General features: G+C 70.8%; 55 protein-coding genes and 1 pseudogene (2 of these 56 cut by a window edge). 29 read left to right on the top strand and 27 right to left on the bottom strand.

Features of this window, described 5'->3' with window-relative positions; genetic code table 11:
* The 11 genes from L3Q65_RS12960 to L3Q65_RS13010 form a co-directional block, all read left to right on the top strand.
* On the top strand, positions 1-666 hold the end of the coding sequence (locus L3Q65_RS12960) for a helix-turn-helix domain-containing protein (protein ID WP_237599762.1). The gene continues 789 nt to the left of window position 1, outside the view; the window shows 666 of its 1,455 coding nt (coding positions 790-1,455); its start codon lies off the left edge, out of view; it ends in the stop codon at positions 664-666.
* Positions 667-771: 105 nt separating this feature from the next.
* Entirely contained in the window at positions 772-2,187 is a 1,416-nt protein-coding gene (locus L3Q65_RS12965; RefSeq protein ID WP_237599763.1) for an MmgE/PrpD family protein, read from the top strand.
* The gene (locus tag L3Q65_RS12970; RefSeq protein WP_182889343.1) at positions 2,184-3,542 is read left to right on the top strand and encodes an aldehyde dehydrogenase; all 1,359 of its coding nucleotides are present in this window, start codon (positions 2,184-2,186) and stop codon (positions 3,540-3,542) included. Before L3Q65_RS12965 ends, L3Q65_RS12970 begins: the two co-directional genes overlap by 4 nt.
* Positions 3,543-3,718: 176 nt before the next feature.
* Positions 3,719-3,985, top strand: a complete 267-nt coding sequence (locus tag L3Q65_RS12975) for a hypothetical protein (RefSeq protein ID WP_237599764.1) — start codon at positions 3,719-3,721, stop codon at positions 3,983-3,985.
* A 206-nt stretch (positions 3,986-4,191) separates the two neighbouring features.
* A complete protein-coding gene (locus L3Q65_RS12980; RefSeq protein ID WP_182889341.1) occupies positions 4,192-4,401 on the top strand; it encodes a hypothetical protein in 210 nt (69 codons plus the stop codon).
* A gap of 15 nt (positions 4,402-4,416) precedes the next feature.
* Complete coding sequence (locus L3Q65_RS12985; RefSeq protein WP_237599765.1) at positions 4,417-6,447, top strand: hydantoinase/oxoprolinase family protein; 2,031 nt, start codon at positions 4,417-4,419, stop codon at positions 6,445-6,447.
* 5 nt (positions 6,448-6,452) lie between these two features.
* Positions 6,453-8,414, top strand: coding sequence for a hydantoinase B/oxoprolinase family protein (locus L3Q65_RS12990; RefSeq protein ID WP_182889339.1), 1,962 nt, complete (start codon positions 6,453-6,455; stop codon positions 8,412-8,414).
* Positions 8,414-9,148 (top strand): hypothetical protein, encoded by a 735-nt coding sequence (locus tag L3Q65_RS12995; protein WP_182889338.1) that lies wholly within the window; start codon positions 8,414-8,416, stop codon positions 9,146-9,148. Before L3Q65_RS12990 ends, L3Q65_RS12995 begins: the two co-directional genes overlap by 1 nt.
* Positions 9,148-10,605, top strand: a complete 1,458-nt coding sequence (locus tag L3Q65_RS13000; protein WP_237600887.1) for an aldehyde dehydrogenase family protein — start codon at positions 9,148-9,150, stop codon at positions 10,603-10,605. Before L3Q65_RS12995 ends, L3Q65_RS13000 begins: the two co-directional genes overlap by 1 nt.
* A 16-nt stretch (positions 10,606-10,621) precedes the next feature.
* Entirely contained in the window at positions 10,622-12,220 is a 1,599-nt protein-coding gene (locus L3Q65_RS13005; protein ID WP_237599766.1) for a class I adenylate-forming enzyme family protein, read from the top strand.
* A complete protein-coding gene (locus L3Q65_RS13010) occupies positions 12,217-13,023 on the top strand; it encodes an SDR family NAD(P)-dependent oxidoreductase (RefSeq protein ID WP_182889335.1) in 807 nt (268 codons plus the stop codon). Before L3Q65_RS13005 ends, L3Q65_RS13010 begins: the two co-directional genes overlap by 4 nt.
* A gap of 222 nt (positions 13,024-13,245) precedes the next feature.
* Here the strand turns inward: L3Q65_RS13010 and L3Q65_RS13015 are convergent, their stop codons facing one another.
* From L3Q65_RS13015 to L3Q65_RS13030, 4 genes are all read right to left on the bottom strand, one after another.
* Positions 13,246-13,734, bottom strand: coding sequence for a DinB family protein (locus L3Q65_RS13015; protein WP_237599767.1), 489 nt, complete (start codon positions 13,732-13,734; stop codon positions 13,246-13,248).
* Positions 13,735-13,917: 183 nt separating this feature from the next.
* Positions 13,918-14,988: a hypothetical protein gene (locus tag L3Q65_RS13020; RefSeq protein ID WP_237599768.1), complete on the bottom strand. Its 1,071-nt coding sequence runs from the start codon at positions 14,986-14,988 to the stop codon at positions 13,918-13,920.
* Between the two features lie 231 nt (positions 14,989-15,219).
* On the bottom strand, positions 15,220-15,555 hold the full coding sequence (locus L3Q65_RS13025) for an SH3 domain-containing protein (protein ID WP_182889333.1): 336 nt from the start codon (positions 15,553-15,555) through the stop codon (positions 15,220-15,222).
* A gap of 152 nt (positions 15,556-15,707) precedes the next feature.
* Entirely contained in the window at positions 15,708-16,346 is a 639-nt protein-coding gene (locus L3Q65_RS13030) for a helix-turn-helix domain-containing protein (protein WP_237599769.1), read from the bottom strand.
* A gap of 163 nt (positions 16,347-16,509) precedes the next feature.
* On the opposite strand from L3Q65_RS13030, the gene L3Q65_RS13035 reads away from it, so the two are divergent.
* Positions 16,510-17,010 carry a hypothetical protein gene (locus L3Q65_RS13035; protein ID WP_237599770.1) on the top strand — a complete coding sequence of 167 codons (501 nt, stop codon included), beginning with the start codon at positions 16,510-16,512 and terminating at the stop codon, positions 17,008-17,010.
* A gap of 4 nt (positions 17,011-17,014) precedes the next feature.
* On the opposite strand, the gene L3Q65_RS13040 is transcribed toward L3Q65_RS13035, so the two are convergent.
* Both L3Q65_RS13040 and L3Q65_RS13045 read right to left on the bottom strand, forming a co-directional pair.
* Positions 17,015-17,995 (bottom strand): GNAT family N-acetyltransferase, encoded by a 981-nt coding sequence (locus tag L3Q65_RS13040; protein ID WP_182889330.1) that lies wholly within the window; start codon positions 17,993-17,995, stop codon positions 17,015-17,017.
* A 38-nt stretch (positions 17,996-18,033) separates the two neighbouring features.
* Positions 18,034-19,314 (bottom strand): cytochrome P450, encoded by a 1,281-nt coding sequence (locus L3Q65_RS13045; RefSeq protein WP_237599771.1) that lies wholly within the window; start codon positions 19,312-19,314, stop codon positions 18,034-18,036.
* 245 nt (positions 19,315-19,559) lie between these two features.
* Between L3Q65_RS13045 and L3Q65_RS13050 the strand changes: the two genes are divergently transcribed.
* Positions 19,560-20,303 (top strand): BTAD domain-containing putative transcriptional regulator, encoded by a 744-nt coding sequence (locus L3Q65_RS13050; protein ID WP_237599772.1) that lies wholly within the window; start codon positions 19,560-19,562, stop codon positions 20,301-20,303.
* Here L3Q65_RS13050 and L3Q65_RS47475 read toward each other — a convergent pair.
* Positions 20,300-21,190: a LysR family transcriptional regulator gene (locus L3Q65_RS47475; RefSeq protein ID WP_304504559.1), complete on the bottom strand. Its 891-nt coding sequence runs from the start codon at positions 21,188-21,190 to the stop codon at positions 20,300-20,302. The genes L3Q65_RS13050 and L3Q65_RS47475 overlap by 4 nt on opposite strands.
* A 132-nt stretch (positions 21,191-21,322) precedes the next feature.
* Here L3Q65_RS47475 and L3Q65_RS13065 point away from each other — a divergent pair, with 132 nt between their 5' ends.
* A complete protein-coding gene (locus L3Q65_RS13065) occupies positions 21,323-22,024 on the top strand; it encodes a flavodoxin family protein (RefSeq protein WP_237599773.1) in 702 nt (233 codons plus the stop codon).
* Between the two features lie 29 nt (positions 22,025-22,053).
* On the opposite strand, the gene L3Q65_RS13070 is transcribed toward L3Q65_RS13065, so the two are convergent.
* Complete coding sequence (locus L3Q65_RS13070) at positions 22,054-23,175, bottom strand: NAD(P)/FAD-dependent oxidoreductase (protein WP_237599774.1); 1,122 nt, start codon at positions 23,173-23,175, stop codon at positions 22,054-22,056.
* A gap of 78 nt (positions 23,176-23,253) precedes the next feature.
* Between L3Q65_RS13070 and L3Q65_RS13075 the strand changes: the two genes are divergently transcribed.
* Together L3Q65_RS13075 and L3Q65_RS13080 are read left to right on the top strand one after the other, a co-directional pair.
* Entirely contained in the window at positions 23,254-23,949 is a 696-nt protein-coding gene (locus tag L3Q65_RS13075) for a TetR/AcrR family transcriptional regulator (protein ID WP_182889325.1), read from the top strand.
* Positions 23,946-25,109: a tyrosine-type recombinase/integrase gene (locus L3Q65_RS13080; RefSeq protein WP_182889324.1), complete on the top strand. Its 1,164-nt coding sequence runs from the start codon at positions 23,946-23,948 to the stop codon at positions 25,107-25,109. The genes L3Q65_RS13075 and L3Q65_RS13080 overlap by 4 nt, the downstream gene beginning before the upstream one ends.
* Here L3Q65_RS13080 and L3Q65_RS13085 read toward each other — a convergent pair whose 3' ends face one another.
* The 3 genes from L3Q65_RS13085 to L3Q65_RS13095 form a co-directional block, all read right to left on the bottom strand.
* Positions 25,110-25,904, bottom strand: a complete 795-nt coding sequence (locus tag L3Q65_RS13085) for an MBL fold metallo-hydrolase (protein ID WP_182889323.1) — start codon at positions 25,902-25,904, stop codon at positions 25,110-25,112.
* A gap of 81 nt (positions 25,905-25,985) precedes the next feature.
* Complete coding sequence (locus L3Q65_RS13090; protein WP_237599775.1) at positions 25,986-26,729, bottom strand: hypothetical protein; 744 nt, start codon at positions 26,727-26,729, stop codon at positions 25,986-25,988.
* 27 nt (positions 26,730-26,756) lie between these two features.
* On the bottom strand, positions 26,757-27,443 hold the full coding sequence (locus tag L3Q65_RS13095) for a TetR/AcrR family transcriptional regulator (protein WP_237599776.1): 687 nt from the start codon (positions 27,441-27,443) through the stop codon (positions 26,757-26,759).
* Between the two features lie 82 nt (positions 27,444-27,525).
* Here L3Q65_RS13095 and L3Q65_RS13100 point away from each other — a divergent pair, with 82 nt between their 5' ends.
* Complete coding sequence (locus L3Q65_RS13100) at positions 27,526-28,662, top strand: NAD(P)/FAD-dependent oxidoreductase (protein WP_237599777.1); 1,137 nt, start codon at positions 27,526-27,528, stop codon at positions 28,660-28,662.
* 21 nt (positions 28,663-28,683) lie between these two features.
* On the opposite strand, the gene L3Q65_RS13105 is transcribed toward L3Q65_RS13100, so the two are convergent.
* Both L3Q65_RS13105 and L3Q65_RS13110 read right to left on the bottom strand, forming a co-directional pair.
* The gene (locus L3Q65_RS13105; protein ID WP_237599778.1) at positions 28,684-29,619 is read right to left on the bottom strand and encodes an AraC family transcriptional regulator; all 936 of its coding nucleotides are present in this window, start codon (positions 29,617-29,619) and stop codon (positions 28,684-28,686) included.
* A gap of 191 nt (positions 29,620-29,810) precedes the next feature.
* Positions 29,811-30,650: an alpha/beta fold hydrolase gene (locus L3Q65_RS13110; protein WP_237599779.1), complete on the bottom strand. Its 840-nt coding sequence runs from the start codon at positions 30,648-30,650 to the stop codon at positions 29,811-29,813.
* Positions 30,651-30,763: 113 nt separating this feature from the next.
* Here L3Q65_RS13110 and L3Q65_RS13115 point away from each other — a divergent pair, with 113 nt between their 5' ends.
* Positions 30,764-31,240 carry a DUF1772 domain-containing protein gene (locus L3Q65_RS13115; RefSeq protein ID WP_182889317.1) on the top strand — a complete coding sequence of 159 codons (477 nt, stop codon included), beginning with the start codon at positions 30,764-30,766 and terminating at the stop codon, positions 31,238-31,240.
* A 16-nt stretch (positions 31,241-31,256) separates the two neighbouring features.
* Here the strand turns inward: L3Q65_RS13115 and L3Q65_RS13120 are convergent, their stop codons facing one another.
* From L3Q65_RS13120 to L3Q65_RS13140, 5 genes and pseudogenes are all read right to left on the bottom strand, one after another.
* On the bottom strand, positions 31,257-31,745 hold the full coding sequence (locus L3Q65_RS13120; protein ID WP_182889316.1) for a GyrI-like domain-containing protein: 489 nt from the start codon (positions 31,743-31,745) through the stop codon (positions 31,257-31,259).
* A 31-nt stretch (positions 31,746-31,776) separates the two neighbouring features.
* Positions 31,777-32,100, bottom strand: coding sequence for a YciI family protein (locus L3Q65_RS13125; protein WP_182889315.1), 324 nt, complete (start codon positions 32,098-32,100; stop codon positions 31,777-31,779).
* Positions 32,100-32,903, bottom strand: a complete 804-nt coding sequence (locus L3Q65_RS13130) for an alpha/beta fold hydrolase (RefSeq protein WP_182889517.1) — start codon at positions 32,901-32,903, stop codon at positions 32,100-32,102. The genes L3Q65_RS13125 and L3Q65_RS13130 overlap by 1 nt, the downstream gene beginning before the upstream one ends.
* Before the next feature lie 69 nt (positions 32,904-32,972).
* A pseudogene (locus L3Q65_RS13135) lies at positions 32,973-34,223 on the bottom strand (RNA polymerase sigma factor); the annotation flags it as partial.
* Positions 34,224-34,309: 86 nt separating this feature from the next.
* Positions 34,310-35,059, bottom strand: coding sequence for a TetR/AcrR family transcriptional regulator (locus tag L3Q65_RS13140; RefSeq protein ID WP_182889314.1), 750 nt, complete (start codon positions 35,057-35,059; stop codon positions 34,310-34,312).
* A 106-nt stretch (positions 35,060-35,165) separates the two neighbouring features.
* On the opposite strand from L3Q65_RS13140, the gene L3Q65_RS13145 reads away from it, so the two are divergent.
* Complete coding sequence (locus tag L3Q65_RS13145; RefSeq protein ID WP_237599780.1) at positions 35,166-37,634, top strand: DEAD/DEAH box helicase; 2,469 nt, start codon at positions 35,166-35,168, stop codon at positions 37,632-37,634.
* Entirely contained in the window at positions 37,631-38,278 is a 648-nt protein-coding gene (locus tag L3Q65_RS13150; protein WP_182889312.1) for an SWIM zinc finger family protein, read from the top strand. The genes L3Q65_RS13145 and L3Q65_RS13150 overlap by 4 nt, the downstream gene beginning before the upstream one ends.
* Before the next feature lie 300 nt (positions 38,279-38,578).
* Here the strand turns inward: L3Q65_RS13150 and L3Q65_RS13155 are convergent, their stop codons facing one another.
* From L3Q65_RS13155 to L3Q65_RS13170, 4 genes are all read right to left on the bottom strand, one after another.
* The gene (locus tag L3Q65_RS13155; RefSeq protein WP_237599781.1) at positions 38,579-39,061 is read right to left on the bottom strand and encodes a hypothetical protein; all 483 of its coding nucleotides are present in this window, start codon (positions 39,059-39,061) and stop codon (positions 38,579-38,581) included.
* Between the two features lie 46 nt (positions 39,062-39,107).
* Positions 39,108-39,842: an SDR family NAD(P)-dependent oxidoreductase gene (locus L3Q65_RS13160; protein ID WP_182889310.1), complete on the bottom strand. Its 735-nt coding sequence runs from the start codon at positions 39,840-39,842 to the stop codon at positions 39,108-39,110.
* Between the two features lie 121 nt (positions 39,843-39,963).
* Complete coding sequence (locus tag L3Q65_RS13165) at positions 39,964-40,560, bottom strand: TetR/AcrR family transcriptional regulator (protein ID WP_237599782.1); 597 nt, start codon at positions 40,558-40,560, stop codon at positions 39,964-39,966.
* A 45-nt stretch (positions 40,561-40,605) separates the two neighbouring features.
* Positions 40,606-41,193, bottom strand: coding sequence for a TetR-like C-terminal domain-containing protein (locus L3Q65_RS13170; RefSeq protein WP_237599783.1), 588 nt, complete (start codon positions 41,191-41,193; stop codon positions 40,606-40,608).
* Positions 41,194-41,296: 103 nt separating this feature from the next.
* Between L3Q65_RS13170 and L3Q65_RS13175 the strand changes: the two genes are divergently transcribed.
* The 4 genes from L3Q65_RS13175 to L3Q65_RS13190 all read left to right on the top strand — a co-directional run bounded on the left by L3Q65_RS13175 (position 41,297) and on the right by L3Q65_RS13190 (position 45,492).
* Positions 41,297-42,811, top strand: a complete 1,515-nt coding sequence (locus L3Q65_RS13175; RefSeq protein ID WP_237599784.1) for a CocE/NonD family hydrolase — start codon at positions 41,297-41,299, stop codon at positions 42,809-42,811.
* Positions 42,812-42,820: 9 nt separating this feature from the next.
* Positions 42,821-43,603 carry a cyclase family protein gene (locus L3Q65_RS13180; RefSeq protein WP_237599785.1) on the top strand — a complete coding sequence of 261 codons (783 nt, stop codon included), beginning with the start codon at positions 42,821-42,823 and terminating at the stop codon, positions 43,601-43,603.
* A complete protein-coding gene (locus L3Q65_RS13185) occupies positions 43,600-44,535 on the top strand; it encodes a fumarylacetoacetate hydrolase family protein (protein WP_237599786.1) in 936 nt (311 codons plus the stop codon). The genes L3Q65_RS13180 and L3Q65_RS13185 overlap by 4 nt, the downstream gene beginning before the upstream one ends.
* Before the next feature lie 180 nt (positions 44,536-44,715).
* Complete coding sequence (locus L3Q65_RS13190; RefSeq protein ID WP_220506602.1) at positions 44,716-45,492, top strand: PE-PPE domain-containing protein; 777 nt, start codon at positions 44,716-44,718, stop codon at positions 45,490-45,492.
* Positions 45,493-45,558: 66 nt separating this feature from the next.
* On the opposite strand, the gene rox is transcribed toward L3Q65_RS13190, so the two are convergent.
* The 4 genes from rox to L3Q65_RS13210 all read right to left on the bottom strand — a co-directional run bounded on the left by rox (position 45,559) and on the right by L3Q65_RS13210 (position 50,064).
* The gene (gene rox, locus L3Q65_RS13195; protein ID WP_237599787.1) at positions 45,559-46,986 is read right to left on the bottom strand and encodes a rifampin monooxygenase; all 1,428 of its coding nucleotides are present in this window, start codon (positions 46,984-46,986) and stop codon (positions 45,559-45,561) included.
* A gap of 175 nt (positions 46,987-47,161) precedes the next feature.
* Complete coding sequence (locus L3Q65_RS13200; protein WP_237599788.1) at positions 47,162-47,806, bottom strand: class I SAM-dependent methyltransferase; 645 nt, start codon at positions 47,804-47,806, stop codon at positions 47,162-47,164.
* Positions 47,807-47,858: 52 nt separating this feature from the next.
* Positions 47,859-49,475, bottom strand: a complete 1,617-nt coding sequence (locus tag L3Q65_RS13205) for an acyl-CoA dehydrogenase family protein (protein WP_237599789.1) — start codon at positions 49,473-49,475, stop codon at positions 47,859-47,861.
* Entirely contained in the window at positions 49,459-50,064 is a 606-nt protein-coding gene (locus tag L3Q65_RS13210; RefSeq protein ID WP_182889300.1) for a TetR/AcrR family transcriptional regulator, read from the bottom strand. The genes L3Q65_RS13205 and L3Q65_RS13210 overlap by 17 nt, the downstream gene beginning before the upstream one ends.
* Positions 50,065-50,191: 127 nt before the next feature.
* On the opposite strand from L3Q65_RS13210, the gene L3Q65_RS13215 reads away from it, so the two are divergent.
* A complete protein-coding gene (locus L3Q65_RS13215) occupies positions 50,192-51,190 on the top strand; it encodes a DMT family transporter (RefSeq protein ID WP_237599790.1) in 999 nt (332 codons plus the stop codon).
* A gap of 84 nt (positions 51,191-51,274) precedes the next feature.
* The gene (locus tag L3Q65_RS13220) at positions 51,275-52,141 is read left to right on the top strand and encodes an LLM class flavin-dependent oxidoreductase (protein WP_237599791.1); all 867 of its coding nucleotides are present in this window, start codon (positions 51,275-51,277) and stop codon (positions 52,139-52,141) included.
* Here the strand turns inward: L3Q65_RS13220 and L3Q65_RS13225 are convergent.
* Positions 52,138-52,731, bottom strand: a complete 594-nt coding sequence (locus L3Q65_RS13225; protein WP_237599792.1) for a hypothetical protein — start codon at positions 52,729-52,731, stop codon at positions 52,138-52,140. The genes L3Q65_RS13220 and L3Q65_RS13225 overlap by 4 nt on opposite strands.
* Before the next feature lie 60 nt (positions 52,732-52,791).
* On the opposite strand from L3Q65_RS13225, the gene L3Q65_RS13230 reads away from it, so the two are divergent.
* The 3 genes from L3Q65_RS13230 to L3Q65_RS13240 form a co-directional block, all read left to right on the top strand.
* Positions 52,792-53,502: an SDR family NAD(P)-dependent oxidoreductase gene (locus tag L3Q65_RS13230; RefSeq protein WP_237599793.1), complete on the top strand. Its 711-nt coding sequence runs from the start codon at positions 52,792-52,794 to the stop codon at positions 53,500-53,502.
* Between the two features lie 19 nt (positions 53,503-53,521).
* Positions 53,522-53,818, top strand: a complete 297-nt coding sequence (locus L3Q65_RS13235) for a hypothetical protein (RefSeq protein WP_220506600.1) — start codon at positions 53,522-53,524, stop codon at positions 53,816-53,818.
* A gap of 663 nt (positions 53,819-54,481) precedes the next feature.
* On the top strand, positions 54,482-55,290 hold the 5' portion of the coding sequence (locus L3Q65_RS13240) for a tyrosine-type recombinase/integrase (protein ID WP_237599794.1). It continues 217 nt past the right edge of the window; 809 of the gene's 1,026 nt are visible here — the first part of the coding sequence; the start codon lies at positions 54,482-54,484; its stop codon lies beyond the right edge, outside the window.

The raw sequence follows: 55,290 nt of genomic DNA on the forward strand, positions 1-55,290 counted from the left end.
GGCACGGGCAAGACGACCGTCGCGCGGGCGGCCGCCGGAGACCAGGCGGCGGTGCTGGACGGGGCGGAAACGGTCCGGGTCGGCGACGCCGAATGGGCCGAGCAGGCCAGCCGGCTGCTGGACGGCGCCGGTCCGGCCCTGATCGTCGAAAACGTCCAGCTGCTGTCGGAGCCGCTGGCCGCGTTGGTCGCGGCGCGGATGCGGACGTCGCGGCGGAACCTGGTGCTGACCTCGACCCCGGGGGAACGCGATCCGTCGATCGAGGCGTGCTGCGGCGAGCGGCGGGACCTGGTCCCGTTGCGCGTCCGCCGCCACGAGGTTCCGCGGCTGGCACAGCGAATGCTGACCGAGGAGTGCGCTGCCCGGTTCACGCCGGAGTCCTTGCGGTTGCTGGCGGCTCAGCCGTGGCCGGGGAATCTGGCCGAACTGCGCCGGGTGGTCCGTGCGGTGGCGGAGCGGCGTTCGACCGGCGACGTCGTCCCGGCCGACCTTCCGTCCTCGCACCGGAACGGATCGGTGCTCGCCTCGCCGTTCGACCGGGCCGAGCGCGAGGTGATCGTCGCGGCCATCGCCGCGGCGGGCGGCAACAAGCTCGAAGCCGCCCGGGCGCTCGGGATCAGCCGCTCGACGCTGTACAACCGGATGAACGCGTTGCGCATCCGCTGATCCCGGCGGTTTCCCGCCTGCTTGACGCGAGTTCTCGGCTAGATATTATATATTTAATGTGGTCTGCGGTGCGGCGGGCCGACCTGACATCAACGAGGAGCAGGCATGGCGACGATCATCGACCAGCTCGCGGCATTCGCCGCGGGCGCGGACGCCCGGGAATTCCCCGACGAGGTGATCCGGGAATCCCAGCGCATCCTGCTCGACTCGCTGGGCTGCGCGGTGGCTTCCCTCGGCGACGAAGGAGCGCAGCGCGGCGTCGACTACGCGCGCTACCTCGGCGGCTCAGCCGGCCAGGCGTCGATCCTCGGCACCGGCACCAAGACTTCGGTCCCCGCCGCCGCGTTCGCCAACGCCGAACTGATCAACGCGCTCGACCAGGACGCCGTTCTCCCGCCCGGCCACGTCACGCCCTACGTGCTGCCCGGTGCGCTGGCCACCGCGGAATCGCTGCGCGTGTCCGGCACGAAGCTGCTCGAAGCGATCGCGGTGGCGCACGAAATGTCGTATCGGATCGGGAAGGCGACCGACTACCTGCGCGACATCAAGGACGGTGTCGTCACCATCCCCGACATCATCGGTTACAGCAGCACGCTTTTCGGCGCCGCGGCCGCGGTCGGCGTCGTGAAGGGCCTCGACGGCGAAACCCTGGCCGACGCGCTCGGCATCATGGGCTCCACCGTGCCGACCAACACCCAGCGCGCGTGGATGATGCATGCCCCGTCGACAACGATCAAATACCAGCTCGCCGGAGGAATGGCGCTGTCCGCGGTCACCGCCGCCAACCTCGCCGAACGCGGCCACACCGGCGACCGGCAGCTGCTCGACGACCGCGAGTACGGCTTCCCGCGCTTCATCGGCACCTCCCGCTGGGAACCCGCGCCGATCACCGCGGGCCTCGGCGCGGAGTGGACGTTCACGCCGTTCCAGTCCTTCAAGCCGTATCCGCATTGCCGGGTCATGCACGCGCTGTTCGACGCGCTGACCGAGATCGTCGAAACAAACGACCTCCGCCCGGACGAGATCGACGCGATCACCGCGTACGGCGAGAGCTTCGTCATGCAGCCGGTATGGGTGAACGAAACCATCCGCAACCCGCGCGACGCCCAGTTCAGCATGACGCACGGCCTGGCCCTCGCCGCGCACCGGATCCCGCCGGGCAAGGACTGGCAGACCCCGGAAGCGGTGCTGGACCCGTCGGTGCTCGACCTGACGAAGAAGGCCGAGTTCAAGGCGCACCCGGACTACACGGAGGCGCTCAAGAACAACCCGGCCGCTCGCCGTTCGCTGGTCGAGGTCGAGGCTCGCGGCACCACCTACCGCGGCGAGCGGGCCTACCCGAAGGGCAGCCCGTCGCCCGACCCGGCCACGTATCTGACTGACGACGAACTCGTCGCGAAGTTCCGGCACAATGTCGAGGGCGTCGTGGCCGACCCGGATGCGATCGTCCAGGCAGTCTTCGATCTGCAGAATGTCGAGGACGTCTCGGCGCTGCTGAACCAGGTCGGAGGTGCGGCGTGATCGACGTCGTCAACCCGGCCACCGAGGAAGTGATCGGGTCCATTGTGGACAGCGACGCGGCGGCCGTCGATGCCGCGGTGTCCGCCGCCAATGCGGCCCTCGGCCCGTGGTCGGCTCTGTCGCCAGCCACGCGCGCCGGGTACTTGCGCGCTCTGGCCGACGAATTCGAGAAGCGGTCCGACGAGATCTCGGAACTGGTCACCCGGCAGAACGGCACTCCGATCAGCATCACCCGCGCGATGCAGAGCCAGGTGCCGGTCTGCTACCGGTACTTCGCTTCGCTGGCGGAGAAACTCTCGGTCGAGCAACACGTCGAGACGGCCAGCGGCGACGCGATCGTGCTGCGGGAACCGGTCGGCGTGGTCGGCGCCATCACCCCGTGGAACGGCCCGCAGCCGCTCATCGCGTGGAAGCTGGGCCCGGCTCTGGCGGCGGGCTGCACCGCGGTGATCAAACCGGCGCCGGAGACCTCGCTGGACGCGTTCGTCTTCGCGGAAATCGTTGCCGCGGCCGGAATCCCCGAGGGCGTCGTGAACATCGTGACCGGCGGACGCGAGACCGGCGCGGCGCTGGTCGCGCACCCTGGCGTGCACAAGGTGGCGTTCACCGGTTCGACCGTGGCGGGCAAGGCGATCGCCGCCGAGTGCGCGAAGCAGTTGAAGCACGTCACGCTGGAGCTGGGCGGCAAATCGGCGGGCATCCTGCTCGACGACGTCGACCTCGACGCGTTCCGGCCGCTGGTGCTTTCGGCCTGCTCGCCGAACACCGGGCAGACCTGCCGGGCACTGACCCGGGTGCTGGCTCCGGCATCGCGCTACGACGAGGTCGTTGACCTGCTCGCGGACACGATGGCCGGGATCCCGCAAGGGGATCCGCTCGACCCGGCGGTGTTCTTCGGCCCGCTGGTGAACGCGACGCAGCGGGAGCGGGTGGAGTCCTACATCGAACTCGGCAAGGCAGAGGGCGCCGAGATGGTGCTCGGCGGCGGCCGCCCGTTCGACCGCGGGTACTACGTGGCGCCGACGATCTTCCGCGGGGTCACGAACGACATGCGCATCGCCCGCGAGGAGATCTTCGGCCCGGTGCTCACCGTGATGCCGTACCGCACGGTGGACGAAGCGGTGGCCATCGCGAACGACTCGGAGTACGGCCTCGGCGGGGGAGTGTTCTCCCCGGACCGCGAGCGCGCGACCGAGGTGGCTCGCCGGATCGTGACCGGAAGCGTCGGGGTGAACACGTCCACGCTGCCGATCGAGACACCGTTCGGCGGGGTGAAGAACAGCGGGATCGGCCGGGAACTCGGGCCGCAGAGCGTGGACGCGTACCTGGAATACAAGACGATCTTCCGCGCGTAGCACCGCCGGTTCGCGGGGCTTGTCGTCCGTGAGGGGAACCCTGGGGGAATCTGATTCCCTCAAGGTTCCCCTCACGGACATTTGTCGGTCTCGCTCGCGCTGCGGGGCCGCTGAGCCTTGACTTCCCGCACCACCGAAGGATAATATAAAATATTATCTACCTCAGGAGGTGCGCGATGGCGCCTCGAACGGATTCCGAACTGAGCTGCCGGGCGCTGGCCCTCCTCCGGGTCGTGGCGGCCGGGCGGGCCGAGATCACCTGCAGCAGCGAGCCGGACATGTTCATCGACGGCGTGCCTTGCTGCGACCAGTACGCCGCGCACGCGCTCGCCCGCCGGGGCTTGATCGTCCAAACCGGACCCGCGGAACTCGGCAAGCGGGTGCGCGCGCGCCTCACCCCGGCCGGCGCCGCGGTGTTGGGCGTTGTCGGCGAGGCGGCCTGAAACAAAGAGCAACGGGCGGTGCGACGGCCGAAGAGGCTGCCGCACCGCCCGTGACCATTTCGGGCCCCGGCACGTTCGCTGTCCTTCGTTTTGCGGACTCGACCGTGCGGTGAGCGGCTGTTGCCCCGGTCTCGTCCGGCTTACCGTTCGAGGAGCGGCGGCGCACCAGCGCCGGCCGGATCAGCCAACGACGGAGTTGTGCCGAGATGAGCCAGGAACCGACCCCGCCCTCCCTCGAGCGGGAACCTGTCGAGGGAAACTGCCCGCGCTGCGGCGCCGCCGAATTGTCCCGCTATCCGGTGAATTCCGAGGGCGGCTGGTTCGACGTCGTGAAGTGCCAGGCGTGCCTGTTCTCAGCCAGCCGGGACCGCGGCCCGCGCCTCGGGCCGGTCCAGCTGCTCTCCGACCTCCTGTAGCGAAAAGGATCAACGATGATCGCAGTCGACGTGGGCGGCACCTTCACCGACGTGGTCGCCCTGCAAGACGGGGAGATCCGCACCGCGAAGGTCTCCACCGACTACACCGACGTGACCCGTCCGGTGCTCGAGGGCGCCGCACTGCTCGGCGTCGCGGGCGCCCCGGTGTTCAACCACGCCAGCACGCACGGGCTGAACGCGGTGATCACCCGCGACGTGCCGAAGATCGGGTTTCTCGCCACCGAGGGGCATCGCGACATCCTGGACATGGGCCGGGTGTGGCGGCCCGCGGAGGCCATTTTGGACCCGGGCTGGCGGCGAAGCTTCGGCGACGCCGCACGGCCGCTGGTGCCGCGGTACCTGCGCCGGGGAATCCGGGAACGGCTCACCGCTTCGGGCGATGTCCTGTTCGAATTGGACGAAGCGCAGGCGCGGGCCGAACTCGAGGTGCTGCGCAAGTGCGGCGTGGCCGGGGTGGCCATCTGCCTGATCAACGCTTACGTGAACCCGGCGCACGAACTCCGCCTGCGCGAACTGGTCCGCGAGGTGCTCGGCGACGTGCCGTGCTCGCTGTCGAGCGAAGTGTCGCCGCTGGCAAAGGAGTACGCGCGGGCCTCGACGACGATGGTCGACGCGCTGATGAAGCTGATTTATGCCGACTACACCGCGCGGCTGGAGAAGGGCCTGGCCGAACTCGGGTTCACCGGGCAGCTGAACTTCGCCGACTGCGCGGCGACCCTGGTGCCGTCGCACCGGGCGATGGAACAGCCGTTCCGCATCGTGTTCTCCGGACCGGCGGCGGGCACCGTCGCCAGCGCGCATTTCGGCTCGCTGATCGGGGAATCGCAGCTGCTGTGCGCGGACGTCGGCGGCACGTCGTGCGACATCAGCGTCGTCACCGGCGGCGAGCCGTTCGTGGACACGACCTTCGAACTGGAGCACGACCTCGTCGTGAACGCGTTGGCGAACGACGTCAGCGCGATCGGGGCCGGGGGCGGGAGCCTGGTGACGATCGGCGCCACCGGCGAGATCCAGGTGGGTCCCGGCAGTGCCGGTTCGACGCCCGGCCCGGCCTGCTACGGCCGCGGCGGCACGCAGCCGACCACAACGGACACTTGCCTGCTGATCGGCATCATCGACCCGGGCACCTTCGCCGGCGGCGAGCTGGCCCTGGACCCGGCTCTGGCCCGCCAGGCGTTCGAGAACCTCGAATCGGACTTCAGCCTCGCCCAGCGCGTCCGGTACGCGTACGAGATGGCGGTGCACAACATCGCCGAGGGTGTGTTCAACGTGGCGATCAAGAACGGCGTCGACCCGCGCGACTACAGCCTGATCGCGTACGGCGCCGCCGGGCCGATGCTGCTGCCCGCGGCCATGGATGCGGTGCACTGCAAGCAGGTCGTCGTGCCGCCGAACCCGGGTTTGTTCTCCGCGCTGGGCCTGCTCTCGGCGGATCAGGTGTTCACCGTGAACCGCAGCGCCTACACCGTGCTCACGCCGGACGTCGCGGAGCGGATCGACACGCTGTTCACCGAGATGGAGGCGCAGCTTCGCGAGCGGCTGAGCGCAGACGCCTCGGTGACTTTCGAGCGCAGCTACGACGGGCACCTGGTCGGCCAGAGCTGGGACACGCCGTTCGTGCCCGTCCCGGACGGGACCCTCGACGAGTCGGCGGTCGCGGCGATGATCGCGTCGTTCCACGACACCTACCAGGAACGTTCGGGCAACCGCTTCGAGATGGTCCCGGTCGAAGGCGTCACGTTCCGGGTCCGCGCGGTGCTGGACACGCCGAAGGTCGAGTACCCGCAGCTGCCCGCGCGTGCCGAGGACGAGCCGCTCGCTCCGGTTCGCACCACGATCCTGCGGTACCTGGGCGAAGGGGCCGAAAGCCAGGAAGCGCCGGTGTACGACCGCACCGCGCTCCGGGCGGGCGACGAGTTCGACGGCCCGGCGATCGTCCACGAAGGACTGTCCACGACTCACGTCGGCGCCGGCCAGCACCTGGTCGTCGGCCGCTACGGCGAGCTCGTCATCCGGAAGAAGTGAGCGCCATGACTACCCTTGACACTCCGTCCGAGCGCATCCGGAACCGCACCGACGAGCAGTTCCAGGCGGCCTACCACGCCGACCGGTTCACCGGTTCGGTGATCGTGAACCGGCTGAAGTACGCGGTGGGGCACATGAGCACGGCGTTCCTGCGGGAAGCGTTCTCGCCGATCATCCGCGACTGGTACGACTTCGCGTGCACGATCAGCGGCCCGCCGGCCCAGGACTACCGGATGGCCGTGGTCAGCAACAGCCTGACGCCGTTCCTCGGCACGATGCCCGACGCGACCCGCAACGCGGTCGAGGAGTTCGGTCCGGAGAACCTTTCCCCGGGCGACGTGCTGATCTGCAACGACCCGTACCGCGGCGGCCGGCACGTGAACGACGTGCTCTTCACCCGGCCGGTGTTCGTGGACGGCGAGATCGTCTCGTTCGTGACGATGTGCGCGCACCAGCTGGACATGGGCGGCACCGTGCCCGGCGGGTTCTCCGCGACCAAGACCAACGTCTACGAGAACGGCCTCGTGCTGCCGCCGATGCTGCTGTGGGCCAAGGACAAGCCGGTGCGGTCGACGTTCAGCCTGATCTTCGACAACACCCGCTGGGGCGGCCTGCTGCTGCCGGACTTCCACAGCATGCACCAGCAGTTGCAGCTCGGCGAGCGGCTGGTGCGGGAGAACATCGAGCGCTACGGCCTCGACGCCTTCCTCGGCTCGCTCGCCTACGCGTGCGACACGTCCGCCGAGCAGATGCGCGAAGCGATCGCCCGCATCCCGGACGGGGACTACTCCGGCAGCGCGCTGATCGACGCCGACGGGCTCGACGACACCGTCGACTACCGGGTGCACGTGACGCTGCGCAAACGCGGGCACGACATCGAGGCCGACCTCTCCGGCACCTCGGCGCAGGCGCGGACCTGCATCAACTGCGGTGTCCTCGACGCGAAAACCGCGCTGGGCGTGGCGCTGACGATGCTGCTCGACCCGGCGATCCCGTTCACCTCCGGCACCTGGCGCAACGTCGACCTGGTCGCGCCGCCGGGAACGCTGCTGAGCGCGTTGCCGCCGGAGGGCGCGCCGATGATGTTCTGGGAGCCGTCCGGCGCGCTGATCTCCGCGATCTTCGCCGCGCTGAACCCGGTCCTCGGCGAACGCGCGATCGGCGGCGACTACGGCTCCACCAACACGCACAACGCCAGCGGAGTACGGGACGACGGCACCCCGTGGACGAGCGCGACCCAGTGCGGCGGCGAGCACGGGCCGTGGGGCGCGACCAAAGAGGGCGACGGCGACAGCTACACCGTGCTGTACAACCTCAACAACCTCGATCCCGCGACCGAGACGATCGAGCACGATTCGCCGGTCGTGATGCTGCGCAAGGAACACGCGGTCGACACCGGCGGGCCGGGCAAGCACCGCGGCGGCGCGGCGAACCTCAAGGACACGCTGTGGCTGACCGCCGCCGCCCAGCACTTGTCGCCGTTCCGGACCAAGGAGCCCAGCGGGGTCGGAGCCGACGGCGGGCGGCCGGGCCCGACCGGGGCGATGTGGATTTTCCCGCCGGAGGAAGGGACTTCCGGGCCGGGCGGGCTGCTGGGCGTTTCGAGCGACGTCTACGCCCGAAGCACCCCGGTGGCCGGCGTGCTGGACCCGGAGACCAAGGCGCTGGACCCGGAAACGGGCGTATACCACTACTTCGCGAGTCAGAAGGCGTGGCTGACCGAGGCAGGTTCGGTCCTGCGCTGCCTGACGAACGGCGGCGGGGGATGGGGCTCGCCGTTCGAGCGCGAACCGGCCAAGGTGCTCGCCGATGTGCGCGACGAGTACGTGAGCGTCGAAGGGGCGGCGCGGGATTACGGAGTGGTCGTCGTCGGCGACCCGCACTTCGATCCCGAAGGCCTGCGGGTCGACGAAGAAGCAACAACCCGGCTGCGTTCCGGCCGGTCGGACGAACAAGGAGTGAGCTGATGGTTTCCGCCGCAGTCCCGGCTTTCGGGGACCGCAACCTGTTTTTCGCGTGGAGCACTTACACCACCGACTACGGGACCTACGCGAAATGGTACGACGAGGAGCACATCCCGCAGGTGATGGACGCGCCCGGGATGGTCGGCGCGCAGCGCTTCCTCATCGCGGACACCAAGCCGCTGCCCGGCGTGCGCTCGCTGGATTTCGGGCATCTCGCACTGTACGAAATGGACGGAAGCGCGCAGGGCTTCCGGGAAGAGGTCAAGCGGAAGCTGATCTCCGGGGAAATGGTGCTGCCCGACTACATGGTGCAGCCGTTCCAGGCGCTGTTCCTCAAGCCGGTCAGCGAGCCGTTCCACTCGGACCTCTTCGCCGACGCGGAAAACCTGGACGACCGGCATCTGTTCTTCGCGTGGAGCCGGCACACCGGCGATGACGCGACGTTCGGGAAATGGTACGACGAGGAGCACATCCCGCAGATCATGTCGGCTCCGGGAATGCTTCGGGCGCAACGGTTCGAGGTCTCCGACGTCAAGCCGCTGCCCGGGGTGAAGCCGGTCGACGAGGGGCATCTGGCGATCTACGAGACGGCGGGCGGCCTGGAAGGTTTCCGCGCTGAGGTGAAGCGGCAGCTGATCTCCGGGGAGATGGTGTTGCCGGACTTCATGATCCCGCCGTTCGCGACGATGTTCCTCAAGCCCGCCAGCCCGTTCTTTCTCTCGGATCGCGGGGCGTGATGCGCGAGATCGAGATCGCCGGAGTCACGGTGCCGCACCTCGGCTCGGTCTACGTGGCCGGGGAATGGCTCCCGGCGACCGGACCCGCTTACGAGGTCGTCTCCCCGTCGACCGAGCAGACCGTCGCCGAGGTGACGCTGCCGTCGGCGAAGGAAGCGGACGCGGCCCTGGCGGCGGCGACGGACACCGGCTGGGGACGGCTGCCGGTCGAGCAGCGGGTCGAGATCTGCGCACGGTTCTGCTCGGCACTGGAGGCGCGGTTCCCCGAGCTGGGCACGGTCTGGGCCGCGGAAGCGGGCATGCCGGTGCGCTACAGCGCGACGCTGCACAAGTACGGCGCGGCCGGAGCGTGGAACTCCGTCCTGGAGTGCGCGGCGGACGCGCTGCGCGACGACCACCGCAGTTCGCTGCTCGGCGACGTCGTGGTGCGGCGCGAACCGGCTGGCGTCGTGGTCGCGATCCTGGCCTACAACGGCCCGGTGGTCACGATGGCCACGAAGGTCGTCCCGGCGTTGCTCGCGGGCTGCCCGGTAGTGGTGAAGGCGGCGCCCGAGTCACAGCTGATCATGCGGCTGGTCGCCGAATCCGCCGTGACGGCAGGCTTCCCGGCCGGTGCGCTGAGCATCCTGTGCAGCGACGTCGAGGTGGCTCGGCAGCTGACCGCGGACCCGCGCGCCGACCTCGTTTCGCTGACCGGCGGCCGGGTCGCCGCGCAGCAGATCATCGAGTCGACGCGGGACCGGTTCGCCCGCACGCACCTCGAACTCGGCGGCAAGTCCCCGGCGCTGATCCTCGACGACGCCCCGCTCGACCGGGTGCTGAAGTCGCTGGTGCCCGGAGCGACCGGCGGCGCCGGGCAGGTGTGCGCCGCGCTGTCGCGGGTGCTGATTTCGCGGCAGCGCCACGATGAACTGGTCGACCGGCTGCGCGCTGCTTGGCAGGGACTGCGGATCGGCGACCCGTTCGACCGGGAGACGCAGATCGGTCCGGTGGTGAACCCGGCCGCGTTGCGGCGGACCGAGGGCTTCGTGGACCGCGCGCTCGCCGCCGGGGGAGAGGTCGTCACCGGAGGCAAGCGGCCGGAAGGCTCCTCCGCGGGCTACTACTACGAGCCGACGCTGATCACCGGCGTCGCCCGGGACGCGGATCTGGCCCAGAACGAGGTGTTCGGCCCGGTCACCGTCGTACAGGCCTACGAGGACTTCGCCGACGGCCTGCGGCTGGCGAACGACACGAGCTTCGGCCTCGCCGCGAGCGTCTACACCACCGACCGGGACCTCGCGTTGGCGGCCGCGTCCGCCATTTCCGCGGGTTCGGTCGCGATCAACACTTTCGGGCCCGCGGTGAGCGCCCCGTTCGGCGGGGTGAAGGGCTCAGGATGGGGTCGCGAGTCGGGGCCGGAGGGCGTCCACGAGTTCACCGAACTGAAGCAGATCGTCGTCGGACCGGGCGTATGAGACAGGAGGGCAGGCCATGACGTTCACCAGACTGCTCGACGCGGTGGCCGACCAGCTCCCGCCGCCCGGCGGCGACCGGATCGCGGTCAGCTTCGACGGCCGCGACCGGCTGACCTACCCGGAGCTGCGGGACAAATCGCTGCGCTACGCGACGGCGTTGCGCGAACTCGGCCTCGGCAAGGGCGACCGGCTCGGCCTGATGCTGTTCAACGACGCCGAGTACGTGCCGCTGTGCTTCGCCGCGATGCGGCTCGGCGTCGTCGCGGTCCGGCTCAACTTCCGGCTCGCGCCCGCCGAGCTGAAGTTCATCCTCGCCGATTCGGGCAGCAAAGCGGTGATCGTGCACAGCAGCCTGCTCGACCGGGTCGAGCCGGTGCGCGCGGAGACCGGGGTCGAGACCTTCGTGGTCCGTCCGGATTCCGCCGATCCGATCCCGGATTGGGCGCTTCCGTTCGAGGTGCTGCTCGGCCGCGAACCGCTGGCCGACGCGCCGGAGGTGACCGATGCGGACCCGATGTCGCTGCTCTACACCTCGGGCACGACCGGCCTGCCCAAAGGCGCGGTGTGGACGCACGCCAACACGGTCAGCACGGCCACCGCGCAGGCGCTGCGCTGGCGGTTCTCGCCGGAGACCGTCGCGCTGGTGCCGGGCCCGCTCTACCACGCGGGCGGCTTCGAGGCGGTGACCGCGCCGGCGTTCCTGATGCACGGCACCGTCGTGTGCCTGCGGTCCGGCAACTTCACCGTCGACCGGTTGCTGGAGGTGCTCGAAACCGAGCAGGTGACCGACTGCCTGCTGTTCTCCTTCATGCTGCACGACCTGCTGCGCGTGGACGGGATCGAAGACCGGCTGCCGAAATCGGTCACGCACTTCATCATCGGCGGCGACACGATGATGCCGTGGGTCGTCGAAGAAGTGCGGCGGAAGCTGCCGTGGGTGCGGCTGACGCAGGTCTACGGCCTCACCGAGGGCGGAGCGATCGCGACGACGCTGGACGACGCGGACTTCGACGCCCAGCCGAAGAGCGTCGGCCGCCCGGTGCCGCTCACCGAGGTGCGGGTCGCCGGCCTCGGGCTCGAACCGGCGGAGCCCGGCGAAGTCGGCGAGATTCTGGTCCGCGGCCCCTCGGTGTGCGGCGGGTACTGGAACCGGCCGGACGCGAACCGGGACACCTTCGTGGACGGCTGGTGCCGCACCGGGGACCTGGGCTTCGTCAACCCGGACGGCTTCCTCGTGCTCGCGGGCCGGGCGAAGGACATGATCCGCAGCGGCGGGGAGAACGTGTACCCGGCCGAGATCGAACGGGTGCTGACGCAGCATCCGGCGGTGCTGGACGCGGCCGTTGTCGCGGTGCCGGACCCGAAGTACCTCGAAGCCGGCTGCGCGGTGCTGGTGCTGGCCGAGGGGACCGAGCTCGACGAAGCGGAGTTGCGGGCGTATTGCCGGGAGAATCTGGCGACCTACAAGGTTCCCCGGTATTTCGTGGCGCAGCCGGAATTGCCGCGCAACGCGTCCGGGAAGATTCTCAAGTTCACCCTGCGCGACAAGTACGAAAAGCTCGGCACCACCACGGAGTCCGGGGTCACCCGGCCGGGAGAGGAAGGAACCCGATGAACCACCCGGTGCGGCGGCGCAAGCCCGAACTGGCTCTCGTGACCGGCGCGGCGGGCGGGGTCGGCTCGGCCACCGCGAGGCGGCTGGTCGAGGACGGCGCGAAAGTCGCCCTCACCGACCTGAACGCCGAACGGCTCACGGAGCTGGCGGACGAACTCGGCGCGGTCGCCTTGCCCGCGGACGGCACCGACCGCGCGGCGATCCACGACGTGGTGGAGCAGGCCGTCGAGCGGCTGGGCGGGCTCGACACCGTGATCGCGGCTCAGGGCGCGGCAGTATCGGGCACCGCGCGGCCTCAGCACGTCGAGGCGTATCAGCGGGCGCTGGACGTCAACCTGCACGGTTCGTACTACCTGGCCGGGGAAGTGCTGCCGCATCTGGAACGGCGGCAAGGCTCACTGGTGCTGTTCGCGTCGACGGCCGGGCTGATCGCGGGGCCGCCCGGAACCGTCGGCTACACGGCGGCCAAGGCGGGGATCATCGGCATCACCCGGTGGCTCGCGCGGGACTACGGGCCGAAGGGCGTGCGAGTGAACGCGGTCTGCCCAGGCTGGGTCCGCACCCCGCTCGGCGAGGGCGCGATGGCCTATCTGGCGAAGCGCGAGGGCATCACGCTCGACGAGGCATATGCGCTGACCACGAAGCACGTGCCGCTCCGCCGTGCCGCGGAACCGGAGGAGATCGCGTCGGTGTGCGCGTTCCTCGCCTCGGGCGACGCGTCCATGGTCACCGGCCACGTGCTGGTCGCGGACGGCGGCGGCGCGGCGGTGGATTCGTCCACTTTGGTCTTCGACGAGCTGTGAGCCGGGCGGCGGCGGGTCGTGAGGGCGGCCTTCCCGGACTCTGATTCCCGCAGAGTCCCGCTCGCCTACGGTGCTCACCGGCCGGACCGGCGGGCGATGTTCGTCGACGCCGAGCGGAATCGGCAAGCGGCGCAACGGAAACTGGAGAGCCCCGTCCTCGCGCTCGGCGGATGGCGCGACGCGCTCCTTCCCTTCCTCGCCAAGCACCAGTGACCGCCGAGGTCAGGGGAGCGGCTGGTCGATCTGCTCGCGCAGGATGTCCCCGTGTCCCGCGTGCCGGGCGAATTCCTGGATCATCGCGAGCAGCGTCCATCGCATGCTGACGGTGCCCTCGCCGGGGAACTCCTTGGTGTCGTCGAGTTCGAAGCGCGCGGCGATCTCCCTTGACCGCTGGCTGGCGCGTTCGTATTCGGCGATCACGTCGGCCACGGTCTCGTCGTCGGCGACGGCGAAGGTGCCGACGTCTCGCTTCGAGTACCCGTCGCATTCGGACTCGTCGAGCCCCGCCCAGAACCGTTGAAACCAGATCCGTTCCGCCGCGGCGGCGTGCTTGACCACGGAAATCGGCGTCGACAGCGACGCGACGAGCCGTCGCCGGGCGTCGGCCTCGGACAGGCCGCGGAGGGTCTCGGCCAGTGCTTCGCGGTTGCGGTCGAGCGTGTTCTCGAGCAGTGCTCGTTCGGTGCCGTTGGTGATGCGTTCGGTGGGCATGGTTCTGCTCCGTTCTCGGGCATGACGGGGGACGGCCTGGCGAGGCCGGGATCGCTGAGGTGCTGCACCTGCGCGGGCCAGGAAAAGCACCGCGGGCGATGACGGTCAGCCGGTCGAACCCGGCGACGGGAGGTATTCAACCACAACCCGGCCGGGCGCGGTGGCCGCTGCCACCGCGCCCGGCTACTCGGTTTCCTCCGGCTCCTCCGCCTTCTCCGCCTCGCGAAGCCGCTGCAATTCCTCAAGTTCCGCCTGCTGCGCGCTCACACGAGCACGCAGTTCCCCCAGCTCAGCATGCAGCGGTGCCAGCGTTTCGGCGTACGCCTTGGTCGCCTGGCTCAACTGCGCAGCGGACTCCGCGACCCGCTGATCAGCCGCCGACTGAACGCCACGCACACGTTCGTCCGCCTCCGCGGCCTGCTCGCGCAACCGCTGCTCCTGCTCCCGCATCCGGGTCTCGTGCTCGCCGGTCAGCGCTGCCCGAAGTTCCTCCTGCGCTTCCGCCGCCGCACGACGCGCCTGTTCCAGATCCTCGACCGCCGTCGCCCGCAACGCGGAGATCTCGCGCTGCAACGCCGTGACCCGGTCATGCGCGCCCGCCGCCTGCTCGAGCGCACGCTGTCGGTTGTTCGCGGCTTCATCACGGACCGCCAGCGCGGCTTCCTGCGCTTTCCGCGCCGCAGCGGCGTTCGCGAGCGCAGCGTCACGCTCTTCCCGGTCCACTTCGGACTGTTTCCTGGCCGCTGCCTCGGCCGCACGCGCTTCCTCCGCCTCGGCTAACGCGTGCGCGCGCTCCGCGTTCGCCGCCCGGGCCTCCGCCAACGCCTCGTCGCGGGCGGCTTCGGCCTCTTCCCGCGCTTTGAGGGCGGCCGCGGTCTGGTCGGTGACGTGCGTGCGCAGCGCCGACAGCTCCGCGTGCAGCGGGTCCAACGCCGACAACGCCGACCCGAGCTGCTCGTCGAGCGCCCGGGTGTCGAGCTGGGTCATCGGCTGGTCGGGGCCGTAGACGGTCACCCAGATCTCGCGCTGCTCGTCGAGCATCGCGCACGTGACGACCTTCGCGCCCCACCTTCCGTACCGCTCCGGATCGGCCGGGCAGTACGGCGTCGGCCGCCCGCCTTGCCGGGGGATCGGCGGCAGCGGCCGGCCGCAGTACGCGCATCCCGCCTCGTCCCCGGCGGCCAGCGCGCGCACGGTCGCCTCCCGGCGTTCCTCGCGGCTTCCGCGCCGGATCGGCGGCCCCATCGTCTCCATCAGTGCCCCTTTCCGCAGGTGACACCCACTCTACAGTTATGGTTTACATACCGAAACACGAGGTAAGACTTGAATAACTTAAACCGGGAGACAGGAGCGAGAAGCTAGAACTATATGGATAACTGAGATTATTCATATAGTTGTGCCACAGGCGGCTTCGAGAACCATCAGAGCGGCGATCCGCAGCGGTGCCCCGCCTGTCCGAGCCAGGCGGGGCACCTCGAGAAGACGTCAGCCGCACTGGGTCCCGACGCCGCCGGTCACTCCGCCCTTCAGGTAGTAGGCGGCCACGTAGCCCTGCTTGTAGGTGTCGCCCAGCTGGCGGACCCAGATGTCGTTGCCTTCGATGTTCTCGCCGTGGGTCCAGCAGTAGGCGTCGTAGCCGTTGTCGGCGGTCACGTAGTCGACCTGCTGGCTGTGGGTGGTCGGCAGCTGGCGGACCCGCGCGTCGTGCCACGGCGTGACGCGGTAGGGGGCCAGCGCGGGTGCGGCGAGGGCCGGGCTGATCGTCGCGGCGGCGGCCGCGAGGGTCAGCGCGGCCGCGGTCAGCGTCTTCGAGATCCTCATCGTGTTCCTCCCTGGTGATGGCTTTCCCCGGTCGCCACGGGTGGTGGCCGATCGAGAACAGCACCGGGGCGGGGAGCGCGGCCAGATCGACGGGTGTCCTGCCGTGTCCCGTTCTGCGCCGGACACGCTGAGCTGGGGGAACCCGGGCTCGGTCAGCTGTGCCGGTAGGACCGGACAGAGGTCGAGCGTTCCGTGCCGCCGAGGTGGTTGAGCACGGTGTGCCATCCCGTGCAGTCCGGGGCGGGGAAGCCGAGCTGGCGTTCTTTGCTGCTGTTCATCTCCGAGCGGGCCTCGAACGACAGGGCGGCGCAGTGGTTCGCACTGGCCCAGACCGGGTCGAGGGTGATCTTGTGCCCGCCGAATTCCGGTTCGCTCCAGAAGCACACGAAGCCGGGCGCGCACTCGGCGACGGTCGCGGACGGACGGTCGAGCGCCCAGAACGTCGCGGTCGCGGCAGCCAGCAGCACCGCGGCGGCCAGGGCGCCGATCGCGGCGAACTGCCACCGGCGTCCTGGCCCGGCCGGTTCCCCCGACGCCGGACCGGACTCGCACAGCCGCTTGCGGACCGCGTCGAGTTCGTCGAACAGGTCCGCCCGGTCGCACCCGCGCAGGTAGCAGCGAAGCTGACCGGCGGTCGGCACCTGGCCGTTCTCGAGGTAGGAGACGCGCTGCCTGGTCAGCGCCTCGGAGCCGATCGCCGAACGCCGGGCGAGCGCGTGCTGGGTCATCGGCCCGCGCAGTTCGCGCAGGCGTTCGCCGAAGGTTTTCGCGTCCGAACCGCGCTCCGCCATGCTTCGCCCCTCGCCAAGCCGTCCGGACCGCGGATCAGCGTAGCGAGCGAAACGCCCAGGTCCCGGCGGCGAACTCGGCGATCAGCCGATCCGGGGACTCCGGAGCGGGGGAACTGCCGTGCCAGGATCAGCCGGCACGGCGTCGGAAACACGGGGGACACTGATGGCTCAGAGCGGGCTGCGAGGCTTTGCCTTCTCTCTGCGGCCCGCCACGCGCGCACCTGGCAGGGTCGCGCCGGCGCCGGACGGCGATCCCGGCTTCGACGCCCTGGTCATCGAGGCCTGCCAGGTCCTCGCCGCGACGGATTGCGCGTTCACCGTCCGCGGTTTCGGCGGGAGCTGGCCGGTGGACGTCGCCTATGACCTGTCGACCCTGGTCGAACAGCTTCCCCGACTGCTGCGAGACCTGCGCGCCCGCCGCGACGGCCAGATCGGCTTCTACGGCCAGGGCATCGAGCGGACCGTGCACTTCAGCCCGTGCGGGGAGCGACTGCGGCTCACCTGCACGTCCAGGACTTCCTGGACTCCGGATCCCGCCGTCGAGATCGCCGGCGCCGCCAGCCTGGAAGAGATGATCCTCCGGTTGATGTCCGCGTTCTGCAGTTCGCTGGAGACCGCGCGCTCGCCGCTGGCCGACGCGTCCCCGTTTTCCTCGTGGCGATGAATCCTCACAACTCCCGGCTCACCACGCTGCCCGCCTGCACCGTCGCGAACCCCAGCCGGTGGTTGACCGCGATCATGTGCGTGTTTCCCGCACCCGTGGCGGTCCAGACTTGCGCCACGCCAGGTCGGTCCGCTGTGAACCACCGCAGCATCGCCGACTTCATCGCCAGTCCGAGACCGTGCCCGCGATGCGCGGCGAGCACCGCGGTGTCGCCCTGGTGCAACCTATCCGGCAGCAGCGGCCGCGATTCCATCTCCGTCAGGCCGACCACCTCGCCCCCGGAAGAAACCGCTGCCACCGTCCGGTGCTCGATGCCCCGCTCGCGATACGAGGCTTCGATCCGCCGGACCCGGTCCGCCGACCAATCCGGCGCGCCGAACTCGGACTCGCCCAACGGTGCGTCGCCAATAGCCGCGCGAGCCTTCGCGTACTCGGAGACGAGCGGCTCCGGAGCAGCGCCGGCCCACCGCATCAGCCGGTATCCGGGAGGCGGCGCGACGTCCCACCGCGCGCGGTCGGCCTCGCTCAGCTCCATGATCTGCAGGACCGCCGAGTGCACGATCCGGAACCCGAGATCTTGAGCCCAGCGCTCGCCCGGGCCGCCGAGGGCGAGGTTCCACGCCTCCACCCGCGTCCGCCCGAGTGCCCGCAGCTTCGGCTCCAACGTGTGCAGCAGCTCCGTCCCGATGCCTTGGCGCCGCACGTCCGGGTGGACGTGGAGCCGCACGAGTGCGAGGTGTTCGTTCCCGTCGGCGGGCAGGGTCGCGATCGCCCTGGCGACGAGCCGGTCGTCCCGGTGGGCGGTCCACACCAGCTGCTCGCCCGCCTGGATCTGCGGCGCGCGCACGCCGGAGATCGTCTCCTCCCGCGTCATCGGCGGACGCTCCGGGAAATCCAGCCGGTAGGCGGAAAACTGCAGCTCGTGCAGTGCGTCCCAGTCCGCGTCGCTCGCCCGGTCGGCGTCGAAAAGCCGCACGTCCAGCACGGTCGCCCCCCTGATCGAAACCAGCCCCTCCTCGCAACCTACCGCCAGTGCAGCGAGGTTTTCCGCCGAATCGAGACCTGGACCGGAAGCGACGTCAGCCCGCGCAGGGTCGCGGTGTCCTCCCAGACCGGGCAGCCGGCCAAGGTCAACGTGATTCCGTTGTCCCGCAGGCAATCGAAGAGGGTCCTCAGCTGGAGGTTGACCAGCGCGGCGCCGAGGCAGGAGTGCGCGCCGCGGCCGAATCCGAGGTGCAGGCCGCGCCGGGGCCGCGGATTCACCTCGTCCGGGCAAGGAAATACCGCGGGATCGCGATTCGCGGCCGCCAGCAGCACGATCACCACGTCGCCGCGCCGGACGCGCTGGCCGCCCAGTTCCCCGTCGGCGACGCACATCCGGCCGTCGGCTTGCACGGATCCGTCGAGGCGGACCAGTTCGTCGGCGAGATCGTCCGCGCCGTCCAATCCGGACAGCAGATCCAGCAGACCGGGCCGGCGCGCCAGGCGCAGCAGAGCGGCGCCGAGCAGGCGGCTGGACGACTCGTACCCGGCGTGCAGGACCGCGCGGAGCGAGTTCGCCAGCAGGTCCGCGGAAATGCCGGGGCGGACGTAGCGGGCGCGGCGGGCGGCGGCGACGAAACCGGTCTGGTTCTCCGAGGCCAGCCAGCCCGCGACGAGTTCGCTGAGCTGGGCCCTGGCCTCGTTCCCGGCTTCCGCGCGGGACGGGTCGAGACCGGCGTCCATGCTGCGCACGATGGCATTGGAGTAACGCTCGAACTCTTCGCCGCCCGGCGGTTGCACGCCGAGATACCGGCAGATCGCGTCGAGCGCGACCGGACGCGCGAAGCCCCGGACGAGGTCGGCCGGGCACGAATCGGCCAGTCCGAGGAGCCGGGAAGCCATGCTCGCGCGCAGGTGCCCGGCCATGGCGCGCTGCGGCGTCTGGTGCAGCGCGGAGATCAGCAACCGGCGGATCCCGGTGTGCTCCGGCGGGTCGAGCCGCTGCAGGCTGACCGACGCGGCGGGGACGTCGAGCCCGGCCCGGCGGAAGTCCGAGGCGTAGCGGGCGGGATCGGCGAGCACCTGACGTCCGGCGGCGTGCTCGGTGACGACCCAGGAGTCCAGCATTCCGTGCCAGTACACCGGATGCGCCTCGCGCAGCGCGCGGTAGACCGGGTGCGGATCGGCGAGCACGCGCGGGTCGAGCGGCTCGTAGTACGGGTCGTCGTGCGGCTTGTCGTGCGCGGGCAAAACGTCCTCCGGTTCCCCGGCGAGCACGCCGCGGTCGGGTCGGAGCGGGAGCGTCGCGGCCGGTCCGGTCACGACGCTCCCGCGGTGCGGCTTGCCGGGTCAGTGGACGTACAGCATGGGCATTCACCTCCCGAATCCCGTTCGCAGCAGCGGGAAATCCGTGCCGGGGGCGAAAGCGGGCCGGCGCGTTTCCGGTGACGGAGCGGCGCTGCCCGGGCTGTGGCCCATCGTGGCCGGGGCGCCTTGTCGAAACCTTGCAGCGACCTTGAACCCTCGGCGGCGGGACTGGTATCCCGGAAAGGACCCAGGGAGGTTCCGTGTGCGGCACCGAGGTCAGGGTTCTCGGAGAGGTCGAAATACGGGTCGGCGGGCGGATTCTCGCCTTGGGCCCGCCGCGGCAGCGCAGGCTTCTCGCGGCGCTGCTCATCCAGCCGAACGTCCAGATCTCGACCGGCGAGCTGATCAGCCGGGTCTGGAACGGCTCCCCGCCCGCGCGCGTGCACAACGCGCTCTACAGCTACGTTTCCCGGCTTCGCGGGGTGCTCCAGGGCAGTGATCGGCTGGTCCTGACGCGCGGGCACCGCGGATACGTGCTGCTGGTCGACGAGGACGACATCGACCTGTGCCGGTTCCGCGGCCTGGTGGCGCGGGCGAGGCAGTCCGGCACCGACCGGCGGCGGGCGAAACAGGCCTACGAGAAGGCGTTGTCGCTGTGCCGCGGCGTTCCGTTCGTGGACGTCGACGCCGCGTGGCTGGTCGACCTGCGCGCCCGGTTCGCCGCCGAGCGGCTGGGCGCGGAACTGGACCTGTTCGACATCTGCCTGCGCGAAGGCAAGTCCTCGGAACTGCTCGGCCCGCTGAACCATTACGCGGCCGAGCATCCGCTGGACGAACGGATCGCCGCGCAGCTGATGACGGTGCTGTGCCGGCACGGCCGCCAGGCGGACGCGCTGCGCAGGTACGCCGGGCTGAGCCGCCGTCTCCGCAACGAGCTGGGCGTCGACCCGGGAGCGCGGCTGGTGGAGCTGCACGGCCGGATCCTCTCCGGCGCGTGCCCCTAGCCCGGCACGGAAGCGCGCAGCAGCAGCTCCCGCAGCGCGAGCGCGACGTCCGAAGGGTTTTCGGGCAGGAGGACGACCTGGTCGGCGGTGGTCGACGGACCGGTCAGCGGGATGATCCGCAGCCCCGGCGGCTGGTGGTCCAGTGCCGACTCGACGGTGATCCCGATTCCCGTCCCGGCCGCGACATGGGCGGCGATCGCCTGGACGCTGTCGGCGGTCCGGATGATCCGCAGGTCCGCGCCGCTGATCCGGAACGCCGACAGCAGCCGGTCGCAGAGCCCGCTGTTGATCTGGTGCGGCCAGGTCAGCAACGCGGTCGAGGACAGTTCGGCGGCGCTCAGTTCCGCGTGTCCGGCAAGGGAATGCGCCGCGGGCACCAGCGCGACGAACCGTTCGGCGGACAGCACCCGCGCCCGCACGCCGTCGATCCCGCCGGTCGCCCAGCCGATGCCGAGCCCGACGGTTTCCGCGCGCAGGGCGGCGAGCTGCGCGGTGGTCGGCATCGGCTCGGGCACGATCGTGACGTCGGGGAACTGCTCGCGCAGCAGAGGCAGGCAGCGCAGCAGCACCTGGTGGGCGGTGTATTCGGCGTGGGCGACGACGAGCGTGCCGCGCTTCGGGTCGCCGCCCGCCAGAGAGCGACCGCGTTGCCGGAAGCGGCGCAGCTGGGCGAGGGTGGCGTGCGCGTCGGGCAGGAGGGCTTCGCCGAGGCCGGTCAGCGAGACGCGGCGGCTGGTGCGGTGGAACAGCTTGCCGCCCAAGGTTTTCTCCAGGCGCCGGACGGCGTCGCTGACGGTCGGCTGCCCGCGGTGCAGGCGCTCGGCGGCGCGGCCGAAGTGCAGTTCCTCCGCGACCGTGACGAACGCTTCCAGTTCGATCCTGTCCACCGGATCAGGCTAGCCCGATCGATCGGTTTCACCGATCGCTGGGTGGTGGAGAACGGCGTTGATGGTGCCCGGGGATCGGGATGAGATGGGGAGCAAGCAGGGGATTCCCCCACGAACGGAAGAAGATTTCGCATGACAGCCACTGCCGTTGACGGCATCCCGCAGGCCACGGTCGCCGTGGTCTGCCATTCGGTCCACGGGCACACCCGCCTCCTGGCCGAGCATCTCGCCGAAGGGGCGCGACAGGTGCCGGGCGTGCGGGTGCACCTCGTCGACATCCGGGCCGAGGACGTCTCGGCGGGCCGTTGGCACGACAGCGAGGTCATGGCGCTGCTGGGCCGTTCCGACGCGATCGTCATGGGCTCCCCGACGCTGATGGGCAGCGTGTCCGCGGTGTTCAAGGCGTTCATGGAGGCCGCGTTCACGCCGTTCACCACACAGGCGTGGAAGGACAAACTGGCCGGCGGGTTCACCATGTCCGCGTCGCAGAGCGGCGACAAGCTGGCGGTGCTGCAGCAGTTGTCGGTGTTCGCCGCGCAGTTGGGCATGCAGTGGATCGGCGTGGGCGACATGCCGGGCAACAACTGGACCGGCGGGTCCCGCGACGATGTCAACCGGCTCGGCTCGTGGCTGGGGCTGATGAGCCAGAGCCACGCCGACCTCGGCCCGGAGGAGGCCGGATCGCACGGCGACCGCGCCACCGCCCAGCGGTACGGCGAGCGGATCGCGCGGCTGACGCAGCGCTGGGTCAACGGCGTGCCTTACGAAACCGGCCGGATGACCGAGCACGAGGCCCGCGCGCTGTCCGCCTCCCTCCGCGACGCAGCGTCCTGACGCAGGTGAGTTTGCCCTGCCGAACTGTCCTACGTTCCGGCGACGAACTCGGCGAGCAGCCCGTGCGGTGCGTCGGGGCCGAACATCTGCCGTTGCAGGTGCGCGCCCTCGGCGGCGGTTTCCGCGCCGCGCGGGAACATCGCCTGCTCGTACTCGGCGAGGGCGCCCTCGACGTCGCCGGGATGGGCGGCGAGCGCGAGCCCGAGTTCGGCGCCGTCGAGCATGGCCAGGTTCGCGCCTTCGCCGTTCGGCGGCGCGAGGTGCGCGGCGTCGCCGATCAAGGTCACGCCCGGCACCCGCTCCCACCGATGCTCGATCGGCAAGCCGTAGTGCGGCCGCAAGACGGGTGCGGTGGCGCTTTCGGTGATCAGCGTGGTCAACGCCGTCGACCAGCCCTCGTACTCCGCCGCGATTCGCGCGGTCGCGGCCGCCGGGGCAGTGAAATCGATGCCGTCGAACCATTCCAGCGGCCGTTGCAGCCCGATGTAGGCGTGCAGGATTCCGTCTCGCTCGCGGTGCGCGGTGATCCCGTGCCCCGGCGCGAGCACCAGCAGCATCCCGCCGCCGACCGCTTCGGCCGTGGCCGGGAACAGGCGGTCGGAGTCGTGGAGGAAGGTCTCGACCGAGGACACCCCGCTGTACTCGGGTTTCGCCGAGGACAGCAGCGGCCGGACCTTCGACCAGGCGCCGTCCGCGCCGACCAGCAGATCTGTGGTCACCGTGCCCCCGTCGGCGAACGCGACTTCGTAGCCCTGCGCCAGGGCGCGCACGCCGCTGACCTTGTGTCCCCAGTGGACAGTGCCCTCCGGCAGCGAGTCGATCAGCAGCTGCCGCAGCTCGCCGCGGTGAACTTCGGGACGGCCGCCGGTGCCGTCGTCGGGTTGTTTGAACAGCACGGTCCCGTCATGGGACACCAGCCGCAGCTCTTGTCTCCCTTCCAGGATCAGGCTGCGGAATTCGGCGGTCAGCCCGGCGGCTTCGACGGCGAGCTGACCGTTGTAGTCGTGGATGTCGAGCAGGCCGCCCTGGGCGCGCGAGGCCGGGGACGGCTCGGCCTCGTACACGGCGGCGGGGATTCCGTGGACGTGCAGGACGCGGGCGAGCGTGAGTCCGCCGAGCCCGGCGCCGACGATCGTGACGGACGTGTTCATGGCACAGCTCCTTCCGGTGACAGTTCTGGTACGCCATTCCATATTGGAACGGCGTACCAGATGTGTCAAGATGAGCGCATGGCTACGGGGACGCGCCGGGCACAGCGGCGCACGGAGGCACTCTCTCGGGAGCGCATCGTCGAGGCGGCGGTGGAACTGCTGGACGCGGCGGGCGAGAGCGGCCTGACGTTCCGGGTGCTCACCGAGCGGCTCGCGACCGGGCCCGGGGCGATCTACTGGCACGTCGCGAACAAGGGCGAGCTGCTGGTCGCCGCGACCGACGCGGTGGTGGCCGACGCGCTGGCAGCGGAGCCGGCCGGCTCGCCGCGCGATGAGGTGCACGCGGTCGCGCTCGGCCTGTTCTCCGCGATCGACGCGCATCCGTGGCTGGCCGCGCAGCTGCTGCTCCAGTTGTCCCGCAGCCCGGGCGGGCCGGTGACGCCGCGGATCCTCGAAAGCCTCGGCCGCCGGGTCCGCGCGCTGGGCGTGCCCGAGGAGCACTGGTTCACCGCGACGTCGGTGCTGATGCACTACGTGCTGGGCGCGGCCGGGCAGAACGCGGCCAACAGCCGGGTCGCCGAGCCGGACGCGGACCGGGCGGAATTCCTCGCCGCCACCGCGGAAGCGTGGGAGGACCTCGACCCGGAGGAGTACGAGACGACCCGGTTGATGGCGAGCCAGATGCGCGAGCACGACGACCGCGCGCAGTTCCTCGCCGGGATCGATCTCGTGCTCGCCGGGGTCGCCGCGCTGTATCCGGGCGGGCGCGCATGACCCTCGCGCTCACCGATGCCGGGGGAGCGGGCAAGGACGCGCGGGAGCGGTTCGGGGAATTCCTGCGCGTGTACGCGTCGCTCAACACCCGGGTCGCGTACGCGACCGATCTGGGCATTCCGCTTGACTGGGTGCCCGGCTACCAGCCGCCCGATCCGGGACGCCGCCGCGGCCGTGCGCGGCGGGCCGATCCGGACGCGCTCGCGTGGCTGCCGTGGTGCCTGCGCAACGGGTTCACGTCGTTCGCCGACGTCCGGGTGGAGCACGTCGAGCAGTGGCTGGACGAGCTGGCGCGGGCCGGGTACCGCGACGCGACGCGCGGCCGGATGCTGTCGGCGGTGTCCGCGTTCTACCGCAAGTACCTGTTGCGCGAAGGTCTGGCCGGGCACAATCCCGCCGCGCTCGTGGACCGGCGGGCGCAGCATCTCAACCGGCCTTCCGGCGTCCCGTCGCAGACCGCGCGCTGGTCGTTCGACGCGTGCCGGGCGTTGCTGCTCGCGGCGTGGCTGCTGGCCGGCCACAGCCGAAACGGGCTGCGCGACCGGGCGATGGTCGAGATCCTGATCGGCACCGGGGTGCGCGCGGAGGAACTCGTGGGCGTCGATCTGGGCGACTACCGGCGGCCGGCCGCGGGCGGCTTCGGCGTGCTTCGCGTGCACGGCAAGGGATCCAAGGACCGCGAGGTCGCGCTGGCCGCGCCGGTGGCCGACGCGCTAGACGCCTATCTGGCCGAGCGGGTCACGCCGCAGGTCCCGGCGCTGCGCAGCCAGGTCGGCGCGAAGCGGGCGGAGCCGTTGTTCGTCACCAGCACCGGTGCGCGCGTGCACGTTTCGCACGTGACGGCGTTGCTGCGCCGGTTGTGCGCGACGTTCTGCCAGCCGGCCAGGACCGCGCGGCTGCAGGAGGTGCTCGACACCGCCGAGGCCCGGTTCGTCGCGACGCACCTGCAGCCGTTGTGCGACACGATCCATCCGCATTCGGCGCGCCACTCCTACGCGACGCACGCGATCGAGCGAGGGGTCCCGCCGCGCCAGGTGCAGCGCGACCTCGGGCACGCCGCGTTGTCGACCACCGAGGGGTATCTGCACGACGAGAACGCCGTCCGGGACTCGGCCGCGCACGAGCTGGCTCCGGCGCTGCATCGCGGCTGGCTCGGCTGATCAGCCGAGTTTGGCGGCCTGTGCCCGGTGCAGATCGCCGACCCATTCCCAGCCGGGCTTGGCCGACGGGCCGATCCGCGGGTCGTCGGGTTCGCGACCGTCGCGCAAGGCCTGCACGTACGCGCGGTCGAGTTTGATTCGCGCGCGCACCTGACCGGCTGCGACGGACCCGTGGCCGGGGATGACGACGTCGGCTTCGTCCGCCGCGGCTTCCAGCAGCCGCAGCCCGGTCAAGTAGTCCTCGATCGGATCGGCGGTGGTGTCGAACATCGGGACCAGGACGTCGGAAAGCATGTCGCCCGCGACGAGAACCCCGCGTTCCTCGATCAGCAGCGCGGCGTGGCCAGGGGCGTGCGCCGGGTGTTCGATGATCCGGGTTCGCGGGCCGACCCAGGGGAGATACGCGGTTCCGGCGGGCAGCGCGGTGACGCGGCCGAACAGGTCCAGCGGCACGTCGCCGGCGATCTCCGGCGGCAATCCTTCTGCGACAAGGGATTTCCAGTCCGGCTTCGCGAGCAGATCCTGCAAATAGGCGGCGCACCGGGCAGTTCCGTAGCGGGGGACGTCGCCGAATTCGGCGTGCCAGAGCGCGTGATCCCAATCCGGGTGCGTCGCGAAGCCCGCCGCGACCGGCTGGCCGAGTTCGCGGAGATCGCGGGCCAGGCAGGCGAGTTCTCCGTTCGTGAGCCCGGGGTCGACGAGCAGCACGCCGTCCCGGCCCTGCACGACGACCGCGTTGTTCTCGAGCACCTCGCTCTGGTGGACCAGCACGCCTTCCGCTGCCTGGCTCAGCATGGCACCCCCTTCGCTCGTGGAGCGCGACAGTAGCCCGAAGTGATAGCAAAGTGCAAGCACTAAGTGCACCCGGAGCAGCGGTCAAGCCTCGATGAACGGCTCGGAACACAGCGTGCAGGTGATCGGCCCCAGTTCCAGGATCGACCGGGCCGCGCGGATCCGGCGCGGGGGTTCGCAGCGGCAGATCGCCGCGACGTAGTTCGGCCCGCCGCGGTGCGCGCCGCGCCCGTCGACCGGGGCGATCACCACTGGCGGCGCGGGCGGTTCGGCCACCTCGTCCGGCACCTCCGGGTCGTCCGGCGGGGCAGCGACGGCGCGTCGGGCGACCTCCTGCTCGGTGTGCCGCCACACGGTCAGAGCGGCTTCGAGCCGGGAGAGTTCTCCAAGGTAGGCCTCGAGAGTCGCGGGGAGCGCGGTAGTGGAGGACCAGCCGATCCGGTCCGCCTGTTCGGCGCGCAGGCCGAGTTCGGCGGCGAGCGCGGCGAAGCGTTTGTTGTGATAGCGGCCGTCGCTGACATCGACGATGTCGCGCGTGGCGGCGAGTCCGTGCGCGGCCTCGTGGAGCGTGGTGGAGAGGATCTCGGCCGCGCTGCGCCGGAGGCCTTCGGCGCCGAGGAAGAACTCGGCGCGGGGTTCGACGCCGTCGCCGACGTGCCAGCGGGACCGGGCGAAGTGGCCGTGGATCTCGGTGGTGGTGCCCATCGTTCCCGACGCCAGCACGAGGATCGCCTCGGGAACGTCCGCGTGCCGCCGCCGGATCTCGGCCCAGAGCTGTTCCATCGCGTGCATGACACGGGTCGTGGGCCCCAGTGCGGCGGTGTCCATGCGCCTATCTTGCCGCTTAAGCGGTAACTAGCTGAGCGAGAGTCCGGAAAGCACCCGCTCGAGACCGGCGGCGAAGACGGCGTCGCCATCCGGGTGGACGGCGTCGCGGGCGGTGCGGAAAAGGGTGGGGTAGCGGCCGGTGTCGAACATCCGCTTGAGGTAGGGCGCGGCGGCGCGGTGCCAGCCTTCCTCGTCGAGGCCGGTGTCGCTGATGAGTCGCCGTTCGCGGATCTCGCTGCGCACCGCGCCGGTGACGTAGGAGTGCACGGTGAACACCGTGATCATGGCGTCCTCGATCGGGCCCGGACCGGCCGCGGCGGCAAGGGAGGCCTCCAGGTACGCGAGCGCGTTCGGGCCTAGGCCGGGCCGTCCGCCGATCAGGTCCGCGAACCATTCGTGCCGCTGGACGGCGGCGCGGCAGCCGTGGGCGAGCGCGCGCAGGGCGGCCACGCCTTCGGTGTCCGGGTCCGGCAGCGGGATCTCGCCGTAGACGGCGTCGGTCATCAGGTCGAGCAGTTCTTCTTTGGTGTCGAGGTAGCCGTAAAGCCGCATCGGCCCGGCACCGAGCGCGGCCGCGACTTTGCGCAGCGACACCGCCTCCAGTCCGCCTTCGTCGGCGAGCGCGCAAGCCGTCTCGACGATGCGGGCGCGGCTCAACGGCGCCGGCGTCGCGCGCGCCGGCGGTTCGGGCCGTTCCCACACCAGTTCGTCCATGCTCGCTCCTTTTCGGGTGACAGTACCGGGGCGGTTCCGATACGGTGTATTTGGCCAATACAGTGTATCGAGGGATGTCATCATGCGAATCGTGATCGCCGGGGGCGGGCTCGGCGGGCTCACCTGCGCGCGGGTGCTGCACGCGCACGGCGTCGAGGCCGTGGTCTGCGAACGCGACGCCAGCCGGGAAGCGCGGGTTCAGGGCGGCACGCTGGACCTGACGGTCGACGAGGGCCAGTGGGCGCTGCGCGAGGCCGGCCTGGAGGCGGGTTACCGCGCGATCGCCCGTCCGGAGGGCCAGGACATGGTCCTGTACGACTCCGCGGGAACCCCGCTGCGGCGGGAAATCACCCCGGACGAAGGAGAAGAACGCTGGGGCCGTCCCGAGGCGGACCGGCCGGCGCTGCGGAAACTGCTGCTCGACGCGCTTCCGGAGGAGACCGTCCGCTGGGGGCACGCGGTGACCGGGGCGGAGCCGCTCGGCGACGGACGCCATCGCGTGCACCTCTCCGGCGGCGAAACCCTGGACTGCGATTTCCTGATCGGCGCGGACGGCGCCCGGTCGAGGATCCGGCCGTTGCTCACCGACGCGGAACCGGCGTACTGCGGGGTGCACGGGATGGAGCTGGTCATCCATGACGCGGACCGGGCGCACCCGGCGGCTTCGGCGCTCGTGGGCCGCGGCAGCTTCTCCGCGATCGGGGATCAGCAGACGCTTTCCGCGCAACGCAACGGGGACGGCACGATCCGCGTCCATCTGACCCTGCGGTGCGCCGAGGATTGGACGGAGACGTCGGGGATTCCGTTCGACGATCCGGATCGCGCTCGTGCCGCGTTGAAGGAGCTCTACGCCGGGTGGCCGGCGGAATTCCTGGCGTTGGTGGACGCCACGTCCGGGCCGATGCTGGTGTATCCGTTGACCGCGTTGCCGGTCGGGGTGCGCTGGGACAGCACGCCGGGTGTGACGCTGATCGGGGACGCGGCGCACTTGATGTCGCCGTTCGCCGGGCAGGGCGCGAACCTCGCGATGCGCGACGGCGCCGAACTCGCCCTGGTTCTGGCTGAGGGCGGCGACGTGGCGAAGTTCGAGCAGGCGATGCTCGAACGCGCTGAACCGGCGGCGCGGATGTCGGCGGACAACCTGGAGCTGTTCCTGTCCGACGGCGCGGCGGAGAAGGTGCGGCACCTGTTCGCGAAGATGTCCGGGGAGGAGGACTGACGCTGTCGGCGGGCCGGACGGTCAGGCAGGTTCGCGCAGCCGGTAGTGCTGCGGACTGCGCCCGTACTCCCGTTTGAACGCGGCGCTCAGCGTGAAGGGGCTGCGGTAGCCGACCTGGCGGGCGATCGCGGTGAGCGTCGCGTCCGGGTGCTGGCGCAGCAGGTCGGCGGCGAGGGCGAGCCGCCAGGTGGCGAGGTAGGTCATCGGCGGTTCGCCGACCGCGTCGGTGAACCGCCTCGCGAGCGCGGCGCGGGAGACGCCGGTCGCGCTCGCGAGGCCGGCGACGGTCCACGGGTGCTCGGGCTGGTCCTGCAGCAGCCGCAGGGCGTGCCCGGCCACCGGATCGCCGTGCGCGCGGTACCAGGCGGGCGCGGCCGGGCGGTCGAGCCATTCCCGCAGGACGCGGACGAGCAGGAGGTCCAGCACCCGGTCCAGGACGGCTTCCTGACCGGGGACGTCGCGGTCGATTTCGTCGGCGAGCATCGCGACGAGCGGATCCGGGCTGGTCCCGGCGCGAGCGGTGACGACGTTCGGCACGGCGGCGAGCAGGCGGCGCGAAACCTCGCCGACTGTCGGGTAGGTGCCGGTGAGCAGCACGGTCGGGCCGTCGGGGTCGTCGCCCCAGGTGCGGACGCCGAACTCGGTCAGGTCGGTGAGATGCCCGCCGTCGGGCGTGCCGCACTCCTGTCCCGGGCGGATCACGGCCTGCGGCGGCGTTTCCGGATCGTCGGCGACGAGGTACGGATCCGGTCCCCGGACGACGGCCACGTCGCCCGTCTCGAGGCGGACGGCTTCGGCGTTGTCGGGCGCCACCCAGGCGTCGCCGCGCACGACGGCGAGCACGGTCAGCGGCGCTTCGTCCTCGATCCGCAACGACCACGGCGGGCGCAGCACGGACCGGAGCAGGAACGCGCCGTGCGCGCGGGGTCCTTCGAGCAACGCGGTGAGCGGGTCCACCCGGCCGAGACTAGCGCCGCGGCAGGGGAAAGCCTGGTGTTTTCCGCGGGATCCCTTGCCGCGGCTCGCTTCCTTCCGCCTCGGCCGAGCGCTGAGCCGGTGCCGAGGAGCCCGCTATTTCCGCGCTGCCAAGCAAATCCCGCGAGCAACCGTCTGCTGGCCCTGTCGCGCATCAGTCCGGCACGGCGAAGTCAGACGGAGAGCATCGCCGCGGCGACCTCCTCGGCGGCAGCGTCCGGGATCGCGCTCGCGGCGTCTTCCAGGACGACCAGCCGCGCACCGGGGATCTCGCGGGCGAGGGCTTCGCCGTTGCCCACCGGGAAAAACACGTCCCGGCGGCCGTGCAGCACCACTGTCGGGACCGCGAGCTCCGGCAGGCGTTCGCGCCAGCGCGGCGTGCAGTCGAGTTGGGAGAACACCATGCCGAGATGGTTGGCCATCTGCACGACCGGTTCCGTGCTGGCGGCACGGTCGAAGACGCGGGCCGCGACGGTTCGGGCCGTGTCGGGGTCGTTGCCGAGGACTTCGGCGATGGCGGCGGCCCGGTCGGCGACGGAGGAGCGGTCCGACCAGTCCGGCATCGGCAGCGCGAACAGTGCGCGCATGGCTTTCGCGTCGTGATCGGGCAGGTCCGCGTCGACGGGCCCCGGGGCGACGGGGCGGGTCCCGCAGAGCGTGAGGGCGGAGAACGCCTCGGGATGGTCGAGGGCGGCGACTTGGGCGACCATCCCGCCGACGCCGATCCCGGCCAGGTGAGCGGGCCGGTCGTCGAGTTCGCGGGCGAGCGCGGCCGCGTCGGCGGCGAGGTCGCGCAAGGTGTAGGCCGGTGCGTCCGGGTCGAGCGTGGTCGAGGCGCCCGCGTCGCGGAGGTCGTAGCGCACGACATGCCGTCCGCCGCGGGAAAGGGCTTCGCACAAGGCGTCGGGCCAGGAAAGCATCGTGGTGCCGCCGGCGAGCAGGACCAGCGGCGCGGCCGGATCGCCGAAGTGCTCGGCGCCGAGCGTGACGCCGCTGGGGAGCGTGTGCTGCATGGGGTCTCCTAGCGAGACGATGACGCATGGCTCCGAGCGGCTAAGCGATGGATCGTCTCGCGGTCTGCGGGTTGACTGGGGCGCGTTGGGGGACAAGACGAAAGGCAAGAGCGATGGTGATCGTTTCCAAGGCGGTGCTCGTGGCCGCGGTGGTCGCGGCCGGGCTGATCGCGGGGTTGTTCTACGCGTACACGGTTTCGGTGATGCCGGGCCTCGCCCATGCCGACGACCACACGTTCGTGACCGCGATGCGCCGCATCAACGAGGCGATCCTCAACGGCTGGTTCATGCTGTCGTTCCTGGGTGCGCCGCTGCTCGCCGTCGCGGCCGTGGTTCTGCACTTCACCAGCGGAGCGCAGGGCGGATTGCCCTGGCTCATCGCGGGCGCCGTGCTTCTGGTGGCGACGGTGGTGGTGACCGGCGCGGTCAACGTGCCGATGAACAACGCCCTCACCGCCGACACGGTCGACTTCGCCGCGCTGCGCGCCCGGTTCGAGGAACCGTGGGTGCGGTGGAACCTGGTGCGGACGGTGGTGTCCGCGGCCGGATTCGGGTGCCTGGTCGGCGCCGTGGTGTCCCGGGGCGCGTGACCCCGGGACACCACGGTCAGCCGGCGAGCCGGAAGCAGAGGTCGGTGTCCCAGTTGTTCGCGTCCGGCTCGAACTGCGGGTTGGTGCGGTAGATCTCGAGCCGCGCGGCCCAGTGCTCGCCGTCGGCCTCGACGGTGCGGTCCCAGCGCACGCCTTCCTTTTCGCCCCAGGCGAGCAGGTCGGCGGTCGCGGCGAAAAGACCGCTCGGCGCGCCGTGGTGGGTGGCCTGTGCGTATTTCCCGGCGGGCAGGACGTCGTTGAAGTACTCGTCGCCGAGGTCGAGGGGCTCCTTGACCGGGACGCCGGCCTCGACGGTGACGGTCTCCCTGTCCGTGCCGAGCACCAGGTACCGGAAGAACGGCGCGCAGGCGGGTTCGAGGCCGCGTTGGGCGAGGGCTCCGATGATCGCGGCGATCCGGTGCGCGACCTCGGCCATGCCGTCGGGCCCGACCGTCGCGCGGTAGCCGACGTAGCGCTGTTCGTTTCTGTCCACGATGGTGGGCAAGGGGGGTTCCTTTCCTGGACGGATGCGGGAGTCAGCCGAGCAGCGGGCGGACTTCAATGGTGCCGTAGGCGGCGGCCGGATGCCGGGACGCGTGGTCGACGGCCTCGTCGAGGTCGGCGCATTCGAGCACGGCGTAGCCGCCGATCTGGTCTTTGGTTTCGGCGAACGGCCCGTCGGTGAGCAGGACTTCGCCGTCGCGCACGCGCACCGTGGTGGCCGTCGCGGGCGGGTGCAGTCCGCCGCCCCCGACGAGGACGCCGCGTTCGACCAGGTCCTCGGACCAGCCGCCGCAGCCGAGCGCGAGCTGTTCGGCGGTCGGCTCTTCGGAGCCGGCGATCATCAACAGGTAGCGCATCAGTTCTCCTCGGTGAGAATTTCGGCGAGGCGGGAGGCGAACGCCTCGGGTTCGCCGGCGAAGCCCCCGTGGTCGCCCGGGAACCGGACCGGCTCGCCGCCGAGCGCGCGGGCCAGGCCGGCGCCCGCCTCGTACGCCGGCGTCCCGACGGCGTCTCCGACCGCGACGACGATCCGGGTGTCCGCGGCGGCGAGCGCTTCGAGATCGGGCTCCCATGCTCCGACGGCGCCCATCAGCTTGCCGAAGAACACCTCGAAGTTGCCGCGCATCTGCTTGCCCTGCTCGATCTGCTCGGCGGTGGGGTGCTCGGGCGGCGGCGGGATCTCGAATCCGCTGGCGGCCATGAACGCGCCGACCGCCGCGTCGACGCCCTGCTCCCGGTAGATCGCCGGGATGTCCGGGAAATCGGCCAGCAGGGCGCCGAGGTAGCGGCTGACCGGCGGTTCGTGCGCGACGAGCGTCCGCACCGCGCCCGGATAGCGCGTGGCGTGTTCGAGCATGGTGATCGCGCCGCCGCTGTTGGCCAGCACCGAGACCGGTCCGGCGGCCAGTTCGGTCAGCAGCCGCTGGACGTCTTCGGCGTGCTGGCCGACCAGGTCGTCGTCGAGGTCGGTGGTCCGGCTGCGGGAGATGCCGCGCGGGTCGAAGGTGACGACGGTGTAGCGGTCGGCCAGGCACGGGCGCAGCGCGGCGAACGCGGTGGCGTCCGCGGGCCCGCCGGGCACCAGGAGCAGCAGCGGTCCGGATCCGGCGACGTCGTAGTGGATCTGGGCGCCGGGCGCGCGGAGGGTTTTGGTGATCATGGCGGTCCTTCCGGAGTCGGTTGTGCCTACCCGACGAACGGACGAGACGCAGACAGACACCTCCGGCGAAGAAATTTCCGAAAGTCTCCTGCGGAGGTAGCCGCGCTCGGCTCCGGTGGGGGCCAACGCGAGTGCTTCGGTGTACGCGACCTGGGCTTCTTCGGTGCGGCCGAGCCTGCGGAGGAAGTCCGCGCGGGTGGCGGGCAGCAGGTGGTAGCCGGCGAGGTCTCCGGCCAGCCGGTCGGCGAGAGCGAGCCCGGCTTCCGGCCCGGCGGCCATGCCGACCGCGACCGCTCGGTTCAGTTCGACCACCGGGCCCGGCCGGAAACGCCGCAGCTGGAGATAGAGCCCGGCGATCTGCGCCCAATCGGTGTCCCCGGCGCGGGCGGCACCGGCGTGGCACGCGGCGATCGCGGCCTGCACTTGGTACGGGCCGGGGCTGCGCCGCCGCAACGCTCCTTCCAGCAGCGCGGTGCCTTCGGCGATCGCCGTGCGGTCCCATTGGCTGCGGTCCTGTTCCTCGAGCGGGACCAACTCGCCGCCGGGACCGTTTCGCGTACTGCGGCGGGCATGGTGGAGCAGGAGCAGCGCGAGCAGTCCGGTGGCCTCTGCTTCGTCCGGCATCAAGGAATGCAGCAGCCGGGCCAGCCGGATCGCTTCGGCCGCCAGATCGGGACGCTGGAGTTCGTCGCCCTCGCTGGCCGAGTAGCCCTCGTTGAACAGCAGGTACAGCACGCCGAGCACGGCGGCGGTGCGCTCGGGCAGCAGATGCGCGGGCGGCACCCGGTACGGGATCGCGGCGGCGCGGATCTTGCGTTTCACCCGGACGAGGCGCTGCGACATGGCCGATTCGGAAACCAGGAACGCGCGGGCGATCTCCGCGGTGCTGAGCCCGGCGAGCGTGCGCAGCGCGAGCGCCACCTGTGCTTCGAACGCGAGCGCGGGATGGCAGCAGGTGAAGATGAGCCGGAGCCGGTCGTCCTCGACCCCGCTGTCTTCGCTGTGTCCACTGTGGACGGCTGTTGGTTCGTCCGGGACCGCCAGCCGCGCCGCTTCCCGGAGTTTGCCCGCTCCCGCGGAGGCGCGCCGGATCCGGTCGACGGCACGGTTGCGGGCGGCGGTGGTGAGCCATGCTCCGGGGTGCTCGGGCACGCCGTCGCGCGGCCAGGTGCGCACGGCGAGCGCGAATGCGTCCTGGGCGCATTCCTCGGCCAGGTCCCAGTCGCCGGTGACGCGGATGAGGGTGGCCACGACGGAGCCCCACTCGTCGCGGAACGCCTGCGCGACCGCGGTTTCGGCCGCGTCGTGCTGCCCGGTCACTGCGTGTCCCTCCCTGTTCGCGCCTGCGGGCGGGTTCCGCCCGCACTCTCCGCACGGTAGACCGGGGGACTGACAAGTTCGCGCGGTCAGGCTCCGGCGAGCTGGCCGATCCCGTCGAGGATGCGGGCGAGCCCGAACCGGAAATGGTGCTCGGGATCCGCGGGTCCGCCGTAGGTCTGCCCGGCGGTGGCGCCGACCCGGCTCGCGCGCGGGAAGCGGACCGGGTCGGCCGCCGGGATCTCGGCCAGTACCGGCGCGGAGCGGTTCCACCAGTCGGCGTCGGTCATCCCGCTGCGCCGCGCGGCGCGGGTCGCGTCCACCGAACCGCGCGCCGCGCCGGCGACCAGTCCGTTGAGCAGGCTGACGATCGCGTCGAGCTGGACGTCGTCGAGGTCGAGTCCGTCCATCGCGGCCAGTTCGCGCTCGTATTTGGCGAAGGTGTGCGGGCCCAGCGTCGGGCGGCCGACGCGGATCTCCAGCAGCCACGGATGCCGGTGGTAGAGCCGCCACAGGTCCTCGGCGACCGCGGTGAGCCCGGCCCGCCATCCGTCCGGCAGTTCGCCGGGGAGTTCGCCGTGCGCGTGGTCGAGCATCAGCTCCAGCAGTTCGTCGCGGCCGGGCACGTAGGTGTAGAGCGACATCGTCGCGACGCCCAGTTCGTCGGCGATCCGGCGCATGGTGACCGCGTCCAGCCCTTCCGCGTCCGCGACCCGGATCCCGGCGAACACCACGTGCTCGACCGAGAGCTTCGGTTTCGGGCCGCGGCGCGGGGGACCGGGCACGCCCCACAGCAGCTCGATGGTCCGCCGCGGATCGCCCGGTTCCTCAGTCTCCATTTCGCTCCTCGTACGCAGTACAGAGTTTTCCGGTAGACTATCCCGCAGAGGCCAGCCAGGGGAGGGCGGAGCACTGAATTCAGTGGTGGTGGAGCCGGGCCGGGTCGTGTTCTGGAGACCGGACGGATCGGAGCCGGACGGTCCCGGGGCGCCCGGCACCGTCGAGGTCGTGCTGCCGGGCGGGGTGCGCACGGTGCCCGCGCTGCGGGTGCCGGCCGCGGACGCGGTGCCGGTGCTGCGGACGCTGACCGATCCGTCGGCGCGGTTCTGGGCGCTGGCCGCCGAAGCCGCGGAACGGCTCGCGTCGGCCGGGTGGACCGGAGCGCTCGACCCCGACGAGGAAGCCTGGCTGCGCCGCCTCGCCGACGCGATGCCGCCGCACGCCCACGCGACGCCGATCCCGGGCGACCCGACGCGGTTGCCGGAGCCGTATCCGCTGCTGATGCGGTTCCTCGGCGACGTCGCCGGGGTGGAGCCCGCGCTGCGGGTGTCGCTGCGGATCGAGTCCGACGACCTGGCGGGCGGCCGGTTCCGCGCGGTCGTCCAGGTGCACGGCGGGGCCGAGCCGCTGGTCGACGCGGAAGCGCTGTGGCGCACCGGCAGCCAGGAGGCGCGGCACGAGGTCCTGCTGACTTTGCGGCACGGCGCCGAGGTGTGGTCCGCGCTGGCACCGCTGCTGTCGGCGGCGGTTCCCTCGTCCGTCGCGCTGGGAGACCGCGAGATCGCCGAGCTGCTCGCCGGCGCGCTCGACGCCGCGGAGCTGGCGGTGCACTGGCCCGCGGAGCTGACCGGGCTGGCCGCGCGAGCGGTCGTCCGGCCGGGCGACGCGCCGTCCGACGCGCGGTCGTTCTTCGGCGGCGACCGGGTGCTGCAGTTCGACTGGCAGCTCGCGCTCGGCGACAGCGAGCTGAGCGTCGCGGAGCTCGACGCGCTCGCCGAGGCCCAGCGTCCGGTCGTCCGGCTGCGGGACCGGTGGGTGCTGCTGGACCGCAAGACCGCCGACCGCGCGCGGGATCGCACGCTCAAGCCGCTGACCGCGATCGAGGCGCTGGGCGTCGCGCTCACTGGCCGCACCGAGGTCGACGGCGACCAGGTGGAGGTCCGCACCGACGGCTGGCTGGAGGACCTGCGCGAGCGGCTGTCGGCCGATCCCGCCCCGGTGCCGCAGCCGGAGGGGCTGGCCGCGACCCTGCGCGACTATCAGCTGCGCGGCCTGCACTGGCTCGACACCGTCACCGGCCTCGGGCTCGGCGGCTGTCTCGCCGACGACATGGGGCTCGGCAAAACCGTCACGCTCATCGCCCTGCACCTGCATCGCGGCACCGGCCCGACGCTGGTCGTGTGCCCCGCTTCGCTGCTGGGCACCTGGGAAACCGAGATTCGCCGGTTCGCTCCCGCGACGCCGGTGCGGCGGTTCCACGGCACGGCGCGGTCGCTGGACGAGCTCGGCGGCGGGTTCGTCCTGACCACCTACGGCACGCTGCGCACCGATCCCGCGCCGCTGGCCGAGGTGAACTGGGATCTGCTGGTCGCCGACGAGGCCCAGCACGTGAAGAACCACCGCTCGGACACGGCGAAAGCGTTGCGGCTGCTGCCTTCCTCGGCGAAGGTGGCGCTCACCGGCACGCCGGTGGAGAACACGCTGACCGAACTGTGGGCGATCCTCGACTGGACCACGCCCGGTCTGCTCGGCCCGCTCGCCGATTTCCGCAGGCGCTGGGGGAAGCCGGTCGAATCCGGAGCCGACCCCGCGGTCGCCGAGCAGTTGTCCCGGCTGCTGCGGCCGTTCCTGTTGCGCCGCCGCAAATCCGACCCGGGGATCGCGCCCGAGCTGCCCGCCAAGACCGAGACCGACCGGCCGGTGTCGCTCACCGCCGAGCAGGCGGCGTTGTACGAGGCGACCGTGCGCGAGCTGATGGCGGACATCGCCGCGAGCGACGGGATGGCCCGCCGCGGCCGCGTGGTCAAGCTGCTCACCGCGCTCAAGCAGATCTGCAACCATCCCGCGCAGTTCCTCGGCGAGCCCGAGGACAGTACGCTCGCCGGCCGGTCCGGGAAGCTCGAGCTGCTCGACGAACTGCTCGACACGATCCTCGCCGAGGACGGCGCGGTGCTGGTGTTCACCCAGTACGTGGTGATGGCGCGCCTGCTCGAACGGCACCTCGCCGCGCGCGGCGTCCCGTCGCAGCTGCTGCACGGCGGCACCCCGGTCGCCCGGCGCGAGGAGCTGGTCCGCGGTTTCCAGAACGGCGACGTGCCGGTGTTCCTGTTGTCGCTCAAGGCCGCGGGCACCGGGCTCACCCTCACGCGCGCCGATCACGTCGTGCACTACGACCGGTGGTGGAATCCGGCGGTCGAGGACCAGGCGACCGACCGCGCGTACCGGATCGGGCAGACCCGGCCGGTGCAGGTTCACCGGCTGGTCGCGGAGGGCACGGTCGAGGACCGGATCGCGGCGATGCTGCGGGAGAAACGCGCGCTCGCCGACGCGGTGCTCGCCTCGGGCGAGGCCGCGCTCACCGAACTGACCGACGCCGAGCTGGCCGAGCTCGTCACCCTCCGGAGGCAGCGATGACCGACCGGGTCCGCGGATTCCCCGCGTTCCCCGCCCGCCCCGGACGCGGCCCGTTCGCCCGCACCTGGTGGGGCCGCGCCTGGCTGCAGGCGATGGAGGACACCGCGCTCGACCTGCGGCAGCTGAAGAAGGGCCGGAGCTATGCCGCGGCGGGCCTGGTCGGCCCGATCACGGTCAGCCCCGGCCTGATCACCGCGACCACCGAGGACGCCGACGACGGCCCGTACCGCACCGGCGTGCACCTGGCCGAACTGTCCACAACGGACTGGGAGCTGCTGCTCGACCGCGCCGCCGACCACTCCGGCCACCTCGCGGCACTGCTCGACCGGCACTTGCCGCCGGAGCTGGCCGAGGTCGTCCCGCTGCTGCCCGGCATCGGCGACCTCGACCCGGACTGCGACTGCCCCGGCTGGGAACTCCCGTGCCGGCACGCCGCCGCGCTGTCGTTCCAGGTCGCGTGGCTGCTCGACGCAGACCCGTTCCTGCTCCTGCTCGCCCGCGGCCGGACCGAGCAGGAAATCCTCGACGAACTCGGCCGCCGCACCGCCACCCGGGTCACCACCGGGGTGCCGGCCGCCGACGCGTATGCCAGGGAGGTGCCGCCGCTGCCGGATCTCGCGGAGTTCACGCCGCGCGTCCGCTGACCCGCACGCTCGCATGGCCGGGTCCCCGACCGGGGCGAGCGTCTGTTCACCTGTCACGAGTTCCCCGAGGTTGCGAAGGTGAGCGACCACGGGACGGTTTCCGGTATTGCCTGCTTTCGCGGCGAGCTTTGTGCTCGGGTTGCGGTGGCAGCCGCAGGCTTCGGCGACGAGCTGGGCACGCGAGTGCGGCAAGTACCGTCCGATCGTTGCGCGGCGGGTGGCACCGGAACGAAGCCAACGCTGCGTGTTTCGGGCGATGGGCTCTCGTTGTCGTCCGGGACCGGTCCCATGCCGATCGGATTAGCGTCCCCGCATGCGAAAGATGATGGTCAGGACGGCGCTCACGGCATTCGGAGCGGCCGGGGCCACCGCCGCGTGCGGCGGCACGGCGACCGCGCCCCCGGCTGCGCCGCCGTCGTCTCCGGCCGCGGCGAGCACCAGCGCGAGCGCGGCGCCGAGCAGCACCGCGCCCACGACCAGTTCGGCGCCCAAACCGTTCCCCGCGGCGGCGGACGGGACCAACCTGCGCGCCTGCGCCGACGGCGACTGCGAAATCCTGGTGACCGGGCCGGTGACCATCCGCTTCGACAAAAGCCTCGGGATGAGTTCGCTGGACATCACCGCGGTCTCGCCCGCCGGCGTCGACTTCCAGTCCGTTTCGCCGTCCGGGACGGTGGTGTCGGCGATGGGGCAGACCCCGAGCCAGGGCGGGGCGTCCACTATCAACAGGCTGTCGTTCGAGGTGGTCGCGCTCGAGGGATCGAAGGCGGTCGTGAGGTTCACGCACACCTGACCGAGCGCCCGGTCCGGCGGCTGCGGACGAGAGCGCTCACACCTGCGCGAAACCACCGTCGGCGAACACCTCGGCGCCGTTGACGTAGCTCGACGCGTCCGAGGCGAGAAACGTCGTGACGGCGGCGATCTCCTCGGGTTCGGCGAGCCTGCCGAGCGGGACTTCGCCTTCGGACCGCTTGAGCGCCTCGGGCGGGACCAGTTCGAGGAGACCGGGGGTCCGGGTGCCGCCAGGGGACACGACATTGACCCGGAAACCGTGCGCACGCGAACTGAGCGCCCAGCCTCGGGCCAGGTTGCGGATCGCGGCCTTCGATGCCGCGTAGACCTCGAGTCCCCGGCTGGGCCGGGTCGTGGCGGTCGAACCGGTGAGGATCACCGAGGCGTTCGCGCTGAGCAGCGGCAGCGCTTGCTGCACGGTGAAGATCGTTCCCTTGACGTTGGTGGCGAACACCGAGTCGACCAAGTCCTCCGTCACTTCGCCGAGGGAAGCCATGATGCCGATGCCCGCGTTGGCGACCAGAACGTCGACGCGACCGGCCTGCTCGCGCACGATTCCGTAGAACGCGTCGAGTTCCGCGGGCACCGAAACGTCACAGACCACGCCAGTCACGGCGGGTCCGAGTTCGGCGACCGCCGCGTCGAGCGCGTCCTTGCGGCGGCCGGTGACGAAAACCTGGGCGCCCTCGTCGCGGAACGCGCGTGCGGTCGCGAATCCGATGCCGCTTCCGCCGCCGGTGACCACGGCGATTTTGCCTGCCAAGACGGGCATGCCGTTCTCCTTCAATGTTATTGACCGTTAGGTCCATAACCCTCGCAGATCTGGACCGTACGGTCAATAACATTGCGGCAGCGGGGAAGACGGCTTCTCGACGTGAAGGACGGAGTTGCTGCTACCGCGCCGGGACGGGCAAGAGCCGCGCCAGGGCGGACTGGGCGGCCTGGACGAGCACGTCGATGTCCACGCCGGTGCGCCCGAGCGCGATCAGGCCGAGCTGCGAGACGAGGACCGCGCGGGCGGTCTCGGCGGGGTCGGCGTCAGGGGAGAGGTCGCCTTCGCGCTGGGCGCGTTCCAGTGCCTCGGCGAGAATCCCCGCGATCGCGTCATAGCTGCGCCGCGCCTCGGCAGCCACGTCCGGAGTGCTCGTCGCCAGTTCGGCGCTGCTGTTGGCCAGCAAGCACCCTCGGCGCGCGACCGCTCCGGTCGGGTCGGCGGTCGGGCCGAGCAGGAACGTGCGCACCAGGTCTGTCCCGCGCGCCGCGGACGCCAGGCCTTCGCGCAGCGTCCGCAGGTTCGCGTCGTCGTAGTCGCGCAGCACTCGCAGGAACAGGCTTCGCTTGTCGCCGAACGCCCCGTACAGGCTGCCTTTGCCGAGACCGCTCACGCGCAGCAGGTCGTCCAGCGACGTCGCCGCGTAGCCCTTGTCCCAGAACTCGTCGCGGACAGCGAGCAGCACGCGATCTTCGTCGAACTCGCGAGGCCGGGCCATGCGCCGACCCTACTGGTTCTGGACCGCACGGGCCACAATGGCGGCTCAGGAGAGCGCGAGCCCGCGGAGGAGCGCGTCGACCACGCGGGCGGGCAAGTCCGGTTCGAGCGGCTCGCGGGTGAGCACGATCCGGAAATGCAGCGGCGCGACAAGCATCTCCAGCACGAAGCGCGGATCGGTGTCCTCGGGCAGTTCTCCCCGTTCGACCGCCCGCTCGGCGATCCGGCCGGACTGGGCGTAGCGGGCCTCCCAGTACCGGTCGCGCAGCTGCCGGGTGATCGGGTCGTCGCCGGCCGAGGCCAGGGTGCGGTCGAGGGCGTTGCCCGCGGGCGAGGTCAGGTATTTCGCGAGCGAGGCGGCGTAGGCGATCAGGTCGTCGCGCACATTTCCGTTGTCGGGCACCGGAAGCTGTTCGGCGGCGTCGGCGAGCAGGGCGTCGATGACGAGGTTCTCGCGGGTGCCCCACCGCCGGAAGATCGACGTCTCGTTCACCTGCGCGCGCCGCGCCACCTCGGACACTTTCAGACCCGTCAGGCCCTGGTCCCGCAGGAGCTCGTTGGTCGCCTCGATGACCGCGGCGCGCACCCGGGCCGCCCGTCCGCCGGGCCGTCGCCGGATTTCCGAATCGCTCACCGGCAGCACTCTAATACAAGTCCACTTGCTTTAGCGTGTGCCAGTCGCCATACTCCCTGACGCAAGCTGACTTGCTTTAACGGTGACCCCCTGGAGTACTGAGATGCGCATCGAACGGGACATCGAGGTCCCCGCCCGCACCGGCTCGCCGATCCTGGCCGACCTGTTCCTCCCCGACGAGCCCGGCGGCGCGGTCCCCGTGCTGGCCTCGATCAGCCCGTACGGCAAGGACGTGCACTGGCCGGACCGCTATCCGCTCTACGACCTCGTGCCGCAGAGCGAGCACATGGTGTGGGAGACGCCGGATCCGGAGTGGTGGACGGCCCGCGGCTACGCGGTGCTGCGCGCCGACACCCGGGGCACCGGCAAGACGCGCGGCAGGATGGACCTGATGAGCCCGGGCGATTCCGAGGATTTCTACGACGTCGTCGAGTGGGCGGCCGGACAGCCGTGGTCCAACGGCAAGGTGGCTTCCAGCGGCATCTCGTGGCTCGCGATGATGGGCTGGCGGGTGGCGGAACTCCAGCCGCCGCACCTCGCCGCGATCGTGGCCTGGGAAGGCGCGACCGACTTCTACCGCGACTTCGTCTACCAGGGCGGCCTGTACGCCCACGGGTTCGTCGAATTCTGGTGGAATCGCCAGATCACCCCGCAGCGCAACGGAGAAGACGGAGACGACTGGCGCGAGGTGCTCCCGCAGCGCCCCCTGCTCGACGACTACCACCAAGCGCGCATCGTCGACCTCGACCGGGTCACGGTGCCGGTGCTGTCGGCAGGCAACTGGGGCGCCCTGCACGTCCACCTGCGCGGCAATATCGAAGGCTGGGCCCGCGCGGCGTCGCGGGACAAGTGGCTGGTGGTGCACACCGGCACCCACATCGATCCCTACTACGCCGACTGGGCGCTGGATCTGCAACTGCGCTTCCTCGACCGTTTCCTCAAGGACCAGCCCGACCGGATGGACGGCGTGGCCCCGGTGCAACTGGCGATCCGGCACGGCCGAGAGGTCGAATGGCGAGACGCCACGGATTTCCCGCTCCCGCAGACGCAGTGGCGCGAGCTTCATCTCGGCGAAGGCGTTCTCGGCTGGGACCCGCCCGCGCACGCCGCGACGGTGGCGTATCCCGCCAGCTTCGACACCGCCCCCGTGACCGAGCCGCTCGAGCTGACCGGTCCGGTCGCGCTGCGCCTGTGGCTCAGCGCCGAGCAGGACGACCTCGACGTCTTCGCGCGGGTGCAGCACATCGGCGCGGACGGCGAGCCGATCCCGGGTGTCGGCCCCCAGGGCGATCCGGTCCCGATGACCATGGGCTGGCTCAAGGCTTCGCACCGCGAGACCGATCCCGAGCGGTCGCTGCCGCACCGGCCGTGGCACCCCCACGCCCGCGAGATTCCCCTCGTGCCCGGCGAGCCGACCCTGCTGGAGGTCGAGATCTGGCCCACCAGCATCACTCTCGCGCCGGGCGAGCGGCTGCGCCTCGAACTGGTCACCGGGGACAGCGACCTCGGTTTCCTGACCCACGACCATCCCGGTCTCCGCCGTCCGGCGACCGGCGCTGTCGTCCATCTCGGCGGCGACCACGCCTCCAGCCTGCTCGTCCCCGTCATCCCGCGATAAGGAGCCGCCATGCGACAGCTCGTGGACATCTCGGTTCCGCTGCGGGGAGGGATCGCGTCCGACCCGCCCGGCCACCGGCCCTCGATCACCTACGTCGACCACCAGGAGTCGGTCCCGGACCTGCTCGCGTTCTTCCCGGGCGCGACGGCCGCGGACCTGCCCGACGGCGAAGGCTGGGCGATCGAGCGGATCGAGGCCACCACCCACACCGGCACCCATCTCGACGCCCCGTACCACTACGCGTCCACTATGGACGGAGGCCGCCGGGCGATGACGATCGACGAGGTGCCGCTGCACTGGTGCTTCCAGGAGGGAGTCAAGCTGGACTTCCGGCACCTGCCCGACGGCCACGTCGTCACGCCCGCCGACATCGACGCCGAACTGGGCCGGATCGGCCACCGGCTGCGCCCGCTCGACATCGTGGTGGTCAACACCCGGGCCGGGACCCGCTACGGCCACGACGACTACGTCGCTTCCGGCTGCGGAGTCGGCCGCGCCGCCACGCTGCACCTGCTCGAACAAGGGGTGCGGGTGACCGGAACCGACGCCTGGAGCTGGGACGCCCCGTTCCGCTACACCGCCGAGCGCTACGCCCGCGACCACGACCCCTCGATCATCTGGGAAGGCCACCGGGCCGGCCGCGAGATCGGCTACTGCCACCTCGAAAAGCTGCACAACCTGGAAAGCCTCCCGGCCACCGGATTCCAGATCGCCTGCTTCCCGGTCAAGATCCACGCGGCCTCGGCGGGCTGGACCCGCGCGGTGGCGATCTTCGACGAGGAGGCGGCATGAGAATCGGTTCCGTGCACGTCGACGGGGTGCGCCGGTACGGCGTTGTCGACGGCGACCGCATCGGGCTGCTTCCCGAGACTGCGGACGTCTTCGAGGTGCTCGCCGCCGGGGATGCCGCGGCGGCGAGCGAGTCGGTCTGGGACGAAACCGCATCGATCGGCGTCCCGGTGCCGGTCGCCAGCATCCGCGACTTCATCGCCTTCGAACAGCACACGGCAGGCTCGCTGCGCGCGATCACCGGAAACAGCGAGGTCCCGGACGCCTGGTACGAAGCCCCCGCCTTCTACTTCACCAACCCGCACGCGGCGATCGGCTCCGGCTCCCCGGTCCCGATGCCGCCCGGGTGCGAAGTGCTGGACTTCGAACTCGAAGTCGCGGCTGTGATCGGCAAAGCGGGCTTCAACCTGTCCGTCGCCGAGGCCGCGGACCACATCGCCGGGTTCACCATCCTCAACGACTGGTCGGCCCGCGATCTGCAGAGCCGCGAAATGCGCGTCGGGCTCGGACCGGCCAAGGGCAAGGACACCGCCACCACCCTCGGCCCCGTGCTGGTCACCCCGGACGAACTGGCCGACGGCGAAAGCGGCGGCCGGTACGACCTCGCCATGGAGGTCTTCGTCAACGACACCCCCATCGGCGGCGACACGCTCGCCAACATGGCCTGGACCTTCGCCGAACTGATCGCCTACGCCAGCCGCGGCGCGTGGGTCCGGCCCGGCGACGTACTCGGCTCCGGAACCTGCGGCAGCGGCTGCCTGGCCGAACTGTGGGGATGGCACGGCGAGCGGCAACCGCCGCCCCTGCGCGTCGGCGACACCGTCCGCATGACCGTGCAAGGGATCGGCGCCGTCCACAACACCGTCGTCGCCGGACCGCCCCTGCACGACGTTCCCCCTGCCCGGCGCACACGTCGGGGGAGAAGCCCGGCCTGACCTCGCCGCCGGTCACCCGATCCGGTGGACCCGGATTCGGCGCCGATGCCGCCTGACCAGCGGCATCGGCGGACGCACCGGCCTGGCGGCGATCATGCTTTCAGCAGGATTTCATGGCTTCTCCGTAGCTTTCCGGACGCGTTCAGTAACGTGCTGACCATTCGACGCGGAGGGGACCCGATGGGGAAGAAAGCCAGGAGGATCGCGCTGACCGGCGCCGTCGTCGCCACGCTCGGCGCGGGATTCGCCAGCGCCGCACCGGCGCATGCCGACGACGCGCACTACTACATCCTGATCGGCGGCACCTGCGACGGGAAGGCGTCGGTCTACCGTCCGGAGTGGCTGCGAGGCGGCATCGCGCGGGTCGTGGACTATCCCGCCGGAGCCGCCGGCGCGCCCAACTGCGACCAGACCCCGATGGACCAGAGCGTCGCGATCGGACACGACCGCGGCCGCCAGGTCGTCCAGGACGCCTACCACGAGAACCCGAACGCCGAGTTCACCGTCGTCGGATACTCCCAGGGCGCGATCGTCGCGAACATGGTCCTCAACGACATCGCCGACGACCAGCTCGGCGTCGACAAGACCAGGTTCAGCGCCAAGCTGTTCGCCGACCCGATGCAGCCGCCCGGCCCGGCCGGGACCGGGATCAGCGCGACGCTCCCGCCGGGCACCGGCCTGCCCTCGCCGTTCGGCGGCTACGTGTCGTTCGGCGCGGGCCGACCGGACTTCAACGGCGTCCGGTCCATCCGCTACTGCATCCAGACCGACGGCATCTGCGACTTCGACCCGATCCAGGCGGCGGGCGGCTACTTCGCCCAGCACTGGTGCTACCAGTGGCCGCGCCCGACGGACCAGCGGTCGATCATGGGCGACACGATCGCCGACGGCGTCTACACCAACACGTCCGTGCGGCTGGGCAAGCAGGACTGCTGGGGCGGTCCGGTGCATCCCTGACCGCCCGAGCGGGTTTCCCGGCACCCCCAGCGAAGCCGGGAAACCCGCTCCGCCCCCGCTACGACCTCATCGCTTCGCGCCGAACCAGCGCGACAAGTGCTTCTCCAGGTCTTGCTGATCCTCGCCGGTCCAGACCACGTGCCCGTCCGGCCGCAGCAGCGCGGCGGGCACGTCGAGGTCCTCGCTGACGTCCACGACGCGGTCGACCCGGTCCGCCCAGCCTTCCGCCGACAGCTGCCCGTTCTGGTCCAGCAGCAGCCCGCGGCCCTGGTGCATCAGCTCGTACAGCCGTCCTCGCTTGAGCGCCAGGTCCCGCATCCGCCGCCCGAGCAGCGGATGCCCCTCGCCGAAGTCGTAGCGGATGTCGAGCGCGAGCACCTTCTCCAGCAGCAGCTGGTTGACCTCCTCGAACGCCATCAGCTCGGTCAGCAGCCGCCGCATCGCGCGCCCGTCCGGATCGGGCGACATCACCACGCCCTGCGCGCGGACGTTGTCCAGCACGGCGTCCGCGACCGGGTGCCGTTCAGCCTCGTAGGTGTCGAGCAGCCCCTCCGGAGCCCAGCCGTTGACCTCCGCGGCAAGCTTCCAGCCGAGGTTGAACGCGTCCTGGATCCCGAGGTTGAGCCCCTGCCCGCCCAGCGGCGGGTGGACGTGCGCCGCGTCCCCGGCGAGCAGCACCCGGCCGACCCGGTAGTGCTCGGCCTGGCGGGTCGCGTCCCCGAAGCGCGAGAGCCAGCGAGGGGAGTGGACGCCGAAGTCCGTCCCGGCGTACTCGCGCAACTGCTGTTTGACCTCGTCCAGCGTCGGCGTCCGCGCTTCCCGGTCGTCGATCACTCCGGCCGCGGGCACGACCACGCGGAACATCCCGTCGCGCAACGGCCCGACCCCGAACCACAGCTGGGTTTTGCGGATTTCCATCACCCGCGCGGTGATCTCGGCGGGATCCGCGGTCGCCTCCATCTCGCCCAGCAGCACTTCGCGCCGGGCGGGCTCACCCGGGAACGCGACGCCGAGCGCCTTGCGCACCGTGCTCCGCCCGCCGTCGCAGCCGACCAGATAGCGCGCCCGCAGCTCGCTGCCGTCGGCCAACGAGACACTGACCCCCTCGTCGTCCTGGCTCAGCCCGACGACCTCGCATCCGCGCCGGATCTCCGCGCCCGCCTTGACCGCGTGCTCGGCCAGCAGCCGGTCGGTGATGGGCTGCGGAAGCCCCAGCACGTACGGATGCGAGGTGTCCAGCCGCTCCGGCGCGGGCCGCGCGATGCCCGCGAAGAAACCCCCGACCGGGTGCGTCGAACCCTCGGCGAGGAACGGCTCCAGCATTCCCCGCTGGTCCAGGACCTCCATGCTGCGCGAGTGCATCCCCAGCGCGCGCACGTACTTCGGCGGTTCCGCGTCCTTTTCCAGCACGACCACGCGCACTCCGTGCAGCCGCAGCTCCGCGGCCAGCATGACGCCCGCCGGCCCGGCCCCCACCACGATCACGTCCACCATGAACTCTTCGTCCCCTGTACCGGAGCCGATTCCCGCCCGCGGTATTTCCGCAGGCAGTGGCTCCGGCGGACGATTGTGGAGCACCACCCGGGCCTTGCCGCAAGCCCCGGGGTGCGCTATATGTTGAAGGGGGCAGGGAAAAGTCCCGCCCCTTTCTGTCCCCAGCGGACCTCCCTCAGCCCTCCTTGCGGGCCATCAAGTACGCCTGCCGAGTCGCTTCGAAGCTCGGTCCCGGTTCGCGCACCAGACGCGCGTCCACCACGAAACCGGCGTCGGCGAGCAGTTGCGCGATGAAGTCCGGATCCAGCCGGTACGCATCAGCCGCGATGTCGTGCCCGTAAGCGTTCTCGATGCGGCGGCGCTGGTTGTCGCCCACCTGGAACGCGGTCAGCAGCCAGCCGCCCGGCCGCAGCACCCGCGCGAGTTCCTTGGCCAGCACCGGAAGCTCCTCGGGCGGCGTGTGGATCAGCGAGTACCACGCGAGCGCCCCGGCGAGCGAGCCGTCGGCAAGGTCGAGCGCGGCCATCGAGCCCACCTCGAAGCGCAGGTGCGGATGCGTCCTGCGAGCCACCTCGACCATCGCGGGGGACAGGTCGACGCCGAACACGTCGAGTCCGAGCGACTTGAGATACCCGGTCAGCCGTCCGGGGCCGCAGCCCAGGTCGCCGACCGTCCCTTCGCCGACGAGTTCGGCGAAGGCGGTGAGCGCCGCGCGGTCCCAGATGGCGTCCTGAAGGAAGTCCTTCAGCAACTCGGCGTAATTCTCGGCAACAGTGTCGTACGCGGTCCGCGTCTCGGTCACGTAAACAGGTTCGGTCACGGGCAGGGACAGTAGCGCCCGCCGCCGCGCCCTGTCCGGCGAAACGCGCGGACTAGACGCGGGCGCGGGCGATGATCGCGGAAGTGTCGGTTCCAGCGGGCAAAGTACCGAAAGCCAGGCCCCAGTCGCCGCCGAACCGCGTGCCGCAGAACGCGTCCGCCACCGCGCGCGGCGCGTGCCGCACCAGCAGCGAACCCTGCAGCACCAACGCCATCGACTCGACCACCCGCCGCGCCCTGAACTCCAGATCGTCCACATCGGACAGATCCTTCTTGAGCCGGTCGACCGCGTCGTCGAGCCGCGCGTCCCCGCCCGCGGCCTGGCCGACCTCTGCGAAGAACGCGGCCACCGATTCCGGCTGCCGCCCCATCGCGCGCAACGCGTCGAGCGCCGCGACGTTGCCCGACCCCTCCCAGATCGACATCAGCGGCGCTTCCCGGTACAGCCGCGGCATGCCCGATTCCTCGACGTACCCGTTGCCGCCAAAGCACTCCAGCGCCTCGGCCGCGTGCATCGGAGCCCGCTTGCAGACCCAGTACTTGGTCACCGCGAGCCCGAGACGGCGGAACGCCTGCTCCTGCTCGTCGTCGCGCCGGTCGCCCGCGGCCGCCAGCCGCATCGACGCCGCCACCGCAGCTTCCGCCTCGAGCACCAGGTCCGCCAGCACATTCGCCATCAGCGGCTGGTCCACGAGCGCCTTGCCGAACGCGTACCGATGCGTCGCGTGGTGCACCGCGCGGACCGCGCCCAGCCGCATCCCCGACGAACTGCCGAGCGCGCAGTCGAGCCGGGTGTTGTTGACCATCTCGATGATCGTCCGGACCCCGCGGCCCTCCTCGCCGACGAGCCAGCCCACCGCGTCGTCGTACTCGATCTCCGACGACGCGTTCGACCGGTTGCCGAGCTTGTCCTTCAAGCGCTGCAACCGGATCGGGTTCCGGCTGCCGTCCGGGAGCACCCGGGGGAGCAGGAAGCAGGACAGCCCGCCGGGCGCCTGCGCGAGCGTGAGGAACATGTCCGACATCGGCGCGCTGGTGAACCACTTGTGCCCGACCAGCCGGTAAGTGCCGTCGCCGGCGGGCCGCGCCGCGGTGGTGTTGGCGCGGACGTCCGAACCGCCCTGCTTCTCGGTCATCGACATGCCCGCGATCAGCCCGCGCTTCGTGCCCGGCTCGCGCAACCCGAAGTCGTACTCGGTCGACGCCAGCAGCGGCTCGTACTTCTCGGTCAGCTCAGAATTCGCGCGCAACGCCGGAACCGCCGCGTACGTCATCGAGATCGGGCAGGTGTGCCCGGCCTCGGACTGGCTCCACACATAGAACTTCGCCGCCCGCGCCGCATGCGCCCCCGGCCGCTCGTCCCGCCACGGCGCGGCCTGCAACCCGTGCGACACCGCGACGTTCATCAGGTCGTGCCAATGCGGATGGAACTCGACCTCGTCGATCCGGTGCCCGAACCGGTCGTGCGTGCGCAGCACCGGCTCGTTCTCGTTGACCAGCCTGCTCCATTCCTGCACCTGCTCGCTGCCGGCCAGCCGCCCCAGCTCGTGCAACTCGTCGCCGACCCACGTCGCCTCGGTGCGCCCGACCGCCTCCGCCAGCGCCGGATCGGCCGCGACGTCGTGCTCCAGCGGCGGAACCTGATTGACGACCTCATGCGTTGCGGGCATCCGAACCTCCCAGTGACCGCACGACGAACGTGCTCAACTCGCTGACCTCCGCCGACCCGCCGCTGGTCAGCGGACCGATCAACACCTCAGCCGCGGCGCCGACCAACGCCGCCGCGGTCACCGCCGCGTCCTGCGCGGGCAACACCCCGGTCCGCACGCCCTCGGCGACGTGCTCGGCCACGACGTCCCGGAACACCCGCCGGAACTCGAGCCGCTCCGCGTCGATCACCGCGTCCACCGGCTCGGCCAGCAGCGCGTACGCCAGCCGCGGCGCCTTCAACGCCCGCATCGCGAACGTCTCGAACACCGCCACGACCCGCGCCACCGGGTCGACCGGCCCGGCCGCAGCCGACCGCACCGCCTCCACCTCGCGCGACACGACCTGCCGGAAGACCCGCACGACCAGATCGGCCTTGGTGGGGAAGTGCCGGTACACCGTCCCGACCGCGACACCGGCCCGCTCAGCGACGGCGGCTACCGAACAACCGGAATAGCCGTGCTCGGCGAGCTGCCGCACCGTGGCGTCCAGGATGGTCTCCCGGAGCGCGTCGAGGCGCTCCTGGACTTTGGGCGTTCTGCGGTAGGCCACGGGAAGAAGTGAACCATCGATTCACAACTTGCGTCAACGGTCGCTTCCCTAATCGGCTTGCCAAGCCCAGGACACTTTCCTTGACCGCATCCGACAAGCAGTCCAGCCCGGGGGGGGGGACCCTGCCGTGCCCGAAACTCCCAGAACGCGGCTGGTGCAGGGGCTCGCACCGCTGACCGGCTTCGCGTTCCTCACCGCCGCACTGGATGTCTTCGCGGGCAATCAGCTCCAAGCGCAGGACCCGGCGACGGTCGCGGCCATCTCGTTCACCCTCGCCGCCCTGTTTTTCCTCGGCGGCGACATGCTCAGACGTGGCCCGGCGGCGACATTCCGGCCACTGCGGGACCACCGCTACGACGTGCTGATGATCAACGTGACGACCGCAGTGACGTGGCTGTCGATGCTGTACGCGCTGAAGTTCCTGGAACCGGCGATCGTGAACGTAGTGGGGCTCGCGCTCGGTCCGTTGCTGACCGTGCTGGTCAGCCCCGTGCTCCGGCCCGGGACAAAGCTCCTGCGCACCGAGGTCGTCATCTCGCTGTTCATCGGCGTGATGATCGCGATGCTGGTCTGGGGATCGTTCACCGGGCACAGCGCCGTAGGCGAACGGTCCACCGCGGACACAGCGATCGGCATCGCGCTCACCCTGCTCACCGGCCTGGGCTCGGTGACGAACGTGATCTACTCCAAACGGCTCAGCGACGCGGGACTGAAGCCCCAATCGGTGCTGGCGGTGCGCTTCTTCCTGATGCTGGCCCTCACCTGGACGCTCGTCGCGGTCAGCGATCATCCGGCCGTGGGAACAGCATTCCTCCCGTCGCTGATGATCGCCGTCGTCGGCGTCGCGGCCCCGCTCTACCTGCTGCAGGTCGGCATCAAGCACACCGAGCCGATCACCGCGTCGATCCTGCTCACGCTCTCGCCCCTGTTCGCGTTCTTCCTCCAGCTGCCAGACCAGCGGCTCACCCCGTCCGCGCTCACCTTCGCCGGCGTGGCAGGGATCGTCGCGCTCGTCGCGATCAGCACGGTCGTCCGCACCAAGCACGATGCCGCGGCCCGCGCCGCGGAGGAAGCAGGGCCAGCCGAGGCCCCAGTCCGCCAGCAAGTCCGGCCCTGCACCGGATGACCGCGGCAGCGTGCCGCCCGGCGACGAGACCGGATCCGGCAATTCATTTGCCGCGCCGCCTCGGCTGCCGGGACCATGCCCGGTATGCGCTTCTCGATCAACATCCCGAACTTCGGCGACTTCGCCGACGCCCGGACCGTGGCGAGAGTGGCGGCAGCGGCCGAACAAGAAGGCTGGGACGCGCTGTTCCTCTGGGACCACGTCGTGCACGACAAGGAAATCCGCCGCGGCCAGCCGTTCGGCGATCCCTGGATGCTGCTGACCGCGGCCGCGCTCGCGACCTCGACGCTCAAGATCGGCACGCTGGTCACCGCCGTGCCCCGCCGCCGCCCCGAACACCTCGCCCGCCAGGTCGCCACCCTCGACGCCCTCAGCGGCGGACGCGTCATCTTCGGCGCCGGCCTGGGCGGACCGATCGAGGACGAGTTCGGCAGCTTCGGCGAACCCACCGACCCGGTCGTCCTCGCCGAACATCTCGACGAAAGCCTCGGCCTCCTCGACCGCTACTGGTCCGGAAACCCCGTCGACCACGACGGCAAGCACTACCAAGTCCGCGACGTCACCCTCCGGCCCGCCACCGTCCAGCAACCGCGCCCGCCGGTCTGGCTCGCCGCCGTCTGGCCCAACCGCAGGCCAGTCCGCCGCGCCGCACGCTGGGACGGCATCGCGCCGCTGTTCAAAAACGCCACCCACGGCGTCGCCCCGGCCGCGCAAGACGTCCGCGACGTCGTGTCCTACGCCCGAAAACACGGCGCGGGGGAGAAGTTCGAGTTCGTCGTCGGCGGAGCCACCCCCGGCGACCCGGCCCGAGCCCGCGACCTGATCGCCCCGCTCGCCGAAGCCGGCGCGACCTGGTGGGACGAACGGCAGCTCATCACCACCAGCGACCTCGACCGCCTCGAACCCACCCTGCGCCGCATCAGCCAAGGCCCGCCAAGGGGAGTGGACTAGACCTCGACCACCAGCACCTCGCTCAACCGTTCGGCCAACGGCCGCACCGACTCCGCGGACACCTCGCCGCCCAGCCCTTCCGCCGGAAGAAAACGGACAGTCGTCCCGGTCGTCCCGTCTGACGGCACCGAAACCAGCTCGTCAGCCGGGACACCGTGACGATAAGGCTGCGTCCACGCGCCCTCGGCCCGCCGGTTCGTGTGCACCAGCCACTCGCTCAACGCCGCGACCACCGACATCCCGTACCGCGGATGGCCATCGGGGAGGGGAGCGGCGGGCGGAGAATCGAAGTACCGGAAGTCTTTCGTCGCCATCACCGGCTTCCGCACCGGCCGCCCGTCGTCGCCGACCGCCATCTGCGTCCCGCGCCCGTCGTCCGACACCGAAACCGAACCGTCCGGGTGAAATTCGACGACCGCCCGGCCCGCGCCCCGATCCTCGGCCTCGTCCGCGGCGTAAGCGAGCACCTCCAGGATCAGATGACACATTCCGGTCGGCGCGTACCGCTGCGAGTTCTCGCGGATCAACTGCAAGTGCTCAGGATCGTGATCACGGGACCAGTCGTGCGTCGTCGGTTCAGGCAGCGGCATCCACCCATCCTGCCACCGACGCTTGACCTGGTCCGCGCTCCAGCACATACGTTCGCCGCCATGACCACAACGCTCATCACCGGTGCCACCAAAGGACTCGGCTACGAAACCGCCCGCCGCTTGGCCGCTGCCGGACACACCGTCTACATCGGCGCCCGCGACGCCGCCCGCGGTCAGCGAGCCGCGGCGGAACTCGGCGCACGGACCGTTCAACTCGACGTCACCGACGAAGCATCGGTTCTCGCCGCGGCGAAAACCGTCGAGGCCGAAAGGGGACTGGACGTCCTCGTCAACAACGCAGGCATCGCCGTCGAACTGAAGAGCGACGGGGAATCGGTCGACGCAGCCGAAACCACTGCCGACCTGATGCGGGAAACGTTCGATACCAACGTCTTCGGCGTCGTGCGGGTGCTGCACGCGTTTCTGCCGCTCCTGCAACGATCGTCCGAGCCGGTGGTGGTGAACGTCAGCAGCGCGCTCGGATCGCTGGGCAGGATGACCGACCCGGCGACCCACCAATACGCGTACCGCGGCGTCGCATACCCGGCGTCGAAGGCCGCGGTGAACATGGTGACCGTGCAGTACGCCAAGGCGTTTCCGGGGATTCGCATCAACGCCGTCGAGCCCGGCTACACGCGAACGGACATCAACGGACGTCGCGGGGGACAGTCGGTCGAGCAGGGCGCGGAGATCATCGTCCGGATGGCCCAGATCGGAACCAGCGGACCGACCGGCACCTACACCGACATCGACGGCCCGCTGGCGTGGTGAGTGCTGCCATGATCGGTTCATGAACGAGTACCGCTGGCCGGACGACCAAGGCCTCGCGGATCGGGCTCGCCAGGCATGGGCGGCGACAACCGGGGCATTGCCGCCCGGGACGCCCGTCACGGGCAAGGTGATCGGACCGCAGCCATTCGGAGTATTCGTGCGGATCGACGGCACGCCTGATGCGGTCGGCCTGGCCGAGGTGACGACCATGCCTCGCGACACATCGATGCCAGCTGTCAGGGCCGCGGTCGCGGGCGAGGTCATCGGGCATGCCATCCAGAACCACCAGATCAGGCTCCGGCTGTCCGAGCGCTGAGTCTGTAGGCAGACGGCCGGGCGAGTGGGTCCGGGCGTGGTCTCACCGCTTACTTGACATAATGTACATTATCGGCGTTTTGCTGACCTGCTGATAGACAGGTTGAGGAGAGGCTCCCTGAGGGCCCAGATGCAGTCAGGCGACTCGTCTCCGCGCGCCTCGCCATGCGAGGCGCGCGACTCAGTCGGCCGCGTTCTTCTGAGGGCACGTCGTCAGCTGAGCTCTCTGGATGAGCCTTGAGGTTGGTTCCCGTCGGAAAGCAACCCAAGATCCCCGACGGGAACCGCCGTCCCAGTCGTGCTTAATTCGTCACCGTGACGAATTAAGCACGACTGGCAGGACATCGAGGTTGGAGCACAACAACTTTTCCGAACGTGCTGACGCTGGCTCAGGCACCTGAAGATCCACTCGACCAGATGAACGCGTCACAGATCCAGCCCGTCGCCAGGCAGTCTCAAGCTGCTGAAGCCGGCCGGAACACTCACTTTCCGGGCCGCACAGGGTGTCCCAGGACACGAGCGGGCCAATCGGAAAGCGCTGTCCCCCAAGGGGATTCAGCCCCTCCTCAAGCCTGGCAGAACCCCTCCCGCGGCCATGTTTCATGCATAATCGCTATTATGCATCATATATCAGACAACGAGTAGCGTCGAAATTGTCGGTGCCGTGCGGTACAAGATCACTATGCTCGTTTCCGAGGCACAGCAAGCGTTCTTCGCGGCACGGCGGCCGCGCAAGGACTCGCCGCACACCACTGCCGCCTATCGGCGCGACCTCGCCGGGATCACCGCTCTCCTGCTGGCGGAGCTGGGTCGCGACGAGGTGGACGTCGAAGAGCTGACAGCGCCGGTGCTGCGGGCTGCCTTCGGCGCGTTTGCCGACAACCACGCGAAAAGCTCCGTGCTGCGCGCGTGGTCGACGTGGAATCAGTTCCTCACCTTCTGCGTCTCGGACGGACTGCTCCCCGGCAATCCGATGGGAGCCGTCGCGCGGCCCAAGACTCCCCCGCTTACCCCGAAACCGTTGCGGGGCGAGGAAACGCCCGAGCAACTGCTCACCGCGGCGGCCGACGGCACCCGGCGCGCGCGGGATCCCTGGCCGGAGCGCGACGTGCTGGTCCTGGCGCTGGGACTGGTCGCGGGCCTGCGGGCAGCGGAAATGCGCGCCCTCACGCCGCGGTCGGTGGTCGGCCGAGACGGCGAGTTGCGGTTGCACGTCCACGGCAAGGGCAGCCGGGACAGGTCGATCCCGGTGCAACCGGCGATGGCGAAACTGATCGAGGACTATCAGGCTTCGTGCCGCCGGCGGTTCCCCCGGCAACGCTTCCCGGCGAGCGAACCTCTGCTGCGGGACCGAGCGGGCGATCCGATCGGCCGCGGTGCACTGGAGTACCTGGTGAAGTCGTGCTACCGATGGGCGGGCTTGCACGACCGGGTGCCGACGGGCGCGAATCTCCACGCTCTGCGGCACACCTT

Origin of the sequence: Amycolatopsis sp. FU40 (assembly GCF_021903635.1) — a bacterium.
Lineage (GTDB): Bacteria > Actinomycetota > Actinomycetes > Mycobacteriales > Pseudonocardiaceae > Amycolatopsis > Amycolatopsis dendrobii.

What these genes read in the sequence shown, in the direction of transcription:
- L3Q65_RS13230 (WP_237599793.1), top strand. Translation starts at nt 52,792, where the DNA reads ATGACCACAACGCTCATCACCGGTGCCACCAAAGGACTCGGCTACGAA.
- L3Q65_RS13085 (WP_182889323.1), bottom strand. Translation starts at nt 25,904, where the DNA reads ATGCTGAGCCAGGCAGCGGAAGGCGTGCTGGTCCACCAGAGCGAGGTG.
- L3Q65_RS13115 (WP_182889317.1), top strand. Translation starts at nt 30,764, where the DNA reads ATGGTGATCGTTTCCAAGGCGGTGCTCGTGGCCGCGGTGGTCGCGGCC.
- L3Q65_RS13015 (WP_237599767.1), bottom strand. Translation starts at nt 13,734, where the DNA reads ATGCCCACCGAACGCATCACCAACGGCACCGAACGAGCACTGCTCGAG.
- L3Q65_RS13005 (WP_237599766.1), top strand. Translation starts at nt 10,622, where the DNA reads ATGACGTTCACCAGACTGCTCGACGCGGTGGCCGACCAGCTCCCGCCG.
- L3Q65_RS13110 (WP_237599779.1), bottom strand. Translation starts at nt 30,650, where the DNA reads ATGCAGCACACGCTCCCCAGCGGCGTCACGCTCGGCGCCGAGCACTTC.
- L3Q65_RS13180 (WP_237599785.1), top strand. Translation starts at nt 42,821, where the DNA reads ATGCGACAGCTCGTGGACATCTCGGTTCCGCTGCGGGGAGGGATCGCG.
- L3Q65_RS13225 (WP_237599792.1), bottom strand. Translation starts at nt 52,731, where the DNA reads ATGCCGCTGCCTGAACCGACGACGCACGACTGGTCCCGTGATCACGAT.
- L3Q65_RS13235 (WP_220506600.1), top strand. Translation starts at nt 53,522, where the DNA reads ATGAACGAGTACCGCTGGCCGGACGACCAAGGCCTCGCGGATCGGGCT.
- L3Q65_RS12995 (WP_182889338.1), top strand. Translation starts at nt 8,414, where the DNA reads ATGGTTTCCGCCGCAGTCCCGGCTTTCGGGGACCGCAACCTGTTTTTC.
- L3Q65_RS13220 (WP_237599791.1), top strand. Translation starts at nt 51,275, where the DNA reads ATGCGCTTCTCGATCAACATCCCGAACTTCGGCGACTTCGCCGACGCC.
- L3Q65_RS13130 (WP_182889517.1), bottom strand. Translation starts at nt 32,903, where the DNA reads ATGATCACCAAAACCCTCCGCGCGCCCGGCGCCCAGATCCACTACGAC.
- L3Q65_RS13205 (WP_237599789.1), bottom strand. Translation starts at nt 49,475, where the DNA reads ATGCCCGCAACGCATGAGGTCGTCAATCAGGTTCCGCCGCTGGAGCAC.
- L3Q65_RS13100 (WP_237599777.1), top strand. Translation starts at nt 27,526, where the DNA reads ATGCGAATCGTGATCGCCGGGGGCGGGCTCGGCGGGCTCACCTGCGCG.
- L3Q65_RS13025 (WP_182889333.1), bottom strand. Translation starts at nt 15,555, where the DNA reads ATGAGGATCTCGAAGACGCTGACCGCGGCCGCGCTGACCCTCGCGGCC.
- L3Q65_RS13070 (WP_237599774.1), bottom strand. Translation starts at nt 23,175, where the DNA reads ATGAACACGTCCGTCACGATCGTCGGCGCCGGGCTCGGCGGACTCACG.
- L3Q65_RS13175 (WP_237599784.1), top strand. Translation starts at nt 41,297, where the DNA reads ATGCGCATCGAACGGGACATCGAGGTCCCCGCCCGCACCGGCTCGCCG.
- L3Q65_RS13090 (WP_237599775.1), bottom strand. Translation starts at nt 26,729, where the DNA reads ATGGACACCGCCGCACTGGGGCCCACGACCCGTGTCATGCACGCGATG.
- L3Q65_RS13030 (WP_237599769.1), bottom strand. Translation starts at nt 16,346, where the DNA reads ATGGCGGAGCGCGGTTCGGACGCGAAAACCTTCGGCGAACGCCTGCGC.
- L3Q65_RS13125 (WP_182889315.1), bottom strand. Translation starts at nt 32,100, where the DNA reads ATGCGCTACCTGTTGATGATCGCCGGCTCCGAAGAGCCGACCGCCGAA.
- L3Q65_RS12985 (WP_237599765.1), top strand. Translation starts at nt 4,417, where the DNA reads ATGATCGCAGTCGACGTGGGCGGCACCTTCACCGACGTGGTCGCCCTG.
- L3Q65_RS13080 (WP_182889324.1), top strand. Translation starts at nt 23,946, where the DNA reads ATGACCCTCGCGCTCACCGATGCCGGGGGAGCGGGCAAGGACGCGCGG.
- L3Q65_RS13190 (WP_220506602.1), top strand. Translation starts at nt 44,716, where the DNA reads ATGGGGAAGAAAGCCAGGAGGATCGCGCTGACCGGCGCCGTCGTCGCC.
- L3Q65_RS13000 (WP_237600887.1), top strand. Translation starts at nt 9,148, where the DNA reads ATGCGCGAGATCGAGATCGCCGGAGTCACGGTGCCGCACCTCGGCTCG.
- L3Q65_RS13020 (WP_237599768.1), bottom strand. Translation starts at nt 14,988, where the DNA reads ATGGAGACGATGGGGCCGCCGATCCGGCGCGGAAGCCGCGAGGAACGC.
- L3Q65_RS13140 (WP_182889314.1), bottom strand. Translation starts at nt 35,059, where the DNA reads ATGGAGACTGAGGAACCGGGCGATCCGCGGCGGACCATCGAGCTGCTG.
- rox (WP_237599787.1), bottom strand. Translation starts at nt 46,986, where the DNA reads ATGGTGGACGTGATCGTGGTGGGGGCCGGGCCGGCGGGCGTCATGCTG.
- L3Q65_RS13160 (WP_182889310.1), bottom strand. Translation starts at nt 39,842, where the DNA reads ATGCCCGTCTTGGCAGGCAAAATCGCCGTGGTCACCGGCGGCGGAAGC.
- L3Q65_RS12975 (WP_237599764.1), top strand. Translation starts at nt 3,719, where the DNA reads ATGGCGCCTCGAACGGATTCCGAACTGAGCTGCCGGGCGCTGGCCCTC.
- L3Q65_RS13150 (WP_182889312.1), top strand. Translation starts at nt 37,631, where the DNA reads ATGACCGACCGGGTCCGCGGATTCCCCGCGTTCCCCGCCCGCCCCGGA.
- L3Q65_RS13185 (WP_237599786.1), top strand. Translation starts at nt 43,600, where the DNA reads ATGAGAATCGGTTCCGTGCACGTCGACGGGGTGCGCCGGTACGGCGTT.
- L3Q65_RS13010 (WP_182889335.1), top strand. Translation starts at nt 12,217, where the DNA reads ATGAACCACCCGGTGCGGCGGCGCAAGCCCGAACTGGCTCTCGTGACC.
- L3Q65_RS12965 (WP_237599763.1), top strand. Translation starts at nt 772, where the DNA reads ATGGCGACGATCATCGACCAGCTCGCGGCATTCGCCGCGGGCGCGGAC.
- L3Q65_RS13075 (WP_182889325.1), top strand. Translation starts at nt 23,254, where the DNA reads ATGGCTACGGGGACGCGCCGGGCACAGCGGCGCACGGAGGCACTCTCT.
- L3Q65_RS13165 (WP_237599782.1), bottom strand. Translation starts at nt 40,560, where the DNA reads ATGGCCCGGCCTCGCGAGTTCGACGAAGATCGCGTGCTGCTCGCTGTC.
- L3Q65_RS13035 (WP_237599770.1), top strand. Translation starts at nt 16,510, where the DNA reads ATGGCTCAGAGCGGGCTGCGAGGCTTTGCCTTCTCTCTGCGGCCCGCC.
- L3Q65_RS13095 (WP_237599776.1), bottom strand. Translation starts at nt 27,443, where the DNA reads ATGGACGAACTGGTGTGGGAACGGCCCGAACCGCCGGCGCGCGCGACG.
- L3Q65_RS13065 (WP_237599773.1), top strand. Translation starts at nt 21,323, where the DNA reads ATGACAGCCACTGCCGTTGACGGCATCCCGCAGGCCACGGTCGCCGTG.
- L3Q65_RS12980 (WP_182889341.1), top strand. Translation starts at nt 4,192, where the DNA reads ATGAGCCAGGAACCGACCCCGCCCTCCCTCGAGCGGGAACCTGTCGAG.
- L3Q65_RS12990 (WP_182889339.1), top strand. Translation starts at nt 6,453, where the DNA reads ATGACTACCCTTGACACTCCGTCCGAGCGCATCCGGAACCGCACCGAC.